General features: G+C 64.9%; 53 protein-coding genes and 5 pseudogenes. 22 read left to right on the top strand and 36 right to left on the bottom strand.

Annotation, left to right across the window (positions count from 1 at the left end; translation table 11 throughout):
- Positions 1-686: pseudogene (locus ACLP9N_RS37545) on the bottom strand (PucR family transcriptional regulator); the annotation flags it as partial.
- 138 nt (positions 687-824) lie between these two features.
- Here ACLP9N_RS37545 and ACLP9N_RS37540 point away from each other — a divergent pair.
- On the top strand, positions 825-2648 hold the full coding sequence (locus ACLP9N_RS37540) for a DUF3556 domain-containing protein (RefSeq protein WP_442412137.1): 1824 nt from the start codon (positions 825-827) through the stop codon (positions 2646-2648).
- Positions 2627-4048 carry a phytoene desaturase family protein gene (locus ACLP9N_RS37535; protein ID WP_442412142.1) on the top strand — a complete coding sequence of 474 codons (1422 nt, stop codon included), beginning with the start codon at positions 2627-2629 and terminating at the stop codon, positions 4046-4048. The genes ACLP9N_RS37540 and ACLP9N_RS37535 overlap by 22 nt, the downstream gene beginning before the upstream one ends.
- Here ACLP9N_RS37535 and ACLP9N_RS37530 read toward each other — a convergent pair.
- Genes ACLP9N_RS37530 through ACLP9N_RS37515 form a run of 4 tightly spaced genes read right to left on the bottom strand, consistent with a single transcriptional unit; the run spans position 4038 to position 8241 of the window.
- Entirely contained in the window at positions 4038-5045 is a 1008-nt protein-coding gene (locus tag ACLP9N_RS37530) for a zinc-dependent alcohol dehydrogenase (protein ID WP_442412136.1), read from the bottom strand. The genes ACLP9N_RS37535 and ACLP9N_RS37530 overlap by 11 nt on opposite strands.
- On the bottom strand, positions 5042-6235 hold the full coding sequence (locus tag ACLP9N_RS37525; protein ID WP_442412135.1) for a sulfotransferase family protein: 1194 nt from the start codon (positions 6233-6235) through the stop codon (positions 5042-5044). Before ACLP9N_RS37525 ends, ACLP9N_RS37530 begins: the two co-directional genes overlap by 4 nt.
- Positions 6236-6238: 3 nt before the next feature.
- Positions 6239-6988: an SDR family NAD(P)-dependent oxidoreductase gene (locus tag ACLP9N_RS37520; RefSeq protein ID WP_442412134.1), complete on the bottom strand. Its 750-nt coding sequence runs from the start codon at positions 6986-6988 to the stop codon at positions 6239-6241.
- Entirely contained in the window at positions 6985-8241 is a 1257-nt protein-coding gene (locus ACLP9N_RS37515) for an alkyl sulfatase dimerization domain-containing protein (RefSeq protein ID WP_442412133.1), read from the bottom strand. The genes ACLP9N_RS37520 and ACLP9N_RS37515 overlap by 4 nt, the downstream gene beginning before the upstream one ends.
- 42 nt (positions 8242-8283) lie before the next feature.
- Between ACLP9N_RS37515 and ACLP9N_RS37510 the strand changes: the two genes are divergently transcribed.
- The 3 genes from ACLP9N_RS37510 to ACLP9N_RS37500 all read left to right on the top strand — a co-directional run bounded on the left by ACLP9N_RS37510 (position 8284) and on the right by ACLP9N_RS37500 (position 10005).
- Entirely contained in the window at positions 8284-9054 is a 771-nt protein-coding gene (locus ACLP9N_RS37510; protein WP_442412132.1) for an SDR family NAD(P)-dependent oxidoreductase, read from the top strand.
- Positions 9055-9057: 3 nt separating this feature from the next.
- Positions 9058-9681, top strand: a complete 624-nt coding sequence (locus tag ACLP9N_RS37505; protein ID WP_442412131.1) for a TetR/AcrR family transcriptional regulator — start codon at positions 9058-9060, stop codon at positions 9679-9681.
- 75 nt (positions 9682-9756) lie between these two features.
- Entirely contained in the window at positions 9757-10005 is a 249-nt protein-coding gene (locus ACLP9N_RS37500; RefSeq protein ID WP_442412130.1) for a hypothetical protein, read from the top strand.
- 9 nt (positions 10006-10014) lie between these two features.
- Here ACLP9N_RS37500 and ACLP9N_RS37495 read toward each other — a convergent pair whose 3' ends face one another.
- From ACLP9N_RS37495 to ACLP9N_RS37485, 3 genes are all read right to left on the bottom strand, one after another.
- On the bottom strand, positions 10015-10890 hold the full coding sequence (locus tag ACLP9N_RS37495) for a 3-hydroxyacyl-CoA dehydrogenase family protein (protein WP_442412129.1): 876 nt from the start codon (positions 10888-10890) through the stop codon (positions 10015-10017).
- An 82-nt stretch (positions 10891-10972) separates the two neighbouring features.
- Positions 10973-12508, bottom strand: a complete 1536-nt coding sequence (locus ACLP9N_RS37490; protein ID WP_442412128.1) for an aldehyde dehydrogenase family protein — start codon at positions 12506-12508, stop codon at positions 10973-10975.
- Between the two features lie 68 nt (positions 12509-12576).
- Positions 12577-13332 (bottom strand): SOS response-associated peptidase, encoded by a 756-nt coding sequence (locus ACLP9N_RS37485; protein ID WP_442412127.1) that lies wholly within the window; start codon positions 13330-13332, stop codon positions 12577-12579.
- A gap of 43 nt (positions 13333-13375) precedes the next feature.
- Here ACLP9N_RS37485 and aroA point away from each other — a divergent pair, with 43 nt between their 5' ends.
- Positions 13376-14683: a 3-phosphoshikimate 1-carboxyvinyltransferase gene (aroA, locus tag ACLP9N_RS37480; RefSeq protein WP_442412126.1), complete on the top strand. Its 1308-nt coding sequence runs from the start codon at positions 13376-13378 to the stop codon at positions 14681-14683.
- On the top strand, positions 14680-15672 hold the full coding sequence (rsgA, locus tag ACLP9N_RS37475) for a ribosome small subunit-dependent GTPase A (RefSeq protein WP_442412125.1): 993 nt from the start codon (positions 14680-14682) through the stop codon (positions 15670-15672). The genes aroA and rsgA overlap by 4 nt, the downstream gene beginning before the upstream one ends.
- 75 nt (positions 15673-15747) lie before the next feature.
- Here the strand turns inward: rsgA and ACLP9N_RS37470 are convergent, their stop codons facing one another.
- Entirely contained in the window at positions 15748-16227 is a 480-nt protein-coding gene (locus tag ACLP9N_RS37470; RefSeq protein ID WP_442412124.1) for a winged helix-turn-helix transcriptional regulator, read from the bottom strand.
- Positions 16228-16320: 93 nt separating this feature from the next.
- Between ACLP9N_RS37470 and ACLP9N_RS37465 the strand changes: the two genes are divergently transcribed.
- On the top strand, positions 16321-17520 hold the full coding sequence (locus ACLP9N_RS37465) for a thiolase family protein (protein ID WP_442412123.1): 1200 nt from the start codon (positions 16321-16323) through the stop codon (positions 17518-17520).
- A 505-nt stretch (positions 17521-18025) separates the two neighbouring features.
- Here the strand turns inward: ACLP9N_RS37465 and ACLP9N_RS37460 are convergent.
- Entirely contained in the window at positions 18026-18691 is a 666-nt protein-coding gene (locus ACLP9N_RS37460; RefSeq protein WP_442412122.1) for a TetR/AcrR family transcriptional regulator, read from the bottom strand.
- A gap of 116 nt (positions 18692-18807) precedes the next feature.
- On the opposite strand from ACLP9N_RS37460, the gene ACLP9N_RS37455 reads away from it, so the two are divergent.
- The 4 genes and pseudogenes from ACLP9N_RS37455 to ACLP9N_RS37440 all read left to right on the top strand — a co-directional run.
- Positions 18808-19785: an oxygenase MpaB family protein gene (locus ACLP9N_RS37455; protein WP_442412121.1), complete on the top strand. Its 978-nt coding sequence runs from the start codon at positions 18808-18810 to the stop codon at positions 19783-19785.
- Positions 19786-19820: 35 nt separating this feature from the next.
- Positions 19821-20954, top strand: coding sequence for a spirocyclase AveC family protein (locus tag ACLP9N_RS37450; protein ID WP_442412120.1), 1134 nt, complete (start codon positions 19821-19823; stop codon positions 20952-20954).
- 95 nt (positions 20955-21049) lie between these two features.
- A complete protein-coding gene (locus ACLP9N_RS37445; protein WP_442412119.1) occupies positions 21050-21463 on the top strand; it encodes a limonene-1,2-epoxide hydrolase family protein in 414 nt (137 codons plus the stop codon).
- Between the two features lie 42 nt (positions 21464-21505).
- Positions 21506-21727 (top strand): annotated as a pseudogene (locus tag ACLP9N_RS37440) (steroid 3-ketoacyl-CoA thiolase); the annotation flags it as partial.
- Between the two features lie 126 nt (positions 21728-21853).
- On the opposite strand, the gene ACLP9N_RS37435 reads toward ACLP9N_RS37440, so the two are convergent.
- The gene (locus ACLP9N_RS37435; protein ID WP_442412118.1) at positions 21854-22345 is read right to left on the bottom strand and encodes a DUF2231 domain-containing protein; all 492 of its coding nucleotides are present in this window, start codon (positions 22343-22345) and stop codon (positions 21854-21856) included.
- A 221-nt stretch (positions 22346-22566) separates the two neighbouring features.
- Between ACLP9N_RS37435 and ACLP9N_RS37430 the strand changes: the two genes are divergently transcribed.
- Complete coding sequence (locus ACLP9N_RS37430) at positions 22567-23316, top strand: VIT1/CCC1 transporter family protein (protein WP_442412141.1); 750 nt, start codon at positions 22567-22569, stop codon at positions 23314-23316.
- Between the two features lie 288 nt (positions 23317-23604).
- Here the strand turns inward: ACLP9N_RS37430 and ACLP9N_RS37425 are convergent, their stop codons facing one another.
- Positions 23605-24081, bottom strand: a complete 477-nt coding sequence (locus ACLP9N_RS37425) for a DUF5994 family protein (RefSeq protein ID WP_442412117.1) — start codon at positions 24079-24081, stop codon at positions 23605-23607.
- Between the two features lie 1224 nt (positions 24082-25305).
- On the opposite strand from ACLP9N_RS37425, the pseudogene ACLP9N_RS37420 reads away from it, so the two are divergent.
- Positions 25306-25761: pseudogene (locus tag ACLP9N_RS37420) on the top strand (DMT family transporter).
- A gap of 280 nt (positions 25762-26041) precedes the next feature.
- Here the strand turns inward: ACLP9N_RS37420 and ACLP9N_RS37415 are convergent.
- Positions 26042-26920 (bottom strand): 3-keto-5-aminohexanoate cleavage protein, encoded by an 879-nt coding sequence (locus tag ACLP9N_RS37415; RefSeq protein ID WP_442412116.1) that lies wholly within the window; start codon positions 26918-26920, stop codon positions 26042-26044.
- Between the two features lie 138 nt (positions 26921-27058).
- Here ACLP9N_RS37415 and ACLP9N_RS37410 point away from each other — a divergent pair, with 138 nt between their 5' ends.
- Both ACLP9N_RS37410 and ACLP9N_RS37405 read left to right on the top strand, forming a co-directional pair.
- A complete protein-coding gene (locus ACLP9N_RS37410) occupies positions 27059-27982 on the top strand; it encodes a hypothetical protein (RefSeq protein ID WP_442412115.1) in 924 nt (307 codons plus the stop codon).
- 52 nt (positions 27983-28034) lie between these two features.
- Positions 28035-28661 (top strand): alpha/beta fold hydrolase, encoded by a 627-nt coding sequence (locus tag ACLP9N_RS37405; protein ID WP_442412114.1) that lies wholly within the window; start codon positions 28035-28037, stop codon positions 28659-28661.
- Between the two features lie 112 nt (positions 28662-28773).
- On the opposite strand, the pseudogene ACLP9N_RS37400 reads toward ACLP9N_RS37405, so the two are convergent.
- The 3 genes and pseudogenes from ACLP9N_RS37400 to ACLP9N_RS37390 form a co-directional block, all read right to left on the bottom strand.
- Positions 28774-29986 (bottom strand): annotated as a pseudogene (locus ACLP9N_RS37400) (zinc-binding dehydrogenase).
- 113 nt (positions 29987-30099) lie between these two features.
- A pseudogene (gene arsB / locus ACLP9N_RS37395) lies at positions 30100-31589 on the bottom strand (ACR3 family arsenite efflux transporter).
- Between the two features lie 8 nt (positions 31590-31597).
- Positions 31598-31999, bottom strand: a complete 402-nt coding sequence (locus tag ACLP9N_RS37390; RefSeq protein ID WP_442412113.1) for an ArsI/CadI family heavy metal resistance metalloenzyme — start codon at positions 31997-31999, stop codon at positions 31598-31600.
- A 101-nt stretch (positions 32000-32100) separates the two neighbouring features.
- Here ACLP9N_RS37390 and ACLP9N_RS37385 point away from each other — a divergent pair, with 101 nt between their 5' ends.
- On the top strand, positions 32101-32460 hold the full coding sequence (locus ACLP9N_RS37385; RefSeq protein ID WP_442412112.1) for an Rv2640c family ArsR-like transcriptional regulator: 360 nt from the start codon (positions 32101-32103) through the stop codon (positions 32458-32460).
- A gap of 29 nt (positions 32461-32489) precedes the next feature.
- Here the strand turns inward: ACLP9N_RS37385 and ACLP9N_RS37380 are convergent, their stop codons facing one another.
- Positions 32490-32870 (bottom strand): nuclear transport factor 2 family protein, encoded by a 381-nt coding sequence (locus ACLP9N_RS37380; protein WP_442412111.1) that lies wholly within the window; start codon positions 32868-32870, stop codon positions 32490-32492.
- Positions 32871-33041: 171 nt separating this feature from the next.
- On the opposite strand from ACLP9N_RS37380, the gene ACLP9N_RS37375 reads away from it, so the two are divergent.
- From ACLP9N_RS37375 to ACLP9N_RS37365, 3 genes are all read left to right on the top strand, one after another.
- Entirely contained in the window at positions 33042-34667 is a 1626-nt protein-coding gene (locus tag ACLP9N_RS37375; RefSeq protein ID WP_442412110.1) for an SDR family oxidoreductase, read from the top strand.
- 108 nt (positions 34668-34775) lie between these two features.
- Positions 34776-35753, top strand: a complete 978-nt coding sequence (locus ACLP9N_RS37370; protein ID WP_442412109.1) for a nitrilase-related carbon-nitrogen hydrolase — start codon at positions 34776-34778, stop codon at positions 35751-35753.
- Positions 35740-36240 carry a DUF302 domain-containing protein gene (locus ACLP9N_RS37365; RefSeq protein WP_442412108.1) on the top strand — a complete coding sequence of 167 codons (501 nt, stop codon included), beginning with the start codon at positions 35740-35742 and terminating at the stop codon, positions 36238-36240. Before ACLP9N_RS37370 ends, ACLP9N_RS37365 begins: the two co-directional genes overlap by 14 nt.
- Before the next feature lie 7 nt (positions 36241-36247).
- On the opposite strand, the gene ACLP9N_RS37360 is transcribed toward ACLP9N_RS37365, so the two are convergent.
- The 6 genes from ACLP9N_RS37360 to ACLP9N_RS37335 form a co-directional block, all read right to left on the bottom strand.
- Positions 36248-36634, bottom strand: coding sequence for a hypothetical protein (locus tag ACLP9N_RS37360; protein ID WP_442412107.1), 387 nt, complete (start codon positions 36632-36634; stop codon positions 36248-36250).
- 89 nt (positions 36635-36723) lie between these two features.
- Positions 36724-38016: a fatty acid desaturase family protein gene (locus tag ACLP9N_RS37355; RefSeq protein ID WP_442412106.1), complete on the bottom strand. Its 1293-nt coding sequence runs from the start codon at positions 38014-38016 to the stop codon at positions 36724-36726.
- Between the two features lie 86 nt (positions 38017-38102).
- Positions 38103-39254, bottom strand: coding sequence for a ferredoxin reductase (locus ACLP9N_RS37350; protein WP_442412105.1), 1152 nt, complete (start codon positions 39252-39254; stop codon positions 38103-38105).
- Between the two features lie 107 nt (positions 39255-39361).
- Positions 39362-39853 carry a DUF6912 family protein gene (locus ACLP9N_RS37345; protein WP_442412104.1) on the bottom strand — a complete coding sequence of 164 codons (492 nt, stop codon included), beginning with the start codon at positions 39851-39853 and terminating at the stop codon, positions 39362-39364.
- Complete coding sequence (gene ppk2 / locus ACLP9N_RS37340; RefSeq protein WP_442412103.1) at positions 39853-40716, bottom strand: polyphosphate kinase 2; 864 nt, start codon at positions 40714-40716, stop codon at positions 39853-39855. Before ppk2 ends, ACLP9N_RS37345 begins: the two co-directional genes overlap by 1 nt.
- 29 nt (positions 40717-40745) lie before the next feature.
- Entirely contained in the window at positions 40746-42167 is a 1422-nt protein-coding gene (locus ACLP9N_RS37335; protein ID WP_442412102.1) for a WS/DGAT/MGAT family O-acyltransferase, read from the bottom strand.
- A 261-nt stretch (positions 42168-42428) separates the two neighbouring features.
- Between ACLP9N_RS37335 and ACLP9N_RS37330 the strand changes: the two genes are divergently transcribed.
- The gene (locus ACLP9N_RS37330; protein WP_442412140.1) at positions 42429-42959 is read left to right on the top strand and encodes an Rv3235 family protein; all 531 of its coding nucleotides are present in this window, start codon (positions 42429-42431) and stop codon (positions 42957-42959) included.
- Positions 42960-42974: 15 nt separating this feature from the next.
- Positions 42975-43439, top strand: a complete 465-nt coding sequence (locus ACLP9N_RS37325) for an SRPBCC family protein (RefSeq protein ID WP_442412101.1) — start codon at positions 42975-42977, stop codon at positions 43437-43439.
- Between the two features lie 10 nt (positions 43440-43449).
- On the opposite strand, the gene secA is transcribed toward ACLP9N_RS37325, so the two are convergent.
- The 13 genes from secA to ACLP9N_RS37260 form a co-directional block, all read right to left on the bottom strand.
- Positions 43450-46332 (bottom strand): preprotein translocase subunit SecA, encoded by a 2883-nt coding sequence (secA, locus tag ACLP9N_RS37320; RefSeq protein ID WP_442412100.1) that lies wholly within the window; start codon positions 46330-46332, stop codon positions 43450-43452.
- Positions 46333-46458: 126 nt separating this feature from the next.
- The gene (gene hpf, locus ACLP9N_RS37315) at positions 46459-47157 is read right to left on the bottom strand and encodes a ribosome hibernation-promoting factor, HPF/YfiA family (protein ID WP_442412139.1); all 699 of its coding nucleotides are present in this window, start codon (positions 47155-47157) and stop codon (positions 46459-46461) included.
- A 317-nt stretch (positions 47158-47474) separates the two neighbouring features.
- Complete coding sequence (locus ACLP9N_RS37310; protein ID WP_442412099.1) at positions 47475-48116, bottom strand: ComF family protein; 642 nt, start codon at positions 48114-48116, stop codon at positions 47475-47477.
- Between the two features lie 37 nt (positions 48117-48153).
- Entirely contained in the window at positions 48154-48993 is an 840-nt protein-coding gene (locus ACLP9N_RS37305; RefSeq protein ID WP_442412098.1) for a hypothetical protein, read from the bottom strand.
- 64 nt (positions 48994-49057) lie between these two features.
- Positions 49058-50812 carry an MtrAB system accessory lipoprotein LpqB gene (lpqB, locus tag ACLP9N_RS37300; RefSeq protein ID WP_442412138.1) on the bottom strand — a complete coding sequence of 585 codons (1755 nt, stop codon included), beginning with the start codon at positions 50810-50812 and terminating at the stop codon, positions 49058-49060.
- Between the two features lie 12 nt (positions 50813-50824).
- On the bottom strand, positions 50825-52516 hold the full coding sequence (gene mtrB, locus ACLP9N_RS37295; RefSeq protein WP_442412097.1) for an MtrAB system histidine kinase MtrB: 1692 nt from the start codon (positions 52514-52516) through the stop codon (positions 50825-50827).
- A 58-nt stretch (positions 52517-52574) separates the two neighbouring features.
- Positions 52575-53261 (bottom strand): two-component system response regulator MtrA, encoded by a 687-nt coding sequence (gene mtrA / locus ACLP9N_RS37290; RefSeq protein ID WP_260744285.1) that lies wholly within the window; start codon positions 53259-53261, stop codon positions 52575-52577.
- A gap of 102 nt (positions 53262-53363) precedes the next feature.
- Complete coding sequence (locus ACLP9N_RS37285) at positions 53364-53996, bottom strand: dTMP kinase (RefSeq protein WP_442412096.1); 633 nt, start codon at positions 53994-53996, stop codon at positions 53364-53366.
- Between the two features lie 22 nt (positions 53997-54018).
- A complete protein-coding gene (gene ahcY / locus ACLP9N_RS37280; protein WP_442412095.1) occupies positions 54019-55497 on the bottom strand; it encodes an adenosylhomocysteinase in 1479 nt (492 codons plus the stop codon).
- Positions 55498-55584: 87 nt separating this feature from the next.
- Positions 55585-56202: a TetR family transcriptional regulator AlkX gene (gene alkX, locus ACLP9N_RS37275; protein ID WP_442412094.1), complete on the bottom strand. Its 618-nt coding sequence runs from the start codon at positions 56200-56202 to the stop codon at positions 55585-55587.
- A gap of 26 nt (positions 56203-56228) precedes the next feature.
- Entirely contained in the window at positions 56229-56411 is a 183-nt protein-coding gene (locus ACLP9N_RS37270; protein ID WP_442412093.1) for a rubredoxin, read from the bottom strand.
- On the bottom strand, positions 56408-56587 hold the full coding sequence (locus tag ACLP9N_RS37265) for a rubredoxin (RefSeq protein ID WP_442412092.1): 180 nt from the start codon (positions 56585-56587) through the stop codon (positions 56408-56410). The genes ACLP9N_RS37270 and ACLP9N_RS37265 overlap by 4 nt, the downstream gene beginning before the upstream one ends.
- A partial coding sequence (locus tag ACLP9N_RS37260) for a fatty acid desaturase (RefSeq protein WP_442412091.1) occupies positions 56584-56945 on the bottom strand: 362 nt, incomplete at its 5' end. The genes ACLP9N_RS37260 and ACLP9N_RS37265, both read right to left, overlap by 4 nt.

Genomic DNA, 56945 nt, shown 5'->3' with positions numbered 1-56945 from the left:
TCGCGGAGAAACCGTTGCAGCCGGGCAAGCTCGTCGCCTTCGGCGCCCGGGTTCGGGTACCACAGGACCAGCCCCAGGTGGTGCCACCGCAGCGGATAGCGGATCGAGGTGGTGGCCGCATCGACGTCGGTGGTCTTGTTTGCGTGCAGAATCTCGCGCACCCGCAGACTGCGAAGGCTGTTCTGGTTCTCCAGCCATCGTTCGCGTTCGTCTTCATAGACACCGACGACTTGCTGCGACATCCAGTCGATGTAGGAGAACATCGTGTCGGTGATCACCTCGATTACTGCGACCCTCATCGATTCCGGGATGTCGATCGCCCGCAATTCGGCGAAAACCAGCTCATTCACCCGACGCTGACCGAGCCGATAGGCGCGCACCAACGCGTTGACCGGCACCCCCCGCTGGGCCAATCGGCGGGCGTACTCGAGCGCAGCGGTGGGCGCCTCGACACGCTCGACTGCGATGTCATATCGCAGCGAATGCAAGATGGTGTCCACATTGCCCTCGACGCTGGTCCCGAGCAACTCCACGAGCGCCGCGTCGCCACGCAGCTCGGGGATCTGATCCTCGAGGGAACGACGGACCGCCGATGACACGTCGACCAACCGATCGTGCAATCGGCCGGCGATCTCGGCGATGTAACTCTTCACCCCGACATCGCTGTCAAGAGGTTGTTTCTTCACATCCACGACGTTAGACGCGGTTGTCGTCTGTCGATAAGACCGCCGCGCAGATTTGTTGCTCCTCGACTGTGTTAAACCGCGCGCGATTCCTAATCTTGCCGCCACTTACGGCAAACGACTGTCAAAGGAGCCACTCGAATGGGATTCACCAAGCCCTATCTTCCGGATGTCGATCCGGACACCTTCCTAACGAAGCCGCTGATGGAGCGGATGCGGATCCTCGCCACCGATTGGGCCGAAAACGGCTTCGGCTCCCCGAAGATGATCCACACCATTTACATCGTGAAGCTGGTCGTGTTCTTCGCGATCGGCGGCATCACGGTCGCGACGTTGACGTCGGGGCTGCCCGCTTTCTGGCATGTGTCCGAATGGTGGAACCAACCGATCGTCTACCAAAAGGTCATCCTGTGGACCGTGCTACTGGAGGCCATCGGTGTGGCCGGCTCCTGGGGGCCGCTGGCCGGCAAGGTCAAGCCGATGACCGGCGGCATCCTGTTCTGGGCCCGACCGGGAACCATCCGGCTGCGCCCATGGAAGTGGATGCCGTTCACCAACGGCGACCGGCGCACCTGGTTCGACATCGCGGTCTACCTGGCATTGCTGGCGAGCCTGGCCGTCGCGCTGCTGTCACCGGGCGTGCACAGCGACTCACTCTCAACGGCGTTGCCGGACAACACATCCGGCGTGGTGAACCCTGCCCTGCTGATCGCGCCGATCGCGCTGCTGGTGCTGATCGGTTTGCGGGACAAGACCATCTTCCTGGCCGCCCGCGGAGAGCAGTACTTGCCGGTGCTGGTGATCTTCGCAGTGTTGCCGTTTGTCAACATGATCATCGCGCTGAAAATGGTGATCGTGGTGGTGTGGGTCGGCGCCGGCTTCTCGAAGTTCGGTAAGCACTTCTCCAACGTCATCCCGCCGATGGTGAGCAATACGATATTCGCGCCCAAATGGGTGCGACGGGCCCACTACCGCGACTTCGGGCGCGACATGCGGCCGTCGCGGATGGCGGACTTCATGGCACACGTCAACGGCACCACGGTCGAGATCCTGGCTCCGCTGGTCCTGTTCTTCTCCACCAATAAGTGGGTGACGCTGGTCGCGGCGCTGCTGATGGTGGGCTTCCACCTGTTCATCATCTCGACCTTCCCGCTCGCGGTGCCGCTGGAATGGAACGTGGTCTTCGCCTACACCACCATCTTCCTGTTCCTCGGCTTCCCGAACTGGAACGGATACGCTCCGTGGAACATGACTCCGCCCTGGCTGGCCTTCGTCATCGCAGCCGCCCTGCTGTTCTACCCGGTGCTGGGCAATCTGCGGCCGGACAAGGTGTCCTTCCTGCCTTCGATGCGCCAGTACGCGGGCAACTGGGCCTCGGCACTGTGGACCTTCGCGCCCGGTAGCGAGCAGAAGCTGAATCGGGTCACCCGCTCGGCGTCCAACCAGCTAGACCAGTTCGTCGCGGCCGGCTACGAGCGGCAGTGGGCCGAGATCACCCTGCAGAAGACGACGGCGTGGCGAAGCATGCACAGCCAGGCTCGCGGCCTGTACTCCCTGCTGCTGACCCACCTGCCCGACATCGACGGCCGCACGGTGCGCGAGGGCGAGTTCGTCTGCAATTCGCTGATCGGCTTCAACTTCGGCGACGGCCACCTGCACAATGCGGACATGATCCGTGCCGTGCAGCGCGAAGCCGCATTCGAGCCGGGCGAGTGCGTCATCGCCTGGGTCGAATCGGAGGCTTTCGGTAGCGGCGTCCAGCACTACCAGCTGATCGACGCCGCACTCGGGGTGATCGAGAGTGGCACCTGGAAGGTCGACGACGCGGTGTCCGAGCAGCCCTGGCTGCCCAACGGCCCCATCCCGACTAACGTGGAATGGTCCCTCAGCGGCACCAAACCGGCCGTCCGGGACGACCAGGAACACGGTCACGGAGCGCTGGCATTAGCACCGCAGTGGTGGTAGGTGGCGGGCCCAACGGGCTCGCCGCCGCCCTTGCCCTGGCCGCCGAAGGCGTGCAAGTCACCGTGCTCGAGGCCGCCGACGAGGTCGGCGGTGGCACCCGCAGCGGCGAAGCCATCGTTCCCGGCCTGCTGCACGACCACTGCTCGGCGATTCATCCCATGGCGGTCGGGTCGCAGTTCCTCAGCAGCTTCAAACTCGACCGCTACGGCCTCTCGTGGCGCTGGCCGGAGATCGACTGCGTCCATCCCCTCGATGACGGCACCGCCGGCGTGCTGTACCGCTCGGTAGAGCAGACCGCGGCCGGCCTCGGTCGCGACGGGTCACGGTGGGAACTCGCATTCGGCTACCCGGCCGCCAACTTCGACGCCCTTAGCGAGGACATCATGCGGCCCCTGTTGCGGTTCCCGCACCATCCGCTGATGCTGGCCCGGTTCGGCGCACCCACCGTGCTTCCGGCCTCCGCGTTCGCGCGGTTTTTCCGCACCGACCAGGGGCGTGCCTTGTTCGGAGGCGTTGCGGCCCATGCCTTCCGGCCGCTGCACTACCCGATGACGTCAGCCATCGGGATGGGCATCATCGCGGCCGGCCACCGGCACGGGTGGGCGGTGGCAGCGGGCGGATCGCAGTCGATCACCAACGCGATGGTGGCGCTGTTGAGCGACTTGGGCGGCAAGATCGAGACGGGTGTCCGGGTCGAGGAGGCGTCGCAGCTGCCGCCGGCCGACGTCACGATGTTCGATCTGGCGCCCAGTGCGGTGGCCGGGATCCTGGGCGAGCGTCTTCCGCGCCGAATTTCGCGTGCCTTCACCAAGTTCCGGCGCGGACCCGGTGCGTTCAAGGTCGACTTCGCCGTCGAGGGCGGTGTGCCGTGGACGAACCCGGACGCCCGGCGCGCCGGTACCGTGCACCTGGCCGGGGCCTACTCCGAACTCGCCGCGACCGAGCGGGACATCCATGCCGGACGCATGCCTGAGCGGCCATTCGTACTGGTTGGTCAGCAATATCTGGCCGATCCGCAACGCTCGGTTGGCGATATCCATCCGGTGTGGAGCTACGCGCACGTTCCAAACGGCTACACGGGTGACGCGACCGAGGCGATCACCGCCCAGATCGAACGGTTCGCTCCCGGCTTCCGGGATCGCATCATCGGGTTGACGGTTCGCTCGACGACGCAGATGGACACCTACAACCCCAATTATGTCGGCGGCGACATCATGACCGGTGCCAAGGACATTCGCCAGCTGACGTTCGGACCGCGAATCACGCTGTCGCCATACACCATTGGGGTGCCGGGCATGTACATCTGCTCGGCGGCCACCCCGCCGGGGCCGGGCGCGCACGGCATGTGCGGCGCCAACGCCGCCAAGCTCGCGCTGGCATACCTCGACCTTAGAAGGTGACCACGACCTTGTCGGCGGCACCGGGTGTGCTGGCCAGTTCAAGTGCCTCCCCGACGTTGCCGAAGGGGATGGTGTGGCTGACGATCACCGAGTATTTCTCCCAGTTCGCGACGAGATCGGCAGTCACCTGGAAGATCTCGTCGGGATATCCCATGCTGCCGACGATGGTGATCTCGTTGCTCATCACGTTGACGAACTCGACCGGAACCGGCTCTTTGTGCACGCCGACGATGCCCAGCGTGGCTCCCTTCTTGGCAGCCGCCAGCGCGGTGTTGACAACGGCGGGCACACCCGCACAGTCGAGGTAGATGTCCGTGCCGGCCTTGCCGGGGTAGATCGATTCGCCCGCGCCATGTAGTTCGACGAGGCGTTGCACGACGTCCTCGTCAGCGGAGTTGATGACGGCATCGGCGCCGATCCGCAGCGCCTTTTCCAGGCGGGAGGCGATGAGATCGACGACTACGACATGGCTTACGCCAAGGGATTTGAAGGCCAGCGTCGCGCCCAGCCCGATCGGCCCCGCACCGAATATGGCGACCTTGTCCGACGGTTTGGGTTTGCACTGGTTTGCGCCGTGGCGCGCGACGGCCATCGGTTCGTTGAGGGCGGCGACTTCCCACGGGATGTGCTCGGGGATGACTTCGAGACTGGTTCCGCGGACCGCATTTTCGATCAGCAGATAGTTCGCGAGGGCCCCGGCGGCTCCGCCGTTGCCGATGATGCCGCCGGGGGCGGCCATGGGATTGATGACGACGTGATCGCCGATGGCGACGCCGGAGACGTTCGCGCCGACCTCGACGACTTCGCCCGCGGGTTCGTGGCCGAGCGGGGTGCGCCCTTGGCGCGGCGGAACGCCACCGATGGTGATGTAGAACGCATCTGAGCCGCAGATGCCGCAGGCGCGCATTCGGACCAACACGTCGTCCGGACCGGTCTGCGGGCTTTCGGCATCGACGACTTCCGCCTTGCCGGGGCCGGTGACCATGGCCGCTTTCACGGCGTGATCTCCAATTCGATATCGAAGGTATCCAGGTATTCGGCGAAGACCGGTTCGAGTTGTTCCACCGTCAGGCCGTATTGGTCGAGGCTGTAGGTGTTCAGCGCGAACAGATCCTGCGGATGCCCGGCGAGCCAATTCCGCATGCGCGCTTCGGTTTCGGCGGTAAGCGGCTCGTCCACCCACTCGTAGATGCGTCGCATGACGTCCATCGGGTCGCGCACCATCTCGTGGTAATACATGTGGAAGAAACGTTCGTCGCCGATGCGATCCCGGGCGCGCAGTGGCCGGTCGACGTGATATCGCATCTGCCACATCGCGGCGCGACCCATCTCCGTCTGATCCACCAGCTCGGTGTTCATCACCAGGCTCTGCGGTAGCCGCCATAGGTTGCACAGTGACCCCGTCGCCTTATAGGGATCGCGGTGCGCCCAGATCAATCGCGCGTCGGGGAACACCTTCAGCAGCGCTTCGATGTGCACCGAATGCGACGGCATCTTCAGGCTCCAGGTGCCCGGTGCTTTCGATTGCAGCACTTGCAGATAACGCTTCTGGTACTCGTAGGTGCTGCTCATGTCGGTCTCGTCGAAGAGCCACCGCGCGTACCGGTCCGTCGGGAGGAAGGAATCCCAGGACAGGCCCTTGAAGTCCTGGTTGTGGATGAACATGTCCTCAGTGGGCCCGTCGGCGTCTTCCCAATGCGGCAGCGGCATTTTCGCCTTCTTGACAATCTCCAGGATGTTGCGCTGTTCCGCCAGCAGCGCCAGACACCGCGGATCGGTGCGCAGCGTCTCGGTGGTGGCCGGCGGTATCGGGTGCACGCACTGCCAGTGCAGCAGCGATCGGCGTGCCGGGTCCTGGTCGAGCAGGTAGCTGATGACCGTCGTACCGGTGCGAGGCATGCCGAGCACGATCAGTGGCCGTTCGACGGGCTCGTCGAGCACTTCGGGGTGAGCCTGAAGGTAGTCGTGGACCTGCATGCGCCGCCCCAAGGCGTCGGTGGCGTCGTTGAGGACACGTTCCCGGCCGAAAGGAGTAAAGGCCGGCGAGTTGTTGACTTCGTCGAGGATGATCGTCAACCCGTCTCGCCAAGAGTCCGAGTCGATCTCGGTGACACCGGTGCGTTTGGCGGCCAGCTTGAAAATGTCATCAGGCCCCGCGATGTCGTGGTATTCGCTGTAGTCGCCCATGGCTCAGACCGTCAGGTATCCGCCGTCGACGGCGATGGTGCTGCCGGTGATGTAGGACGCGGCATCGGTACACAGGAATAGCGCCGCACCCGCGCAATCCTGCGGTGTTCCGGGTCTGCCCAGCGGTGTGTGGAAGCCGATCTCTACGTCCATGACCGCGGGGATGCCCATCGCCGGGTGCGTCATCCGGGTGTCGATGAGCCCCGGCGCGATGGCGTTCACGCGGATTCCGTCGTTGGCCCACCGGCGGGACAGGTTCATCGTCAACGCGATCAACCCCATCTTCGACGAGGCGTACCCGGGGACGAAGATGGCCGAACGGAACGCGGACATCGACACAACGCTGACGACGCTCGCGCCACCAGGAGCCTGGCTCGCCTTGAGGCGCTCGTAGCAGCGCATGGTCAGCCGCATGGGGCCGAACATGTTCTGCGCCACCGACGCGACGTAGCCGTCCGGGTCGTATTCGTCACCCGCGGGGTAGGGCCCGCCCGCGTTGTTGACCAGGATGTCGAGTTCACCAAGTGAGTCCGCAAGCGCATCGACGGAGTCGGGCTCTTGGATCTGGCACTGCCGGTAGGAGAACGCACCCAGTTCCGTCTCGGGATAGTCAGCGGCCGATGCGCGGGTGCCGGTCACCGTGACCGACGCCCCGGCCTTCGCGAATTCGGCGGCGATCGCGTTGCCGATGCCGCTGGTGCCGCCGGTCACGAGCACGTTGGCGCCGGTGAAATCGAAGGTGAGGGAGTTCATTCGGTCGTCCTCAGTTCGTTAATAATTTTGTTGAGCCAGGCTCTTTTCCAGAAGTTGTCGGTGTCGGCGAGCAGCGTCTCGTGGGCGTCGGCGGCCACCCCGCGCGCTGCCGCGTGGGTAGGCTCGACGGCCAGGACGAGGTCGCTGAGGTGCAGCGCCTCCACCGGGCGCCCGCTCGCCACGTGGGTGCGGGCCGCGTCGACGAGCGCGTCGGCTCCGGTGGCGCGCACCACGTCAGCGGCGACGGACCCCGGCGCCACACCGTAGAGCTCGGTGGTGGAGCGGTGCTGGAACCAACCGGCATACATCTCCCAGATGGCGCGCACATTCCACGAGGTCTGGCCGTACCCTTCGCCGACGTCGAGATGCTCGGGCACCCTGACCTCACGCATCGCGGTATAGACGTCGGTGCCGGCGTTCATCAGCTCGACGGTGCGGTCGTGCACGGCTTGCATCGCGTCGCGCATCGCGGTGACTTCCTGAGCGATCAGGGCGGCGCCCTCGATCGGAGCGAAGTGACCCGTGATCAGCCGCTCCGGTCCGTATGCCAGCACTGTGTTCAGCGCCTCGATGTAGAGAATCGGGTCGCGGTAGCGGTCGCCGCGGATGGTCATCAGGTTAGGCACATGACCGAACAGCGGCCCGAACAGGTTGCCGGTGAACAGGATTCGTTCCTCGGGTAGCCAAACCACCAGCGCGTCGGTGGTCTCACCACCCGGTGTCCAGGTCAGCTCGAAAGTGCGCCCGCCGACCGTCAGTGCATGGTGGCGGTCGAACGTCGTGGTCGGCTCGGGAAAGGAGAAGTCGATCGTGGCGGGATCGATGGTCTTGAAATGCTCGAGCACGGCGTCGGAGAACTTCTGGAAGGCAAACGACGTCTTGGGCACGCGATAACCCATCAGACGCTGGTTGTCATCGCGCCAGTAGCGGTAGTTGCGGTGCATCACGATCTCGGTCTGGGGGTCCGAGTCTTCGTCGCGCAGCGTATTCACCCCGCCCCAGTGATCGGCGTGCCCCTGGGTGACGATGATGGCCCGAGTCGGGCCCGCCAGGTCGGCAAAAGCCTTGCGGTGCAACGGTCCTTCGAAGACCAGCCCGGCGTTGACGATGACTTGTCCGTCGTCGGTGGTCACCGCGTAGGAGTTGGAGACGCCAGGTGACATCCAGATCTGGTTGCCCAGGGCGATCGCGGGAGTGTCGGTCGCCGCCGCGAGGTCGGCAGCTCCCGGACGCTCGCGATGAATCCCAGCCATGACTGGCGATCCTCTACAGTTCTAGAGGTAAAGTCAATATCCATGGGACTGCAGGGTTTGACCGACAAGGTTGCGATGGTGGTCGGCGGCGCCACCGGCATCGGCGCGGCTACGGCCGCGCGGCTGGGAAGGGAAGGCTGCCGGGTGGTCATCGGCGACATCGCCGAAGACGCCGCCCGCCAGACCGCCGAACGCATCGCCGCCGCGGGCGGCACGGCGACCCACGTCGCCTTCGACCTCGCCAACCCCGACTCGGTGGCCGAGCTAATCGACACCGCCGCAACAACTTACGACGGAGTCGACCTGTTGTTCAACGTCGGTGCCGATATGAGCACGATCCGCGCCGATACAGACGTGGTCGATATCGACTTCGCCGTGTGGGACCGCGTGATGACGGTGAACCTGCGCGGGTATGTGGCCGCCTTGAAATACGCCATCCCGAGAATGCTCGATCGCGGCGGTGGGGCGATCGTCAACATGTCCTCGGCCGCGGCGTTCCAGGGCGAGCCCGCGCGACCGGCCTATGCCACCGCCAAGGCCGGCATCGGCGCGCTCACCCGGCACGTCGCGTCGCGGTGGGGAAAGGAAGGCATCCGCTGTAACGCGGTGGCGCCCGGGTTCACCGCGACCGAGGCCATCCGCTCCGTGCCGCAATGGCCCGACCTGCAGGCTGGCGCGCTGAAGCGCATCCGCGGAACTCGCGTCGGCGATCCCAGCGACATCGCGGCACTGGTCGCCTTCCTGCTCTCCGAGGAAGGCGAGTGGATCAATGGTCAGGTCGTCAACATCGACGGCGGCACCGTCCTGCGCTGACTCATGGCCACTCATCCTTCCCACACCCCACGCAGACGCGACGGCGACGAGCGTCGGCGCAAACTGTGCGACGCGGCGATCGAGGTGCTGGCCGAGCACGGGTCCCGCGGCCTGACCCACGGACAGGTCGACCGCTACGCGGGGCTGCCCGAGGGCACCACGTCGTACTACTACCGCACCCGCACGGCCCTGTTGCGCGGCGTCGGCAAGCGCGTCGCCGAAATCGACGTCGCCAACCTGCAATCGGTGATCGACGAACCGCTCGACCCGCTCTCGCCGTTCGCGCACCTAGCCAGGCTCACCATGATGCAGGCCGACGGGCCCGGGCTCATGCTGAACAGGGCCCGGCATGAACTGCTGCTGGGCGCGGCGCGCGATCCCGATCTCGCCGAGACCTCACAGGCTTTCGTCGCGCGGATCAACTCCATGGCCCACGACGCCATCGCCCACCTGCAGCCGGCCACCGACGACCCAGAGCTGCTCGCCGCGCAAACTACCGCCGTCACCACCTTCATCGCGGGCGTGTTCACCCGACTCGTCTCCGCAGACCGCACCATCAACGACGCCGAGCGACTCAGCCGGCTACTGGAGGCGGTCGCCACCGCGGTGTCGCTACAGCGCGCATAGCGTCGCGGCGAAAAGCCCCGTGTAGGTCCCTGACCAGGCCTAACGTTGATGCCGGTTGGTATACGAGAGGATTGGATGGATATGAAGCGATCGATCTACCCATTTTTCGCCGCTGGTGTGCTGGCTTTCGCAGGGCTGACGACGACCGGCGTGGGCATCAGCAACGCCGACACGATTCAAACCGAGGGCAGCTATCCGACTCGAGAGGCTTGTCAGGACGCCGGCCCGGGCGTCAAGGCGTCAACGCCGGGGAACTGGAATAACTTCTGGTGCGTTCCGGATCGTGCGGCGGCCGGCAACTGGCGTTTGGTTCTCAGCAACTGACTGTGCCGTTCAGGACGTCGGATACGTGTAGAAGCCCTCGCCAGATTTGACGCCGAGCTTGCCCGCATCGACATAGGACTGCAACAAGTCCCGCGATTTCTTCGGCAGGTGCGGAAACTCTTCGCAGTAGTGGTTCTCGATGTCGAGCGCGACGTCCAGGCCGACCAGGTCCATCATCTGGAACGGTCCCGCCGGCACGCGCCAGTTGACCTTGAACATGCCGTCGACGTCCTCGGGGCGCGCCACGCCTTCGGCTATCACGGCCAGCGATTCACGCTTGATGGCGGCCCAGACGCGATTGAAGATGAAGCCGGTGCACTCCTTGCGCGCCTCGAAAGGATAAACGCCGAACTCGGGAAGGACGGTCAGCAAGCTGTCAAGCAGGCCGCGGTCAGTCTCGCCGTCGGACATCAGGTCGACTGCGTTGACCTCCGGCGGCATGTAAAAGTGCATGTTGCATAAACGGCTTTTGTCCTGCACATTTTCGGCCATCAGGCGCGACGGGTACGACGAAGAGTTGGTCGCGAAGATGGTGTCCGGCGGCGCCGCTTGGTCGATCTGGTCCCACGCTGCAACCTTGATCTCGAGCTTTTCCGGTACGGATTCGACGGCAAGCCAGGCATCGTCCAACGCCTCTTCGAGCGAACCTGCGGCTGTCGCGCCACCGACTTCGCCAAAGCCTCGGTCAGCCACCAGCTTCGGCAGGGTCTGCGTCACGTACTGCGTGGCGGCGGCGCGCTGTTCAGCGCGTGGGGCAAAGATCCGCACGGTTCCGCCACGGCTGGCGAACATCAGCGCGATGCGGCGGCCAAGCGTTCCCGCTCCGATCACCGCGACCGGGCGGTTCCGGATGTCTTCGAATGTGTAGGTGTACGAGCCAGTCACATACGAATGCTAAGACGCGGCCACTCGCCTGGATCAGTCACCAATCGACAAACATGTCACGGCCGTTGTCTCCGGGAGACAACTATCTCGGCGTGATGCCCAACCGGCGGACGCCGCGAGCCGCGGACGCGCGCGCCAGGCTCAGCGCCAATTTGGTGCGTCGTCGCGACGCCGGATACCAGAGTATCTCCTTGGCTTGTGTCGGAATGCGCGGCGATGTGATCGCTTGCGGGCGACAGTATTTCCGTATGCCCGCGGCACCGCCCAGCCGAGTGCCGACGCCAGACTCCTTCCAGCCACCCATCGGGAGATCGAAGGCGAAGATGTTGGATAAAACGTCGTTGACGTTCACCGCACCGACATTGAGCCGCCGGGCGATGCGTTCACCGCGCTCCCTATCACGGGTCCACACCGTCGCCGACAACCCATACTTTGAGTCGTTGGCCAGCCGGATTGCCTCCGCCTCGTCGGCGACCTTCACCACCGGGATGGTGGGCCCGAACGTCTCCTCGGTCATGCAGGTCATCGAGTGGTTGACGTCGACGAGCACCGTCGGCTCGAAAAACGCCCCCGTTCCGGTCGGCTTGCCACCGGTGATCGCGCGAGCACCGGCCGCGATCGCCTCATCGACATGCCCTTTCACTTTGTCGCGCTGTGCCGTGTTCGCCAGTGATCCAATGTCGAACGCGAACTTGCGATCGTCCTGGCCCTGCCGAAGTTGGCGGACGTTCGCGGTGAGCTTTGCCAAGAACTCGTCGTAGACCGGCGCCTCGACGTAGACCCGCTCGACCGAGACGCACACCTGGCCCGAGTTCCCCATGCCGCCCCACGCGATCCCGTTGGCGGCCCGGTCGAGATCGGCGTCGGCCAGCACTAGGGCCGGGTCTTTGCCGCCGAGCTCGAGACTGCAGGGAATCAGCCGCTCCGCGCAGGCGACCGCCACCTTCCTGCCGGTGGCCGTGGACCCGGTGAATTGCACGAAATCGGCGTTGTCGATGACCGCCACGCCGGTGTCGCCGTATCCGGTTGCCAGCGCGAGCACCGGCGGCGCGCCGATCTCGGTCCAACCGCGGACGAACTCGACCGCGGACAGCGGCGTCACTTCGGACGGTTTCAGTAGCACAGCGGCGCCTGCAGCCAATGCGGCGACCAAGTCCAACGCCGGCATCACGAACGGGTAATTCCAGGGCGTTATGACGCCGACGACTGGATATGGCCGGTAAACGGTAGTGAGTTTCTTGGTCACGGCGAACGGACTGAAAGAGCGGGGATGCTCGTCGGCGAGGAATTGCTCCGCATGACGCGCCCAGTAATCGAGCAGGGTGGCTGTGAGAGGCGCTTCAATGCTGGCCTCCGACCGCGGCTTGCCGGTCTCCGACTGCAGAACGTCGGTGATGTGCTCGGCGTTGTCGAGCACCCAGTCCTGATACGTCAACAGCCAATGCTTTCGACCGCGCGGACCGAGGGCCTCCCATTCGGGCTGGAACAGGCGCAGCTCGCGGGCCTTGGCTGCGACGTCAGCGGGCGTCTCGATCGGCACAGCGCCGACGACGGATCCGTCCGCGGGGTTGCGCACCATGATGGTCGTGGCTTCGGTCTTGGGCTGGACTGCGGTCATGGGGACCCCTTTTCCGACGTGTCGAAATCCCCCGCGCCTTGCAGTATCCCCCCGACGGGCCGGACTGCCTATAGCAGCCTGATTTGTTCGGGCTGCGGCTCGACCGGCTCGAGTAGCTCAGGCCCGTTGTTGCGCACGCTGTTGACCAGCGTCGAAATCTCGCGCAGCTCGATGTCCTGCACGTCCGGCGGCCGGGCCAGCAGCTCGGGATCCAGTGGGGCATCGGGGTTCAGCCACGTGTCCCAGTCGTCCTCGGCCAGCATCAGCGGCATACGGTCGTGGATTTCGGCCAGCTCCCCCACGGCATCGGTGGTGATGATCGTGCAACTTAGCAGTGGTTCAGCATCTTTGGCCGGTTTCCACACGGACCACAGCCCCGCCATAAACAACATGTCGCCGTCGCCGCGATGCATAAAAAACGGCGTCTTGGCCGTCTTCTTACCCGCAGCCGAATCGGGGTTGGCCCGCCATTCGTACCAGCCGTCCATCGGCACCAGGCAGCGCTTGCTCTTCGCCGAACCACGGAAAGCCGGCGAGCTGGCTACCTTGTCGGACCGGGCATTGATCAGCAACAGGCCTTTGTTATCCGGCGCGCCGTCAGCGCCGGCTTTGACCCACGGCGGGATCAATCCCCAGCGCATGAGCCGCACCCGCCGGGTGGGGTCGTCATCGGGCTCGCTGTGCCGGGTCACAACGGTCGTGACCGTATTGGTGGGCGCGACGTTGTAATTCGGCGCGTTCGAAGCACCGGTAGCCTCGTCGATCGCCTTGATTTTCTCGGCCAGCAGGGCCGGATCCGTCGTCACTGCGAAACGCCCACACATGGCTCCATGGTGGCAGAGCCGCATGACAAGCAATGATGGACCGGTGAGCACATGGCCGGCACCCGTCGCGCCATCCCCTGTGCACGCGACCGTGACCGTTCCCGGCTCGAAATCGCAGACCAACCGCGCGCTGGTGCTCGCGGCGCTGGCGGCCGCGCAGGGCTTGGGATCCCCGCGAGCCACCTCGACGATCGGCGGAGCGCTGCGCAGCCGCGATACCGACCTGATGATCGGAGCGCTGCGGAGCCTGGGCTTGCGCGTCGACGGAGACGGGACCGAGCTGACCGTCAGCGGCCGAATTGCGCCCGGCGCGGGCGCCCGGGTGGACTGCGGCCTGGCCGGCACGGTTTTGCGTTTTGTTCCGCCGCTGGCGGCGCTGGCCGATGTGCCGGTGACCTTCGACGGAGACGAGCAAGCCCGGGCCCGGCCCATCGCACCGCTGCTGGACGCGCTGCGCGGCCTGGGCGTCCCCGTCGACGGCACCGGTCTGCCGTTTCAGGTGCACGGCGGCGGATCGGTCGCCGGCGGCACCGTGGCCATCGACGCGTCGGCGTCCTCGCAGTTCGTTTCCGGGCTGTTGCTGGGCGGGGCGTCGTTCACCGAGGGCCTGACCGTTCAACACACCGGTTCGACGCTGCCGTCGGCGCCGCACATCGCGATGACGGTAGCGATGCTGCGGCAGGCCGGGGTCGATGTCGACGACTCCGTCGGCAACCGATGGCAGGTGCGGCCCGGCGCGGTCGCAGCCCGGCACTGGGACGTCGAACCCGATCTCACGAACGCGGTCGCATTCCTGGCGGCGGCCGTGGTCACCGGCGGCACGGTGCGCATCACCGGCTGGCCGGCGACCAGCGTGCAACCCGCCGACGACATCCTGGACGTTTTGAGCAAGCTCAATGCCGTTGTCAGCCACACTGATTCACTTCTCGAGGTACGCGGACCGGCAAGCTACGCAGGCTTCGGAGGCTTCGATGTCGACCTGCGCGCCGTCGGCGAGCTGACCCCGTCGGTGGCGGCACTGGCGGCGCTGGCCAACCCGGGATCGGTGTCACGGCTGAGCGGCATCGCCCATCTGCGTGGCCATGAGACGGACCGCCTCGCAGCACTGAGCGCCGAGATCAACCGCCTCGGGGGCGACTGTCAAGAGACACCCGACGGCCTGGTGATCACCGCGACCCCGCTGAAGCCGGGCACGTGGCGCGCCTATGCCGATCATCGGATGGCGATGGCCGGCGCGATCGTCGGGTTGCGGACAGCCGGCGTCACGGTGGACGACATCGGCGCAACCACCAAGACGCTGCCCGAGTTCCCGCGGCTGTGGGCCGAGATGCTGGAGGGTTCCAGCAGTTGAGATCCGGCGACTACGACGAGTCCGACGTCAAGGTACGCTCCGGCAGGGGCTCGCGACCGCGCACCAAGACCCGTCCCGAGCACGCCGACGCAGAGTCCGCCATGGTGGTCAGCGTCGACCGGGGCCGCTGGGGATGCGTGCTGGGCGGCCGTCCCGATCGCCGCGTCACGGCCATGCGGGCGCGCGAGCTCGGCCGCACCCCCATCGTTGTCGGCGACGACGTCGACATCGTCGGTGACCTGTCCGGGCGCACGGACACCCTGGCCCGCATCGTGCGGCGCGGTCCACGGCGAACGGTGTTGCGGCGCACCGCCGATGACACCGACCCCAACGAACGCGTGGTGGTCGCCAACGCGGACCAACTCCTGATGGTGGTGGCGCTGGCCGATCCGCCGCCGCGCACCGGACTGGTGGACCGGGCGCTGATCGCCGCCTATGCCGGCGGGCTGACACCGATTCTGTGCCTGACCAAGACCGACCTCGCCCCACCCGAACCGTTCGCCGAGCAGTTCGTCGACCTGGACCTGACGGTGATCGCCGCAGGCGTCGACGATCCCCTGCTCGCGGTGGCCGAGTTGCTTCCCGGCAAGATCACCGTGCTGCTCGGACATTCCGGGGTCGGCAAGTCGACCTTGGTGAATCGCCTTGTGCCCGAGGCCGATCGGGCTGTCGGCGAGGTGACCGATATCGGCCGGGGCCGGCACACCTCGACGCAGTCGGTGGCGCTGCCGCTGGGCGACTCGCTACCGGGTTCCGGTTGGGTCATCGATACTCCGGGCATCCGCTCGTTCGGGCTGGCCCACATCGAACCCGGCGACGTGCTGTCATCTTTCTCTGACTTGGCCGAGACGATCCAGGACTGCCCGCGCGGCTGCGGACACATGGGGCCGCCGGCCGACCCCGAATGCGCGCTGGACGCGCTGTCCGGGCCCGCCGTGCGCCGCGTCGCCGCCGCGAGGCGGCTGCTCGCGGCGCTCCGGGAGCAGTGACGTCCCCCGCCGAGCGTGCGTGTTTGCGCAGCGACACGCCGAGAGGTGTGTACATCTGCGCACGCTCGCGGCAGATCAGCCCTTCGCAGACCTGACCAGGCGCATGCCGAGCTCGTCGGTTGGCACCAGATGGCCTTCGGTGCAGCGGATTTCGACGGACGCATCCGCGCCACAACCCAGATGTGTAAGCCGCAGCTGGTTGTGGCCCGGCAGGTGCCGTCGCCCCCACTCGAACATCGCCCAGACCACCGGCATGAAATCGACGCCGGCCTCGGTGAGCACGTACTCGTCACGGCTGCGCTGCCCGGGTTCGCGGTAAGGCTGGCGGGTCAATAGCCCGAGGTCAACCAGTTCGGCCAGCCGCGCGGACGTGGCGGCCTTGGTGATGCCCACTCGGCGGGCGAAGTCGTCGAACCGAGTGGTGCCGTAGTACGCCTCGCGCAGGATCAGCATGGCGGATTTGGTGCCGAGCACCGTCATGGTTTTTTCTATCGCGCACTCTCCGACCGCCGACCATTTCTCGCGATCGGCCAGCACACCTTGCAGGAATGTCACCTAAATCACCTCCATCCTGGGTTGCATTTAGTATACCTAGGCGTTCACCTGGGTATAGCTAGCGATATCTAGCTCTGGACTCAAGGAGGAGTTATGACCAGTCACCAGGGGCGCGACGCCGTCATCGTCGGTGCCGTCCGTACGCCGATCGGCAAGGGCAAGGCCAGCGGCGCGCTGCACGACGTGCTGCCCGCCGACCTGCTGGCGCACAGCCTGCGTGAACTGGTGGCCCGCACCGGAGTGGACCCCGCGCAGATCGACGATGTCATCGCCGGCGCCGTCACCCAGGTCGGCGATCAGGCCGTCAACATCGCGCGCAATGCGCTGCTGGGCGCCGGGTTCCCCGAAACCGTTCCCGGCGTGACCATCGACCGTCAGTGCGGCAGCAGCCAGCAGGCCATCAGCTTCGCCGCCCAGGGCGTGCTCGCCGGTGCCTACGACCTTGTCGTCGCCGGCGGCGTGGAGTCGATGAGCCGCGTCGTGATGGGCAGCTCGGTGCTGCCGGGCAGCAATCCGTTCGGCGAGGACATGGCACACCGCTACCCCGAAGGCTTGGTGCCACAGGGCATCAGCGCCGAATTGATCGCCGCGAAGTGGGGCTTCTCGCGCACCGAGCTCGACGAGTTTTCCGCGTCCAGCCATGAGAAGGCCGCGCGCGCAACCAAAGACGGGCTTTTCGACAACGAGCTGATCCCGATCGCCGGGCTGGAAACCGACGAGATCATCCGGCCCGCCACCACGGTGGAGACCTTGGCTACTCTGCAGCCGGCGTTCTACAGCGAGGCGATGAAAGCCCGCTTCCCGCAAATTAATTGGGAGATTACGCCGGGCAACTCGTCGCCGCTGTCCGACGGCAGCGCCGCGGTCTTGATCACCACCAGTGAGCTCGCCCACAAGCTCGGGCTGCGTCCGCTGGCCCGGATTCACTCCACGACCGTGGTGGGCTCCGACCCGCTCTACATGCTGACCGGGGTCATCCCAGCGACCGAGAAGGTGTTGCAGCGCGCCGGGCTGACGCTGGCCGACATCGATTTGTTCGAGGTGAACGAGGCGTTCGCGCCCGTCGTGCTCGCGTGGGCAAAGGACGTAGATGGGGAGCAGAAGCGCGTACTAGAGCGGACCAATGTCAACGGCGGGGCCATCGCCATTGGCCACCCGCTGGGCGCGAGCGGTGCCCGCATCATGACGACGCTCGTCAACGCGCTTGAACAGCGTGGCGGCCGTTATGGCTTGCAGACGATGTGTGAGGGCGGCGGCATGGCCAACGCCACTATCATCGAGCGACTGGGCTAACCCTCCAACCTTTACACGAGCAGATTCCCCGTGCCCGCCTCGCTTAGGGCAGGGGGTTCTGCTTTTCACGCGGCCAGGTAATCACTGCGAAAATCCCAGTGCGTGCACCGCTCACCAACCGATAAGGTGCGCCCATGGACGTTGCTGCCTAGTCACAGAAGGTCGGGGTCGTGCTGCGCATAACGGAAAGAGCGGTCCGACCCTGGCCACTCAGCGAGTGGGCGCTTCTCCGTCGAGTGCTGCAAGACGGCGGCAGCAGCGACCGGTCGCCAAGTTCTGGCATAAATCCGAGGTCATCAAATGCGAGGCTACTTCCCTTGTCCGGCATGAATCGCCGAGGATCGCCGCTCTTCACGACTGGAGCCTGCGAGCAGCCAGATTACCTCGGATTTTGACGGAGAGAGAAGAGACGCTGGCGGTTCGAGGCGATGGCTTACGTCGGTAGGCGATGACCTCCCACCGCTTCACAGCGGACCATCGGACCGGCGGCTGGTAGTCGATTCGGTCAGGGATGGGCGGCAACGAACGTCTCGTTCGGCGGTCCAGGGAGCGATGTGGAGATGTCGGCGACGGCCAACAGCAATCCGGCGACAATGCCAGCGATGTGTTCGACGTTGGTCACGAAGTCCCCGCGTAGCCATCCGGCGATCACTTCCATTGCACCGCTCACGAGTGCGAAGGCAGCCAGATCGGTGTCGAGCTGACTGCCGGCGGCAACACCGAGCGGCGCCCTGATCATCGCGGACATGGCCTTAGAAATCGCGTGGGTGCTGTCCAAGCGGGCGCGCTGCAGAACCTCGGATGTGTGGGAGCGTAGAAGTAGCTGGCCGCGCCGGGGATCGGCGGTAAGGAACTCAAGAGCTGCCTCGGCGGTGGCCTGGACTTGCGTGTGGATGTCGGGCGCTGCGCGACGCGTCGCAGCGTTCACGGCCTCCAATCCCTCGGCAGTCAGGTCGCGCGCGATGGCTTCGAGCAATGCATCCGAGTCGGTGAAATGCTCGTAGAAGTAGCGGTCATTGAGTCGTGCGCGAGCGCACACCGCACGTTTCGATACCGCTCGTGCGCCCTCTTCGGCAAACAGGTCGAGCGCCGCCTCGATCAGTGCTGCGCGGCGGGTGGCGCGACGTTGTCCGGCAGTGACGCCGCCGTAGGTGCGAGTCGCTGAAGCCATCGTCTGCATTGTCCCTGATGCCCTTGACCAACCGAAATTTTTGGTGCAGTGTGGCACCACATTACCTTCTGGTGCCGGGGTGCACCAGAATTGCCCGGTGAGATATAAGGGATGCCATGTCGGTCGAATCTCGGGAAGTGTCGGTCGAGTGTGCGGACATGCCGGTTAAGCCTCCGGACGTGCCCGCTGGATCCGTGGGCCAACCGGTCGTATCTGTAGCGGATCGATTCGAGCGAGTGGCCGGGTCTCGGTTCCTCGCGCTGTTCAGCCCCGCACTTTTCGACGAAATGATGCATCCAGCGGTCTCAGCGTCGCTAGTGGACACAGGTCGGATCCGCGACGACCCGTTTGGCCGCGCACGCCGGACGGCTGCCTCGGACCAACTGGCGTTCATCGCACGAAGCGCGGACCGCCGCGAGGAAACGCACCGGTTGATTCAGCTACACCGCGACGTGAAAGGCGTTGGGCCCGACGGCGTCCGCTATAGCGCGCTCAGCCCCGAGCCGTGGAACTGGAATCTGATCAGCATCTTCTTCATGCACCGAGGAGCGTTCCTCGCGCTCACCGGCGAGCGGCTCAGCGCGGCCGATAACCAGGCGATATGGGACCGCTTCCGTGCTCTTTGCGCAGACCTGCTGATGCCCGGTCGTGCACGACAGCTCACCGAGAGCTACGAGGAGCTGTGCACGTACTACGACCAAATGGCCACCGAGACGCTAAGGCACACAACCGCTCTCGACATCGTGATGAACGCCACGCTGCGACCCCGACGCCCCGACTATGTCCCGGCTGTCACGGACCCACTATGGAAGCTATTAGGGCCGGCCGGGGGACATATGGTTGCCGTGCTCGGGTTCGGCATTATGCACCCCCGTGCGCGTGCATTGGTGCCCATGAGGTGGACCCGCCGCCACGACATCGAGTTCACGTTGCTGACCAAGCTGCTCCGGATGGCTTACCGATGGTTGCCCAGTCGAATCACTGAAACACCGTTAGCGCGCAATAGGCGTGAATACGAGCGAATCATTGCCCGCTACAAGGGCGTTGGGCTGACATCCTTCGCAGCGGGCGCAACGCAAACGTGCGGTCGTTGAGGCGCACATGTCGACCATTTGGTGAGGAGTAAGCGATGACTAGCGAGCAAACCATAGTGCCGTCCAGAAAGCCGGATACGGCGCGGAAGCGGCCGATGGCCGGGTCTGTTTGGGCTTGGCTTGTCGCCGTCCTCGGTGTCGGTGCGGTCGCGGCTATCGCGTGGAACGCGCGCAATTACCCCGATGCGCGGGTTGGCAACCCGGGGGTGACGGGGGCACCCCGGCCCGTGAAGCCGTTATTCGGATTCGATCATTGGCTCACCGTGCTCCAGGTGTTCACGATTATCGCGGTCGTCGGGCTTACCGCAGCGTTCGTTTGGGGCTGGCGCAAGTACGGGGCTCATCCGGTCTTGCTGATGGGCTTGGTCACCACGATCATCGTCTGGCAAGACCCGATGATGAACTGGGCGCCCTACGCCGTGTACAACCCACGGCTCTGGCACTTTCCGGAGTCTTGGCCGCTGGTGTCGCTCTCACCGACAATCGAGCCATTCGTCGTCATTGGCTATGTGATGTTTCAACTCGGGCCCTACTTCCCGGCGATTTGGGTGCTGCGCAAGATTCAGGCCCGTCGGCCCGTCGACTCTTTCGTGTGGCGTCACCCGCTGATCAGTCTCGGCCTGTGGATCTTGTTCTTCGGATTCATCATCGACATGATCCTGGAGGTCACGCTGGTCCGCACGGGCATGTACATCTACGCCCAGGTGATCCCGTTCGGCTCGATTTTCGTTGGGACACCCCACCAATTCCCGCTGCTTTGGGAATCCACTTTGGTCACGCTCGTGATGATCCCGGCCGGGGTCCTGATTTACCGGGACGACACAGGCCGCACGGTAGCGGAGAAGTTGGCCAGTCGGGTCCGGCTGTTTCCGAGTCGGCCGGTGCTCGGCGGTTTCCTGGTGATGCTCGTCATCGTCAACGTCGCTTATTTGGTGTATGGGGCAGCGTTCACCGCAATCAAATGGTCGGGAGCTGCCACATCCGTCGCCTGCCCGTGGCCGTACCCCGATGCGAAGGTCTTCGATCCGCAGGGCTACTACGAGAAGAACGGCCAGCAGGGCCCGTTCTCCGCTGGAATCTGGTCGAAAAGGATGAGCGGTCAGCCTGATGGACGACCAAACGTGAAACCGCCAGCCGACGGCGGGCGGTGCGGGCCCAACAATGGGTGAGTCGAGCAGCGTTGTTGTGATCACCGCCGTGTCACGCGGCCTCGCGTCGCCACGTTCCAGCTGTATCAATCCAATCCGATTAGTGGAGGTTCCTAATGCCCGACCCTGTCGAAGTCGTACGCCAGTTCTGCGCGCTGATGGAAAGGCGCGATCCTGAGGCCCTGAGACCACACCTGGCCAACGATGCCGTGTATCAGAACGTCGGCATGCCCGCATTTACCGGGGTCGAGGCCATTCTCGAGAACATGGGAGCGCAGTTCTCAATGTTTCCTGACGCATACGCATTCGAGATCGTAAATATCGCCAGCAACGGCCCGGTCGTTCTCACCGAACGACTCGACTACATCCAGGCACCGGACGGCAGCAAGCCAGCAGTCCCGGTGATGGGTACCTTCGTTGTCGGCGACAACGGGAAGATCACCCGCTGGACGGATTACTTCGACGTGTCGCTGACCGTGAAACTCCTTCAAGGCGAAGACATTAGCGCCCTCATCCCCGCGACCGTATAAGGATTTCGGCAACCTTCGAATGCCCTATCGCCTCGCCGCGAGCCCGTCGTGCTCGCGTGGGCTGCCGACACTGGCGCGGATCTGGCCAAGACCAACGTCAACGGCGGTGCAATCGCCATCGGCCACCCGCTCGGCGCTAGCGGTGCGCGGATCATGACCACGCTGCTCAACGCGCTCGAACAGCGCGGCGGACGGTACGGGCTTCAGACGATGTGCGAGGGCGGCGGCATGGCCAACGCCACCATCATCGAGCGGTCGAGCTAGGCGGCTCCCCCAGACCCAGCAGCGCACATGAAGCCCAATGCGCCCCTTAGGCGTAGGGGCGCTAGCCGCCGACACGCCCGTGAGAAGGCGGCGCCGATGCCTAGGATGAAATCACGGCGCAGATTCCTACTTGGGCTTGGTCTGGTTGAGGTGCGCGATCTCGTTGCCCCACACTGATTGCGCGCCTGCATCCCCTATGCGGTAGGTCTGGACCATCACTGCAATACCGACGGCGATGGCCACAATTGCGACGGTGACTCTGACCGCCGCGTGACGCGAGCTGGATCGACGTTCAACCAAACCCAGCACCAAAAGCGCGACCGCGACGATCAGTAGCGCGATGGCGAAGTAGATCATGGTATCGCCGAGCTCGGCGTGCTTGCGCAGGATCGGGTCGGGGTTGCGCCGCAGGTCATACAGCCATCCACCGGCATGTGCCGTGATCGGCGTTAGCACTGTTGTCACGGCGGCCAGGATGGCGGTGAACCAGACAAGGTGTCCACGGCGAGTTGCGGGCCACAGGGCACAAGCAATCTCGAGCAGTGCCGTCAGCGGTGCAAGAACGACGAGGAAATGCACAAACAGCACGTGGGCGGGCAGGCCATGAATGACGGTCATAGAGGTCCTCAAGCGCCAAAGTGCGGCGTTGTTCTGTTGGCTGGAATCGGCGTGCCGCGAGTTCGGGCGGGCGCGATCATAACGCCTTTGATGGTGGCCAAGGCAAGGCTAACAACGTCTGTGATCGGGAAGTTTGATGAGGCTGGGCTTGCTGGCGCCACCTATGAATATGCGCTTGGCTAGGCGACATGGGCGACGATCAGCGATATCCGAATCAACCGATGAAGCCGACCCGCCAACAAGCAGATGGCGCGGCAAATGAGGAACCAACGCACACCGCCGAGCCACACGCCGGCCACAGCACTAGCCGACTGAATCGGTTGCGCGCAGCGGTGCTTGGCGCCAACGACGGCATCGTCTCGGTGGCTGGCATCGTGGTCGGCGTGGCCGGGGCCACCCCACTGCGCGGTCCGATCTTCACCGCCGGGCTGGCGGCCCTGGTAGGCGGTGCGGTGTCCATGGCCCTGGGTGAATTCGTTTCGGTTTCAAGCCAGCGCGACAGCGAAACGGCCCAACTAGCCATCGAGCGGAACGAGTTGCGGCACATACCCGATGCAGAATTGGCCGAGCTCGCCGCCATCTACCAAAGACGAGGTCTTTCAGCTCAAACCGCCGCGCAAGTAGCCAAAGAGCTGACCGCTCACGACGCGCTGACTGCCCACGCTCACGCCGAACTCAATATCGATCCCGAAGACTTGGCCAACCCCTGGCAGGCCGCGGCGGCGTCGGCGGCCTCATTCCTCATTGGGGCGCTGCTGCCGCTCGTGGCTATCCTGTTGCCTCCCAACGCGTGGCGGGTCCCGGTGACCTTTGTAGCGGTGCTCGCCGCGTTGGCGCTCACCGGGGCGGCCAGCGCCCGAATCGGCAATGCACAAGTATGGCGCGCGGTGCTGCGCGTCGTAGTCGGCGGAGCAGCAGGACTCGCGTTTACCTACGGCGTCGGGCATCTTTTCGGCACCGCCGTCCACTGACAAGCCTCTTTGGCTGTGCGCCGAGCGCTCGACTGCTTCGGTCAGTTCCTCTCTTTTGGCCGCCAACCCCTCGCGCAGACGTGCAAAATGTCCGCGCTCAACCGCAATGCCCTCGCGCTGTTCGGCGATCCGCTCGCGCTCAATCGCGACGCTCTCACGTTCCTGTGCGGTGCGTATGACAGGCTCATTGATTGACGCGATAGTCCTTCGGCGGCTCGATCACGTTGCCTCCCAGCGTGTCCGAACGATTCCGTATCGCCGTCGCGGATCGGGCCCGAACGCTCACGGTCACGCCTGGCTCGGTTGAGAGCACTCGGTCTGAGGTGCGGGAACGGCACGTTGTTGTTGGGCGGCCCGCAGGATCGAGCCCGCGGTGAGGAATGCGGGTTTGTCGCGGTCAGCAGCGTCAATGGGTCGGTTGGCGGCACAGCGCATCAGCATTACGGCCAGTGCGGTGTTGGTCGTGTAACAGATGATCAGCAGGTTAACGGAACTCTGCGCACCGCTGAGGGTCATTACGTGCTGGCGTTTGTGTTCCCATCCCCGCCAGTTGAGGTCAGGTGGTCGTTGGAGCGGTGACCAGTTGACATTGATGGAGTTAATGTCTCCAAGCAAGGGAGTCAGGGCCGCGACGAGGTTCGGTAATTCATTGGTGATGCGATCTGCGTGTGGCCACCACGCGCCGTCGATCTCGTGGCCGAGTTCGACAGCCACCGATAGCCGGATGGGATTGGCTTGGTATCGGCCCACGATCGGATAACTCATCGGACGTACCGCAGCCCTCGCTTGCCGCACCCATCGATCACGTTGGCACGCCTGTTGTTAGCGAAAGCCGGTCTAGGGATGTTTGGTCGTCGCGCCATGGTAAGGGCCGCACAATTCACAGGTGGGTTCCTTCGCGGTCGGCAGCGTCTGCCTCGCGAGCGCGGGACAGGCGGAGGAATCACATTGCCCGTAGGGGTCACCCGTGGCGAATCGCGGTTAACCATCGCTGACAACGAATCGGCTCACACGTGAGCGTACGCCACCAGCACACCCCCATGGCAGCCTGTCAGGTGACCGACCTGCGTGTCAGTCCAGGAAGCCCCACAGAGCAGCATTGGAGGTGGCGCGCGATATTGCGATTAAACCAGTCCGCGGCGGCTTTTAGGCCTTTCATGAGCGCGCTGTGGTAGCACGCGGTGCACCGTCGCTCGACTGAGACCCAATGTAATTGCGATGCGATGATGCCGGCCGATTCGCCGCCGAGGCCAGCGTTGGCGATGTGGATACCCTGGTCTCCTCGCGCTGATACAGCAGCACCCGGATATGTACCAGCCTTGGAAAAGCCCTGCCGCTGAAGCGCTGCTAGTTCTCGAGTAAGCGGTGGACAGGGCCAGATTTTCGACGCTGCTTTATTAACGTCCAAGGCTGCACGCCTTCGTCCACCTTCAACGGGGCTAAATGCAGCCCCTCTCCCAGCCCGTCGCAAGGCGAACGGTACGCCTCAGATCGACGAACACAACCCCTCCACAAGCCACGGGCTCGCGAATTGGCCACATCGCTGCCCTAGCTTCGTTTCTCGGCTTGCACCCGCTTGGGCTTGCACCTCCGGACGGCGCAGAAGATATTCACTGAGCCGGGGTAACCCCACCAGTAGAGTCGATTTTTTGGCCGACCGGAAGCTGATGCTGATGGCTAATGCAAACAGGGCGCCACGAGGCCGACGGCGACCTGCATCTGAGAATTGCCGAAGAAGGATTCCGCTCCGGTCAACAAGCCGACATAATACGGCAGACCTCGGCGGCGCAGCAAGCCGGGCGGTTGACGGTGTTAGTCGTTGCGTCGGGCTGACAGGATTTGAATTTGCGACCGCTTGATCCCCACCGAGCATGGGCCAAATGTGGTTGTCTCACAATGCCTCTCACGACAGTCCGCTCGCCTACTCACTTGTAGGCGTACTGCGGTCCTGGCCCGAAGCCAGCCGCCCGAAATTGAAGGAGCCTGTTAATGACCTCTACTAGCACCTTATGGGTATTTCCGTTGATCGTCGCTGGCGGAGTGCTACAAGCCATGGGCGGCCCGATGAATAACGCCCTTCGCGTTTCTCTGGTGAACCCATGGCTAGCCACGCTGATGTCTTTCGGTCTCATTGTGCCGGTTTTTCTCGTGATCGCTGCGGTATTCGTTCGGCCATTACCGACCGCCGCGGGGCTTGCCAGCATGCCCTGGTGAGCACCGTTAGGCGGAATCGTCGGCGCCCTCGCGGTGGTCGCTGGTCTGCTGTTCATAGGGACGGTAGGCGCCGGAATCTACGCAGCACTGACCGTAAGCGCCAACCTTCTTACGTCGATACTTATCGACCACTTTGGGTGGTTCGGGATCACTGCGCACTCAATTACCCCGCACCGCGCAATCGGTGCCATCGTGCTGGTTACCGGTGTCATTCTTATTACTTCGAGCTAGAAGAGGACCCCGCCGAGCACGGCTGGCAACGGGTGAGACCTCCGATGTACTCCAACACGGGGCGGACGCTACGGGCTGCAGACGGTGTGTGCGGGCGGCCTGACCAGTAGTACATCAGCGGTCCCCGTGCTTGTAGTCTCGGTTAGCTGGCGGAGCCTGTCTCCGACGTCACCTGTGGTCGAGCACGGGTACGTCAGCAGACTCACGACGTCTCGTGCAACATTTTGTTGACCGGAGACACCCCTACTCGGACTGCAAAATCTCCCTCGGTCCAAGCGGCTCACGAAAGACATTGCGGTAGACCGAGGATTCGCGCTGCCTGATCGGGCGTTGCCACGGAGCGGCCGAGCTGGCGGCAAAGGTCTGCGGCTTCGGTCACGAGCTCGAGATTGGTCGGAGTGCGATCGCCGCCGTAGAACTCGAGCCCCACGTGGAGGTGTCCGCCGCGTTCCAGCGCCAGTTCGGCAATGGGGCTCGCGCACAGGTCGCCGCCGACGATCGAGGCAGCCCACGGAATGTCGCATCCGTCAAGCAATTCCAGGTAAGCGTCAAGCGCGCGCTCCGTCGGGGGCAACCCGAAAGGCGCTCCCAGGTAACCGCGTTCGGTCGAGAAGTAGAGCTTGATCATCGCCCCCTGGGGCAGTCGGCCCGCGCGCCACCACGCGAGAGTCGCCCGGAGAAACCCGGGTTCGTAGATGGCCAGACTGGGGCCCAGTTTCGCGTCGCGACAGATGTCGAAGGCCCGGCGGATCGATTCGAAGGAGTTGCTGTAGACCAACGGCCCCGCAGGTATGCCGTCGGCGTCCGTGCCGCCGAGGTTGACCGACCCGGGGTCGGTAAGCCCGACCCGCATACCGGCTGCGGCGAGTGGGAGGAGGTGTTCGTAGGAAATTGAAGATCGCTGATCGAAGTGGACCGTTGGATACAGCAGGGCATCCGGCCGAGCAGCGAGCACGGGCCGCCAAGCTTCCAGGTAGCGCTCGACCGCCTGCTCCACGCTGAGGCCGTAACGGTCGATGTGATTGTGGATGATTGCCGCGCCGGCCTCTATACAGCCGAGGGCATCTGCAACGATCTCCGGCGGCTCGACAGGCACGTGGGGATTGGTCGCCTTCGATGTGACGCCGTTGATGGCGCATTCAATGATGACGGGATTCATCCGGTGGATCCTCTGTCGCGGTTAGAGCTTCGCGTCAAGCGCACAGCCCGGGACAGTCTACGGCGGCGACGGAAGGTTGCTGGCGTTTCCGTTGATCTTCGGTTACGAAGAAAGATCACGGTCGATGGAGGTGCATCAATGGCGACAGCAAAAATAGGGCCGGTGACCGTCGCACCGTTACGTGTCCAGCCCGCCTACGCTGACCGTGACGCTGTTCGGCGCACGATTCTCGATCACGCTCCGTACCCATTGATGATTGCCGGCGCGGGGTACAGCGAGATGCTGCAATCAGCGCCACTGGACCCGTGGTTCCGGACCACTTGGGCAGCCGACACCAACCCTCTTGACGCGTCAATCCAAGCACCAATAGATGATCCGCTATTCAATGAAGGAGCTGGAAAACTCTTCGGAGCGAAGATCATTCAAGCACTCGTTGTGAACGTGATGGGTCCGATGGCGGCAGGATACCGCCACGTCGATCTCCCAACCTATCGAGGCATCTCCCCGAAGACTCCGCTCTGGTTTCCCAAGGTGATGGGGGTGTCCGGCCTCTTCGAACGATGGGCGGTTCGAGTCGCAGGCGCACTCAGCTGGTTTTACGACGGAACCGATGGCGAGTACGAATACTCGCCGCGGGGCATCGACCATCCCTCCGAGTGCGAACGCGGACCGTTCGGAAATGTCGCGCTCTTTGGTGACAACGATCTGATGTTCCATCAAGTCGGCGCGATTGGAGACGCCCAGCACTTCCAAGATCAGATCAAGCTCACCGTGCAATCCGAGATTCGGCCTGGCGACCGACGCTGGGAGATAACGGACGGCACCTCGGTCATCGGAACTTGCCGAATGACCAAGTACGAATCTCATTGCTGTGGTGGGCAATTACCTTCCGTGACGAACGTGAGGCGCTCGCTTACGACGAGCACGAAGACGACCTCGACGTCGAAACGGCGATATCGAGATTCTGCGACGACCTCACCGAGCGCGGTATCGATTTCACGCCGCCTCAGGATTCCTTCAACGACCAAACGTGGAGCACGTTACTCACCCAAACCTATTTAGTGAGCGCATTTGTCTGACCAGAGGCTGCCCGCCACTGGTATCCTCGCCGGCGATGCCCACTGCCGCCTGTAACGGGGTCGCGCTCCACTATGAGCGCGCCGGTGACGGTCCACGACTGCTGTACTGCAACGGATCTGGCACCACACTGGATTCGACCCGCCCGCTGCTTGAGAAGTTGTCAGCGCAATTCGAGCTGCTGGCCTTCGACTACCGGGGCATGGGACGCAGCGCGCCCGTAACCGAGCCGTATGCAATGGCCGACGTTGCCGCGGACGTGGCCGCGCTGCTCGACGCCGTCGGTTGGGACCGAATGGCGTTGGCCGGGTTGAGCTACGGCGGCATGGTCGCGCAGGAAGTCGCGGTGACCTTCCCAGACCGGATCGACCGGATGGCCCTCATGGCCACCTCACCCGGCGGCGCCTTCGCGTCCTACCCGCTGGAGGCAATGGCGGATCTGCCGACCCTCGATCGCGGACTCCGGTCCCTCAACTTGGCGGACCGCCGCTGGACGGCTGAGTGGTTCGCCGCGCACCCCGACGACATCGCACCGGTGGCCAACGGCCGGGCCATCGTCGACAGGATCACCAACGCCACGCTGCACGTCTACGAGAGCGGCCACCTTTTCCTGTTGCAGGATCCGGCCGCATGGCCGGCAATCGCCGCATTCTTGGGCGCCTGAGCCGCTACGTCTCAATCCGTTGGATGAGCCTTCAGCGCGGCGATGAAGCCATCCGGGTCCTCAAGGCTGATGTAGAGGCGATGGACCTCCCCCCAGGTTCCGGCCTGGAACTTTAGTGATTTCGAGGTAACGGGGTGGGCAAACTTGAGCTCGAGGAAACCGGCGTTACGAGGAACTTCTCCCCGGTCGCTCGCTTGACGTAAGCATGGAACGCGTCGGGCCTGAGCATGGCGGGTGAAACCTCCCGGGTGTAGGTGCTGGCGAACGTCGTGGTGAGCTCCGCGGCCACACGGGCCCGGAGCCTGCCAAAGGGCCCCGATGCTGGCGAGGAACGGCGTCAGCAGCCACCCACCGACACCCCACGCCATGCCGTAGTTCCTGGTGAGCGTCGTCGGACTCGTGTCGAGTCCGCCGTAGATGTACACCTGCTTGTGGACGCTCGACCCATAGCGTGAGTACTCCGCTGTGTTCGTGCTGGCCGCTTCCTCCATGCCACTGAGGATCTGACTCGCGAGCGTGCCCCCACCGGTGGCGTCGAACGCAAGCGTCGCGGACGTCGCTTTGAGAGCCTCGACGAGGTCGGTCGAGAAGGACGGCGATTCCGAGTTGCAGACATGAACCGCGCCCAGCGACTTCAGCAGCTCCTCTTGGTCGGGCTTGCGCACGATGTTGACAAGCGGCACCCCGTCCCTGCTGCAGAGCTTGACGAGCATCTGGCCCAGATTCGACGCCGCAGCCGTGTGCACCAGGGCTGAATGACCTTCGCGGCGCATGGTTTCCAGCATTCCGAGAGCTGTCAATGGATTGATGAAGGAAGACGCCCCATCCTTCGCCGTCGCCCCCTCGGGTAAGACAAGGCACGCGGAGGCATCGACCACCCGATACTGCGTGTACATTCCGCCGCCAGCGATCCCCACCGTTTTCCCGACCAGGGCCTGGGCCGCTGAGGACGACCCGGCAGCCACGACGGTGCCCGCGCCCTCATTTCCCACCGGAAGCGGTTTATCCAGCCGCGCGGAAAGCCCTTTCAGTGCCTCCGCTCCCAACGGCGCGGTGACGCTCGGGCGCTCCGGCGTGCCCGCCACCGTGGCGGTCGACATGTCGGCGCCGGCAATGAGAACGCCCAAGTCGGACGGGTTGATCGGCGAGGCTTCCACGCGTACCAAGACCTCATTAGCGGTCGGGGATGGAACCGGGACATCGTGCAGTGAGAGCTCGAGCGTGCCCTGCGACGTGACCAACGAACGCAGTTCCAGTGCATTGTCAGGCAAATCTTCTGCGGCCACCGGGTGCCTCGTTCCTGTTGTGGAGGTGCCTTTGATCATATGAATCCGCAGCGCAGTTATCGATATTCCCCGAGGTCGGCGCGCACGTTATTGAGACGGTGATGGCCTCGTCCCGATCGCTCGACGCCTCGCCATCGGGCTCGCGGCACCGGCTACCCAGGTGGTTGTGGCTTGACTCCCAGTTGGTCGATCAGGCGACGAACGCGCGACTCAATGGCGTCCCGAATCGGACGCACCTGATCCACCCCTAGACCGGCCGGGTCAGCCAGCTCCCAGTTTTCATATCGCTTGCCGGGGAAGTACGGACACGCGTCGCCGCAGCCCATAGTCACGATCACGTCGGCGCCTTCGACGATGTCATTGGTCCATCGCTTGGGATGCTCGCGGGCAATGTCGATGCCGACTTCGGCCATCGCAGCGACGGCAGCAGGATTGATCTCGTCGGCTGGTTCGGATCCACCTGAGTAGACGGACGCTTGGCCACCGGCAAGGTGCTTGAAGAAACCCATTGCCATTTGCGATCGACCTGCGTTGTGGGTGCACAAGAACAACAGGCTCGGCGTGCCGGGACGGTCGGTCATCGGGCGCTCCGGTCGAATCTGGGTCGCAGGGCCAGCGACACGTAGACCAACCCGACGAGCACCGGCACTTCGATCAGCGGGCCGACGACACCGGCAAGAGCTTGACCGGAAGTAGCGCCGAAGGTGGCGATGGCCACCGCGATAGCCAATTCGAAATTGTTGCCGGCGGCGGTGAATGCCAGTGTGGTCGTGCGTTGGTAGCCCAACCCGAGCATCGCCCCGAGGATGTAGCCACCGCCCCACATGATGGCGAAGTAGGCCAGCAGGGGCATTGCTATGCGGGCGACATCGATTGGGCGGCTGAGGATCTGGTCGCCTTGCAGTGCGAACAGGATGACGATGGTGAACAGCAACCCGTAGAGTGCCCACGGGCCGACCTTGGGCAAGAATCGGGATTCGTACCACCTCCGCCCCTTGGCCTTCTCCCCGAACCGTCGCGATAGATACCCGGCAATCAGTGGGATGCCCAAGAAGATCAGTACAGACTTGGCGATCCGCCACGGCGATGTGCTGATGGTGGTCTGCTGCAAGCCGAGCCAGCCGGGCAGGACCGCCAGATAAAACCAACCGAGTACGGCGAATATGACAACCTGGAAGACAGAGTTCAGGGCGACCAGTACCGCTGCGGCCTCACGGTCCCCGCAGGCGAGGTCGTTCCAGATGATCACCATCGCGATGCACCGAGCTAAGCCGACGATGATCAGTCCGGTGCGGTACTCGGGCAAATCGGGCACCAATAGCCACGCCATGGCAAACATCAGCGCCGGACCGATCACCCAGTTCAACAGCAGCGAGCTGAGCAACAGCCTGCGATCACGGGTCACGGTGTCGAGCCGGTCATAGCGGACCTTGGCCAGGACCGGATACATCATGACCAGTAGACCCAGCGCGATGGGCAACGAAATACCGTCAATCTTCATATGATTCAGGTCTGCATTCAATGCCGGCACGAACCGGCCGACGAGCAGACCGGTGGCCATCGCAATGCCAATCCAGACCGGCAGCAGCCGGTCCAGAACGGAGAGCCTTTCGACAACGGCGGTGTCTTCGTGCTCCTGCATTGCCTGCGTCACGAACGCGCGCCAGCCCTGTCACCGCTCTCGGAATCCGAGTCGGCCAGCACGGTGTACACCTCCCACCTTTCCCCGGCGGGCCCGGTCACCCATACCTTGTCCTGGGTGGCAAAGCAGCACGTGGTTCCCATCTCTTCCTCGGTGAACATGCCCTGATCGGCCAGGCGCGCGATTTCGGCGTGTACGGCCTCGCTGGACTCCACTTCGACGCCCAGGTGATTGAGCGTTCCGCCGTGGCCGGGGTTTTCGATGAGGACCAGCTTCAGCGGCGGCTGGGTCACCGCGAAGTTCGCATAGCCCGGTTTAACCTTGGCCGGCGCGATGTTGAACAGCTTGGAGTAGAAGGTGATTGCCTCGTCGAGGTCGTCGACGTTGAGAGCGAGTTGAGCGCGGGGCATGACAGGCCTCCCTACCTCTGTGGCTTATGTCGAACTCGTGATAGCCTCGATCCTGCCACCTTTTCGATATATGTCAAACAAACTATGGCAGAATGGTTGGCATGCCAAAGACCTTGCCTGTCGTCGATATGTCAGCGCCGGTGTGCTGTTCGCCGGTGGCGGCTGGGCCCGTCGATGACCAAGCTGCATTGGATATTGCGGCACGACTTAAAGCTCTGGCCGATCCGGCACGGGTCAAGCTCGTTTCGTTGCTGTTCAGCTCGGAGGCCGGTGAGGTGTGCAATTGTGACCTCGCTGCGGCAGTAGGACTTAGCGAGTCGACGGTGAGTCATCACCTGACACAGTTGCGCCGGGCAGGGATCGTGGAGTCTGAGCGACGAGGAATGAATGTGTACCACCGTGCTCGTCGGGAGTCCCTCGTCGCGCTGTGTGCGGTTCTGGATCCCAATTGCTGCCGGTGAACTGGGGCTATGCCAACCGATTTGACAGTTCAGTCCATTCGTTCGACCCATTGAGCCCGAGATGGTCCCGGCTCGAACGGGTCGCTGAAGTACTGCGTCTCACGGACCACTTCCGCACCCTCGAATTCCATGATGCTGACCACGTAGGACGGTTGCCCGTCATACGTCATGACCAGTTCACTGATCCAAAGATCGCCGCCGCCGAGCATGCGTCGCACGGTGAAGCGTTTTGTGTTCGGCTGGGCCTCACGCGACGCTTCAATGTTTGCTCGACCCCGGATGCGCTCGCCCGATTGCGGATATTCGAGAACCGCGTCAGCTCGGTAGATTTGGTGTTCCGTCGCGAAGTCGTTGGCGTCGGAGGCTTCCCAGTGGCGCCGAAGCGCGGCCCGCACGTCGTCATCACCCATGGCCATCTTCCTTCCAGCGGATGCATCAACGTCGATTCCGCACCATAGCCCTCGCAGCATCGTCTTGTCCTGCCAGCCTTAGCAGGCGTAGGGTTCGGGCTTGCCAGCACGCGTCATTAGACGCATTGTCGCCAGCTACCCGGTCACTAAAAGGGCACGGAGGTAACGCTGATGAGTCGTGTTGCGGTGGTCACTGGGGCCAGCCGGGGAATCGGCGCGGCGACCGCACTAGTCCTCGCGGAGAACGGGTTTCGGGTGGTCGTCAACTACCGGTCCAGTGCCGAGGAAGCAGACGCGGTGGTCGGATCCGCGACCGCGGCCGGCGGCGAGGCCGTGGCGATTCGGGCCGACGTCACCGCACCCGACGATGTCGCCGCGATGTTCGAGCAAACCGCACAGCGGTGGGGCCGGGTCGACGTTCTCGTGCACAACGCGTTAATCCCTTACGATGTCACCTCGTTCGCCGACCTGAGCTGGGAGCAGCTCGGCGGCAAGCTGGACCGAGAGCTGCATGCCGCCTATCTGGTGACCAAAGCCGTTGTGCCGGGAATGATTTCCCGAAGCTACGGCCGGCTGATCTTTCTCACCACTGTGTTGTCCCGCCGGCCCCGGCAAGGCATGATCACGGTGGGCACCGCCAAGGCGGCAATGGATCAGTTCGTGCGGTACGTCGCACTCGAGCTGGCGCCGGAGGGAATTACCGCTAACCTCGTTTCGCCCGCCACGGTGGCCGATACAACGGCGAACGCGCTGTTGAATGCCGAAGAGGTGAGTCAACTCGGCGCGACCAATCCCATGGGACGCCTCGTCCGTCCCGACGAGATAGCGAAGACGGTGGCCTTCTTGGCGAGCGAGGATTCCGGCTTCATCACCGGCCATTGCGTGGAGATCAATGGTGGCCTTGCCATGGACGGAAAGGGGGCTGTAGCTGTGGAGACGATCGATCTGGCCTATGTCGGACGTGGTATCCATGAGGAACTGGTCGCCCATGTCGCCGACCAAGAGGGCTACTTCGAGGATGAGGGCGTCCACGTCGCGATCCGTGACGGGGTCGGCTGGCCGGCGGAGCGTCTGCGCCGCGGCGCGGTGATCGGCCTGGGCCGAACGCTGGTGTCGCGGCTGACCGACGGGATCGGTTGGATAGCGGTCAGTTTCAGCACCGATCATCCGCTGTTCTGGTTTCTCGGCAACGCCGATGTGAAGTCGATGGCGGATCTTCGCGGGCGGCGCCTGGCGGTCCACGGCCGCTCCGATCCTCCCGGTACCTTCGCGCGGATCGTCCTGCGTAAGCACGGCTTGGACCCCGATCGCGACCTGGAATGCGTGGTGCGGCATCCGGGTGACTACCAGATGGACCTGCGACGGCTCCGGGACGGCTCAATCGACGCCGCCTACGTGGGCAGCACGCTCTCACCTGAACAGGTCGCCGAGGAAGAGGGTTTTCACGTGCTGGCCTGGGTCGGCGATCACTTCCAGATCCCCACCGTGGGTGTCGTGGTGGACCCCGTCCATATTCCGCTGGAAAGCCCCGCCCTGCAGGCCCTGATGCGGGCCAACCAGCGGGCGCTGCGGTTCCTCGTCGAACAACCAAGCCGGGCCGTCGACTACGTCAACTGGTTCCTCGACCGACTGACGCGCGATGAAGCGCAGCGATACTACGAACGCTACATCGGGCCGTACTTCATCCCCGGCCGCCAGGTGGACCTCACCGCGGCGCAGCAAGCGGTCGACGCCGTCGCCGCCGAACTCGGTGTCGCGTCAGCGCCAGCCAAAGAGATGTATCAGCCGGCGACGTGAACGCGGTATGGTTTGCAGACGATGTGCGAGGCCGATGGAATGGCCAATGCCACCATGATCGAACGGCTCGGCTAAACACGAGCCGGCACGGGCAAAGGATCGGGGCCCATGACCGTAATACGTGCCGCCGCAGTACAACTCAGCCCGGTGCTGTACAGCCGGGAGGGGACGGTTGAACGAGTAATCGCTAAGATCGAACAATTGGCCGGGCAAGGCGTGCAGTTCGCGACCTTCCCGGAGACGGTGATTCCGTACTACCCGTACTTCTCCTTTGTCCAGCGTCCATTCGAGATGCGCACGGAACACCTCAAGCTGATGGATCAGGCGGTCGCCATACCGTCGCCGGCCGTCGATGCGATCAGTGCGGCGGCCCGAGCCGCCAACATGGTGGTGTCCATCGGCATCAACGAACGCGACGGTGGTTCGCTCTACAACACCCAGTTGTTGTTCGACGCCGACGGCACCTTAATTCAGCGCCGCCGCAAGACCACGCCGACCTACCACGAGCGGATGGTCTGGGGACAAGGTGACGGCAGCGGACTGCGGGCAGTCGACAGCGCGGTCGGGCGGATCGGACAGTTGGCGTGCTGGGAGCACTACAATCCGCTGGCGCGATATGCCCTTATCGCCGACGGTGAGCAGATCCACTCGGGTATGTTTCCGGGATCCTTCGGCGGCGAGTTGTTCGCCGAACAGGCCGAGATCAGCGTGCGCAATCACGCTCTGGAGTCAGGCGCTTTTGTCGTCAACGCGACCGCTTGGATCGACCCTGACCAGCAGGCGCAAATCGTGGCGGACACGGGTGCCCCGATCGGGCCGATCTCCGGAGGCTTTTTCACCGCGATCATCACACCCCAGGGTGAGTACCTGGGCGAACCGCTGCGGTCCGGCGAGGGCGAGGTGATAGCCGACCTCGACCTCTCGTTGATCCACACCCGCAAGATCCTCATGGATGCCTGCGGTCACTACAGCCGGCCCGAACTGCTTAGTCTGATAGTGGACCGCACCCCGAAGCCTCATCTGCACGACCGCTTCGAGCGCCCTGCCGACGCCCTACCCGAGCATGCCGACGATGTCCGCGTCTAATCCTCATGAAACCCGCTTCGACGGGGTACGAGTCCTCTACGACAGCGCGAAAAGCTACGACGAACTAGTTGCCGCGTTGTTTGACGACATCGGCGAGACTCCCGTTGAGCTCGACGATCTCGCCAAGTCCGCCGGCAGCTGGGAGTCGTATGAGCAACAGGTCGAACCCTACGTCGGGCCAAGCGGATTCATGTTGTTCAAGCTATTCGACCATGGCGCCTGGATCAGCAAGACAGGCATTGACCGCAAGGTTTTACGCGTCATCCTCGGTAACCCATTAATCGCCATCACGATGTTGCGTCACGATGTGACGGCGGGATTATTCGCGCCCGTCGAGGTACTGCTCGTCGACGAGGCTGACGGCAGCAGCCTGACCTACATCAAACCGTCGTCGCTGATGGTCTTCGAACCCAACCCGCAATTGCTGAGCGCCGCACAGGATCTCGACGCGAAGTTGGCCGCGCTGGCGGAGAAGGTGACAGCCTAGCCGCCCCTTACGGTGTGCCTTCCCAGTGCTTGGCGAGGGGGGTGCCGGAAAACTTTTCCTGCATCACACGGGAGAAGGACAGCAACGCACTGCGTGGCCGGTGGTTCACCACCACCTGCTGGGTCTGACCCGCGGCGTTGAAGGTGACCCAGACGACGACGTTAGTGCGCACGCCTCGGATCTCGGTGCTGTAATCCTCGACAAAACCGTAGTCGCCAGCGGGACCGGCGAACCTGAACTCTTGGTTGTCATACACCTCGCGCGCCGCGACCACGATCGCGCGAACATCCTCCGCCCCGTGCGCGGTGCCATCCATTGCCGCGGCTTCCAACGTGACGTCGTCGGCGAGATTGTCCAGCCACACCGGGTAATAGGGTTTGCCCATGTATGTCATGCCGCGCCTCCTCGGAAACCGGCACACCTAGCCTGCCACACGCTGAACCTGCGACGAAATAAGCGCCGAACGGGAACTCGGCGCAGGCTTCACGCCGCCAGGCCGTCCTCAGCGTCGTCGCTTACTGCAGCCTTCGCGGCTCGCCTGTCACGCCGCCAAGCCCGCACGGTCGCGATGGCGGTCTTCAGTCCGCGGCGGCGTCCGGTGGTGGGATCGACGCCAGCGAAACCGGGCTCGAGCTCGGCGAACATCTGCTCGCTGCGCGTCTCCGGTGCGTTGTCGGCGTTGTCGGTCAGGTACTTGTTCGGCAGCGACAGCTTTGCGATCGTGCGCCATGTCTTGCCGTACTGCACCAGGAACGAGCCTGTGGTGTAAGGCAAGTCGTATTTGTCGCACACCGCACGCACCCGCACCGAGATCTCGTGCAGGCGGTTGCTCGGCAGATCCGGGTACAAGTGGTGCTCGATCTGGTGGCACAGGTTGCCGCTCATGAACCGCAGGACGGGGCCGCCCTCGAAGTTGGCGCTACCCAGCATCTGCCGCAGATACCACTGGCCCTTGGTCTCGCCGATCATGTCGGTTTTGGTGAATTTCTCTGCGCCGTCGGGGAAATGTCCGCAAAAGATGACGGCGTTGGCCCACACGTTGCGGATCACGTTGGCAACCGCGTTGGCCGTCAACGTGGACCGGTATGTCGCGCCGGGTGACAGCGCGGTCAGCGCCGGGAAGGCGACATAGTCCTTGAGCACCTGGCGACCGGCCTTGGCCAGGAACTGGTCGGTCCTTTGCCGGGCTTCGTCGTGTTCCATCCGCTTCTTGACGATCTTGCCGATCTCCACGTGCTGCAAGCCAACGCCCCATTCGAAGAGGAGCGCGAGCAGGGTGTTGTAAAGCAGGTTGAAGATGTTGAAGCGCTTCCAGCGCTGGTCTCGGGTGACGCGCAGTAGTCCGTAGCCGACGTCGTCGTCCATCCCGAGGATGTTGGTGTACTTGTGGTGCACGAAGTTGTGGGTGTAACGCCAATGCTTGGACGACCCGCTCATGTCCCACTCCCACGTCGAGGAGTGAATCTCCGGGTCGTTCATCCAGTCCCACTGGCCGTGCATGACGTTATGGCCGATCTCCATGTTCTCGACGATCTTGGCCACACCCAGCGTCACGGTGCCTGCCCACCAGGCCGAGCGCCGTGAACTGGCGGCCAACAGCACCCGGCCGGCCAGCTCGAGGGCTCGCTGCGCCGCGATGGTGCAGCGGATGTAGCGCGCGTCCCGTGCGCCGCGCGAGTCTTCAATGTCCTGGCGAATAGCGTCCAGCTCAACGCCCAGGCTTTCGATGTCGGCGTCCGTCAGATGCGCGAATACGTCGACGTCGGTGATCGCCATCGTGTTCTCCCCTCTGCGGTCCTAAGTCTTTTGCCTTACCTACGATATCGTAACCTACGACTCCGTAAGTTACCTGTGAGTAGCCTTTAGATGTCGATCACACAATCGCCTGATGCGGACGAGATACAGGTCTGGACCCGGGTACCCGGGTCGTGTTCGGCGCCGGTGCGCAGGTCGCGAACGTGGCCTTCCATCAGGCTGACCACGCACGACTGACAGATACCCATCCGGCAGCCGAACGGCATCTGCACACCGGCACCCTCGCCCGCATCCATCAGCGACGTCGCCGCGTCGGCCGCGACGCTGCGGCCACTTCGGGCGAATGTCACCGTCCCACCCGCTCCGGCGGGAGCGGCTTTGGAGACCGCGAAGCGTTCCAGGTGCAGCCGGTCACCGATGCCCGCCCCCAACCAGACCTTCTCGGCCTGGTTGAGCATGCCCTCCGGACCGCAGGCCCAGGTCTGGCGTTCGCGCCAGTCCGGCACCTCCTGGCTCAGCCGGGCAAGATCGAACCGCCCCTCGGTGCGGGTTTCGCGCACGCGCAACCGGTAGCCGGTTTGATCGGCCGCCAGTTCAGCCAGCTCGGAGGCAAACATCGCGTCAGATGCGGTGGGCGCCGAATGCAGGTGGATGATGTCGCCAATTTGGTTGCGGCGTACCAACGTTCGCAGCATCGACATTACCGGCGTGATCCCGGATCCGGCGGTCAGGAACAGAATCGACGGCGGCGCCGGGTCGGGCAATACGAAGTTGCCCTGGGGCGCGGCCAGCCGCACGATCGTCCCCGGCTCGACGCCGGCCACCAGGTGGCTGGACAGGAAGCCTTCGGGCATCGCCTTGACGGTGATCGTCACCGTCCGGTCGGTCGCCGACCCGGATGCACCGGCCGGGCTCGACGTCAGCGAATACGACCGCCAGCGCCAGCGCCCGTCCACCAGCAGCCCGATGCCGATGTACTGGCCCGGCTGGTAGTCGAAGCTGAAGCCCCAGCCCGGTTTGATCACCAGGGTCGCCGAATCCTCCGTCTCCCGGCGGACCTGCAGGATGCGGCCCCGCAGCTCGCGCGCGGACCACAGCGGATTGGCCAGGCGCAGGTAGTCGTCGGGCAATAGCGGCGTCGTGATGCGCGCGGCCAGCCTGCGCAGCGCGTGCCAACCGGGATGCCTGTCGGCTCCGGCGACGGTAGGACGGGTGGTCGCGACGACGTTGGCGGTGACCGGCGCGTATTTCTTACTCATTGGGGATTCCGCTTCCGCTTCGCATTGGGCCGGTTCTGAGGGCTTTAGATGTCTGTCCAATAAAATCCCTACGGTACCGTAACCTACGGTACCGTATCCAGCCCGCTTCAGAGCAGGTCAAGCAAAAACGGCAGCTCCTGGGTGGCGTACCAGGCCAAATCGTGATCCTGCGCGTCGCCGACTACTAGGTCCGCGTCCTCATCGCCCAGGTCGGCGGCGTCGATGACTGCGATCGCCGCGGCGACTGCCGGCTCGGCGTCGGCGTTGTCGACGAAGGCGGCGATGACGTGGTCGATCGCGACGGGCGCGCCGAGCCTGACGACCGCGGCGTCGAGATCGGGACGATATTTGGCCTCGTCGACCTCGACGGCCAGCACCGCGCGACGCCGTAGCGTCTCGGCGTCGGCCGCGAGGAGGCGCAGTGATGCCAGCGCCGCCTCACGCAACGCCACCTCGGCGAGCTCGTCGTCGTCGCCCTCGGCGTAGGCCTCGCGCAAGGTCGGTGTCACCGCGAATGCGGTGCCGTTGACCGGCCACAGCGAGCCGTCGGTTACGAGTTGCTGCAACATGGCCACGGTGGCCGGGATGTAGACCCGCATTACCGGATCAAGGTGGCCGCATAGTCATCGACGTATGTCGACAGCTCACGCGGCGGCCGTATGTAGTTATCACTCACGATCGGGTGTTTCGGCAGTCTAACCTTGGGCTGTTCCACTTTCTGGTACTCAATCGTGGACAGCAGGTGGGCCATCATGTTCAGCCGTGCGTGCTTCTTGATTTCGGATTCCACCACATACCACGGGCTGGCCGGTATGTCGGTATGCACCATCATCTCGTCCTTGGCGCGCGAATAGTCCTCCCACCGAAACACCGATTCCAGATCCGTCGTGCTGAGTTTCCATTGCCGGACGGGGTCGCTGCGCCGCGCCCTGAACCGGCGCAACTGCTCCTCCTCGGAGACCGAAAACCAATATTTGCGCAGCAGAATCCCGTCGTCGATGAGCATGTGTTCGAAGATCGGCGTCTGCCGCAAGAACAGCGTATATTCTTGCGGCGTACAGAATCCCATGACCTTCTCGACGCCGGCGCGGTTGTACCACGACCGGTCGAAGAGCACGATCTCTCCCCTCGCGGGCAGGTGGGCGATATAGCGCTGGTAGTACCACTGGCCCTGTTCCCGATCGCTCGGCGCGGGCAGCGCCGCGATGCGGGCGACCCGCGGGTTGAGGTATTCGGTGATCCGTTTGATGGCGCCGCCCTTGCCCGCTCCGTCGCGGCCTTCGAAGATGACCACGAGACGCGCGCCGGAATGCCGCACCCACTCCTGCAGCCTCACGAATTCTGTTTGCAGCCGGAATAATTCGGCTTCGTAGACAGCGTCGGAAATCTTGCGCGCGGCCGGTGCACTTGATTTCTTTTTCTTCACCTTCGCCGGCGCGCCGTCGTTTGTCGCAGTGCTCATGGACGGATGTTATATCCGCGCGCCACAAACTACCGAGAAGCTTCCAAAAGCTCGTCAAGCGATTGGTTCAGCAGTGCCGGCAGGAGGTTGACATCGCTCATCGCATCGCGGTCGGCATTGATCCCGAAATACAGCATGCCGTTGTAGGAAGTCACACTGATCGCGAGCGCCTGGTTCTGCAGCAGCGGCGGCACGGCGTAGGTCTCCAGCAACTTGGTGCCGGCGATGTACATCTGGGACTGAGCCCCGGGAGCGTTGGTGATCAACAGGTTGAACGTCCGCCGCGAGAAAGTGGGAAAGCTGGTGGCCACCCGAATACCCATGGCGTGCAAGGTGGGTGGTGCAAAGCCCGACAGGGTGACGATGGTCCTGGCGTCGACCAGGCTTGCCGCCGTTGGGTTCGATTCGGTGGCGTGGGCGATCTGCGACAGCCGCACCACGGCGTTGCCCTCCCCGACCGGAAGGTCAACCAGGAACGGTGTCACCTGGCCGATCGGCTGCCCGGGACCGGTTGAGTCGAGCGCGTCGTCGGCATAGACCGAGAGCGGCGCCATAGCCCGGATCGTCGCGGTCAGCGGCACCCCTTCACCGCGCGACATCAGCCAGTTGCGGAGGGCGCCGGTCACCACCGCCAGCACCACATCGTTGACATCGCAGTCGTACCGCGCTCGCACGGCGCGATAGTCCTCAAGCTTGCCACTGGCGACCGTGAACCTCCGGTGGCGCGAAACGGTGGCGTTCAGCGGGCTACTGGGTGCGGTGCCGCGCGCCAACAACCGCGCGACGTCGAAGACCCGGCGACCGGCGTCGATGAGTTGCCCGGTATTCGTTGCCATTCCGGCGATCGCCGACCCGACCGCCTGCATTTGTGAGCCCGGGCCCATCACCCAGTCGCCGAGCGCGCCCAGTAGCAGCCGGGTGTTGCCGGGGTCGCGCTCCGGTATCCAGATGTCTTCGGGGAACGGCGCCGGACGCCGCGTGCGATCGGCGATGACGTGGCCGATCTCGAGCGCGGTCATGCCGTTGATCAGCGCTTGGTGCGATTTTGTGTAGAGGGCGAGGCGGTTTTTGTTCAGGCCTTCGACGAGATACATCTCCCACAACGGCCGCGACTTGTCGAGCGGCCGCGCGGCCAACCGGGCGATCAGCTCGTGCAGCTGCTCGTCGCTGCCCGGCGACGGCAGCGCCGAGCGCCTGACGTGGTATGTGATGTCGAAGTCGGGATCGTCGATCCACACCGGCCTGGCCATGGGGGCGACCGTGAGTCCCCGGACCTTCTGCCGGTACCGCGGTATCTGGGGTAGCCGCTGCTCGACGGTGGCCAGCAGCGTCTCGTAGCTCAACCCAGCGCGCGGGCGGCGCAGGATGGACAGCGATCCGACGTACATCGGGGTGGCCGTGTTCTCCAGCCGGTAGAACGACGCGTCCGCAGGGGACAACCGGGTCACCATTACGGCCCTGTCCTCCTTGTCGATTCGTCGTCGATTCGTCGCTGCCGACCGATGTCGCGCGAGCCCACCGTAACCGCCGGCTCGGGCCCTTGGCGGCGCGGGTACGCGCCGAGCCCGTTTGTGCGATGATGACCGCGCACAACACCCGTCTGCCACTCTCCAGCAGGCTCCCCGTCCGATCGATGCGTTGGAGAGTGCCCCTTGACCAGTAGCGCCATCAGCCCGCTCGTGAGCCCACCCAGCCGCGACACCTTCGCAGTCATGCCCGTCGCCGAGTACGAGCCGCCGACCCGCAACGTCCAGAACGTTCCGCAGTGCCGGCAATCATCGCACGCGACGTTGCGGCGCCGTACCCCCCGTGCGCCCGGCCAGCGCGGCAATCCGCACCCGCAGGCCGCGCCGGCTCGGGAAGTCATGTCACCGTCTATGCGCCAGGCGGCAGTCTTCGCCGACGCCGCGCTGCGCCGAGTGCTGGAAGTTATCGACCGCCGTCGTCCCGCAACCCAGCTGCGGCCGCTGCTGGCACCCAGCCTCGTCGACTCGGTCCTTTCGGCCGGCCGGTCGCTCGCCGGATCGAGCGCCGGATCAGAAGCCGCCGCAGTGCTGCGCCGGATGCGTCTTCAACCCGTCGGCCGTCACAATCCGGACACCGCGGCCGAGGTTTTCGGCACGTACAGCCGTGGGGACCGGATCCACGCCATCGCCTGCCGGGTGGAACGGGTACCCACTGAGAACACAGCAAACACTGCGGCGGGCACGCGATGGCTGGTGGTTGCCCTGCACATCGGATGACGCTTTAGTTGACGGATGGACGGCAACACAGTCAGCGTCGAGCGTGTCATCAAAGCGGCGCCCGACAAGATCTTCGCGCTATTGGCCGACGCGGGCAAACACGCCAGCATCGACGGTACGGACTCGGTGAATCACGCTTCCCAAGCGTCGGTTCCGTTGGCGATGGGTGCGAAATTCGGGATGGCGATGCGAGGACGTAAGGAAACGCTGTTCATCCCGTACCGCACCAACAACACGGTCATCGAATACGAGCCGGACCGGCGCATCGCGTGGAAGACGACGTTTCTCGGCGGTCGCGTCGGTGGCCGCATCTGGCGTTACGAACTTGAGGCCGCCCCTGAAGGCACGCTGGTGCGCGAAACGTGGGACGTATCGCAGGACAAGCAGAAGCGGATGATCACCAGCGGCTCGATTCCCGAACAGACCGCGGACGGCATGCGCGCCACGCTGGAGCGGATCGCCAAGCTTCTCGAGAGCTAGCTTTGGCGGACTAACGCCGTTTGACCGATTTCGGCGGCTTGGTGCCGCGTCCTTGCTGCCGCGCGGCCGCCCGCCGTTCCCGGCGACTGGCGCCGGCCGGCACCCCGGCCGGGGTCTTCCGCGTCTCATCGGAGGCACCGCCATTGCGCTGCACCTGCGCCGAGCCGTCCTCGGACGGTCCGGAATAGGTCAGCGCGGGCGCCTCGTTGTCAATACCCTTGGCGCGCAAGGTGCTTGGCACCTCCTGGCGTGCCGCGGCGGGGGCGCCGTCGGCGCCGTCCTGCTGCGTCGCAACGGCGGGAGCCTCTTCGCCCGCCGCCAATTCCGCCAGCCCCTCAGGCGTTTCGGTCTCACCGATGGGGGCCACCTGCGGGGCGGGCACCGCCTCCACGGTGACGTTGAACAGGAAGCCGACCGACTCCTCTTTCATGCCATCGAGCATGGCCATGAACATGTCGTAGCCCTCGCGCTGGTACTCCACCAGCGGATCGCGCTGCGCCATCGCTCGCAGCCCGATGCCTTCCTTGAGGTAGTCCATCTCGTAGAGGTGCTCGCGCCACTTGCGGTCGATGACGTTGAGCAACACGTTGCGTTCCAGCTGGCGCATCGCCCCCTCGCCCGCCAGCTCCTCGAGCTCGGCCTCCCTTGCGGCATAAGCGCGTTCGGCGTCTTTTACCAGCGCGTCCAGCAACTCGTCACGGGTGAGCTCGTCGCGCTCGGACTCCAGGTCCTGCCGGGTCAGGCTATCGGCGGTGATCCCAACGGGATACAGCGTTTTGAGCGCCGTCCACAACGCGTCGAGATCCCAATCCTCGGCGTAGCCCTCGCTGGTGGCGCCGTCGACGTAGGCGGTGATGACGCCGACCAGCATGTCGGTGGCCTGCTGCTGCAGATTCTCGCCTTCGAGAATGCGGCGACGCTCGGCGTAGATCACCTTGCGCTGCTGGTTCAACACCTCGTCGTACTTGAGGACGTTCTTGCGCACCTCGAAGTTCTGCTGCTCGACCTGGGTCTGTGCGCTCTTGATCGCGCGGGTCACCATCGGGGATTCGATGGGAACGTCGTCGGGAAGGTTGATCCGGGTGAGCATCGTCTCGAGCATGGCGCCGTTGAAGCGGCGCATGAGCTCGTCTCCCAGCGACAAGTAAAACCGCGACTCGCCGGGGTCCCCCTGGCGGCCGGAGCGGCCGCGCAGCTGGTTGTCGATACGCCGCGACTCGTGGCGTTCGGTGCCCAGCACGTACAGGCCGCCGGCCTCGATCACTTCCTTGGCCTCCGCGGCGGCCTCCTCCTTGACGAGGGGCAATTCCTCGTGCCAGGCCTGCTCGTACTCGTCGGCCGTCTCCACCGGATCCAGGCCGCGTGCCCGCAGCCGCAGGTCGGTCAGGAAGTCGAGGTTTCCGCCCAGCACGATGTCGGTGCCGCGGCCGGCCATGTTGGTGGCCACGGTGATCCCGCCGCGACGGCCCGCCTCGGCGATGATGGCCGCCTCTTGTTCGTGGTACTTGGCGTTGAGCACGTTGTGCGGGAGGCGCCGTTTGGTGAATTGCCGCGACAGATACTCCGAGCGCTCCACGCTGGTGGTGCCGATCAGCACCGGTTGGCCCTTCTCGTAGCGCTCGGCGACGTCGTCGACGACCGCGATGTATTTGGCCTCTTCTGTCTTGTAGATGAGGTCGGACTGGTCTTCGCGGATCATCGGCTTGTTCGTCGGGATGCTGAGGACGCCAAGCTTGTAGATCTCGTGCAGCTCGGCCGCCTCGGTCTGGGCGGTGCCGGTCATGCCGGCGAGCTTGTCGTAGAGCCGGAAGTAGTTCTGCAGCGTGATGGTGGCCAGCGTCTGGTTCTCGGCCTTGATCTCGACATGCTCCTTGGCCTCGATGGCCTGGTGCATGCCCTCGTTGTAGCGGCGGCCGATGAGCACGCGGCCGGTGAACTCGTCGACGATGAGCACCTCACCGTCGCGGACGATGTAGTCCTTGTCGCGGTTGAACAGCTCCTTGGCCTTCAGCGCGTTGTTCAGGTAGCTGACCAGCGGGGAGTTGGCGGCCTCGTAGAGGTTGTCGATGCCGAGCTGGTCCTCGACGAACTCCACACCGAGTTCGTGCACGCCGACGGTGCGTTTACGCAGGTCGACCTCGTAATGGACGTCCTTTTCCATCAGCGGGGCCAACCGGGCGAACTCGGTGTACCAGTTGGAGGCGCTGTCGGCCGGACCCGAGATGATCAGCGGCGTGCGGGCCTCGTCGATCAGGATGGAGTCCACCTCGTCGACGATGGCAAAGCTGTGCCCGCGCTGCACCAGATCGTCGAGCGAATGGGCCATGTTGTCGCGCAGGTAGTCGAAGCCGAACTCGTTGTTGGTGCCGTAGGTGATGTCCGCGTTGTAGGCCACCCGGCGTTGGTCCGGGGTCATCTGGGCCAGGATCACTCCGACCTGTAGCCCGAGGAAGCGGTGCACGCGACCCATCCACTCGCTGTCGCGCTTGGCGAGGTAGTCGTTGACGGTGACGATGTGCACGCCCTCGCCGGCCAGGGCGTTGAGATAGGCCGGCAACACACAGGTCAAAGTCTTGCCCTCACCGGTCTTCATCTCCGCGACGTTGCCCAGATGCAGCGCGGCCGCACCCATCACCTGCACGTCGAACGGGCGCTGGTCGAGCACCCGCCACGCCGCCTCGCGGGCCACCGCGAACGCCTCCGGCAGCAGGTCGTCGAGGGTCTCTGGGTTTTTCTGGTCGGCAAGCCGCTTTTTGAACTCGTCGGTCTTGGCCCTCAGCTCGGCGTCGCTGAGCTTCTCAACGTCGTCGGACAACGTGTTGACATAGTCGGCCACCCGCTTGAGGCGCTTGACCATGCGACCTTCACCGAGGCGCAACAACTTCGACAGCACAGCTATGTCCCCTGTTGGTAGGAGTCTTCTTCTACGAGGCGACTCCCATCGTAGGTGACAACCCCGCGATGACCGCCGATCGTCGGCCCGGCCCGATCAAGGCCGGGCCTGAACAGGCCGAGGCGATCAGGCCAGCCTGATCAATCCGTAGTCGTAGGCGTGCCGGCGGTAGACCACCGAGGGCAGTTCGGTCTGCTTGTCGTAGAACAAGAAGAAGTCGTGTCCGACGAGCTCCATCTCATAGAGGGCGTCGTCCACCGTCATCGGCGTGGCCGTGTGCTCCTTGGTGCGCACGACCCGCCCCGGCACGTGATCCGTTACCGCTTCTCCTTGTTTGGCAACGTGATCGTGCGGCTCGGCCGGCTGGTCGTTGAAGGCCTTCTCCGGCGGCGGGAACACCGCGGTGGCCTCGGCCAGGGAAACCGGAGTCTTGTCGCCGTAGTGAACCTTGCGCCGGTCCTTGCCACGGCGCAGCCGGCTCTCCAGTTTGACGACCGCCGACTCGAGCGCGGCATAGAAGCTGTCGGCACACGCCTCGCCGCGGACTACCGGCCCGCGCCCCCGCGCGGTGATCTCCACGCGCTGACAGGACTTACGCTGGCGACGGTTGCGTTCATGATTGAGCTCGACATCGAACAGGTAGATGGTTCGGTCGAACCGTTCCAATCGGGCGAGTTTCTGCGAGACATAGATGCGGAAGTGATCGGGGATCTCGACGTTGCGACCCTTGAACACGACCTCGGCGGTCACCTCAGCGGCCTCAGCCGGTTCGACTGGCTCGTCGATTCCCACCGGTGCTTGGTCCAGAACCTGACCGGATTCCACGGTAAGCCTTGACATACGCGACAACTCGTTTCTCTTTAACGCCACGCGCGCCCTGCGCGTCGGCTTTGACAAGAACGCGCGCCGACGGGGGTTGGAGCGGTTTCACAGTGGTTACCGCGCAGGCTGCCCGCCGGTGCAAGGGGTCGAATACTCACCTCCTCCCGCGGTGCCGTCTGAAGCTGGGAAATCGCGACCATTAAGTCCCAATTAACCCCTGAGGTTGTTTTCGACGTTAGCTCGTGTTCGCCTCGGCGTGCCACCACTTTGCCCAGTCTGTTGCGAGTTCTTCACATGTTCTCATCGGAAGCTAAGCGGATTCACGCGAACGCGATAGTCAACACCGCGGCCACCCGGGTCCCGGCGGACTGCAACACCCGGACGGACTCGCGCGCCGTCGCCCCAGTGGTGACGACGTCGTCGACGACTACGACTTCGGTGCCCAGCAGCTTTCCGGGCTCATCGCGCAGCAGCACCCGGCCCGCAACATTGCGCTCGCGCGCGGACGTGGTCAGGCCCACCGAGTCGCGCGCCAGCGCCCGCATGCGCAACGCGCGGACGACGCCGATCTCCGGATGACCCGCCACCGCGGCCATTGCGACTTTGGTGACCGGGTCGCCTCCGCGCCGGCGCGCCGCCCAACGCCGCGTCGGCGCGGGCACGATCGTCAGCGGGGTCTCGACCATGCCCCACACCAGCAGCCGGTGCACACCGACGGCCAGCACCCGCGCCAACGGCGCGACGAGGTCGCCCCGGCCACGCTCCTTCATCGCGAGGATCGCTCGGCGACGGGCACCGGCGTAGCGGCCGAGCGCGAACACCGGAACCTGCGGGTCGATGCGGGGGTTCACCACAACCGGCTGCTGGGCGGCCGCCGACAGCTCTTTGGCGCAGGTGTCACACCAGCGGGTGGCGGGCGCCCCGCAACCCCCGCATTCCAGCGGCAGGATCAGGTCGAGCACCCCCGCAGTGTGCCGGTCGGCGGTGACAGCCGGCAGCTCAGTCGAAACCTCTCAACAGCGACGGCCAGGTGAAACTGAGCGCACCCTGGCTCAACTGGCTGATGACGTCTTCTAAATGCCTCAGCGGCAAGTCCATCCGCCACTCCGGGAGCAGGGCCGAAATCTCCAGCGAATCCAAGCCGAGGGTGACGCCGGTGACCAGCAGCCCGTGCGGCAAGTCGGGCAGCGGCACCGGGTGGGCGGGAGTCCGCCCCGGCAGTTTCCATCGCCTTTGCCTGGTTAGCCCGGTTACCAGCGCGCGTGGCCGCACCCACAACGTCATCCCGACCACGTCAACGTCGACCTCGAGGCTTCCCCAGCCGGGGCGGCGCGCCCAGTGCAACTGGGCCGTGCTGTCCCCGTTCAGTTGCGCGTGCAGCCGCGGCGCCGCCTGACGCAACATGTCATCTAAGATCTGTGCCGGCACCGTCGTCGACAACCTGATCGGCGAGGCGATCACCACCGGCGGTACGCCCGGAAGGATGTGCACGTTTCGCAGGACGGCAACGGCGCGCCGGAGGTGCTGGTCGCCCCACTCGATGTCGCACGCGGCCACCCGGACCTCGCCGAGCTGACCGACCGCCAAGCCGCGCGCCTCGAGCTCTGAATCCAGCTCGGTGACGGTCAGCGTCACATCGTGCTCGCCCATGCGGATGGTGACTCGCTTGCCGACGAGCAGCTGCTGCAGCGTGGTGAACAGCGTCCGGTACGGCGCCGCCACTGCCTGCGCTGCTCCGGCGGTGACGGACGGCAGCCCGGTCGACGACCATAACGAGCCCAGCATCTCCAGCGCGCGGAGCGGATCGTCCCACCGCAAACGCGGAACTTTGGGCGGCATGGCAAGCGACTCCTCTGCGAGGATATTTCTGAGGTTAGCGCCGCCCCGCGCTGCCGTCAGCCACTCACCCGGGCATTACCGGCACTGCGCCGGCCACCGTCAACCCTGTCACCTCCGACCAGCCCTGCTGGTTTTCGGCGACGGACGCCGAATACTGAAGGACCCCTTGCGGACCCGCGACGTACACCGTCGACGGGTTGGCCGCGATCCCCAACAGCGGAATTTGCAAACCGCGAGTCGGCGCGTCCGAGTTCACCCCGTCGAGGTTCACGTACGACACCGGGTGCGCGACATCGGTGCGGGTAACGACGATGTCATCACCGGTTCGCCAGGACAACGACACCACCGAGTTACCCAGCCCGAAACCCAGTCGCCGCGCGTAGGTCAGGGCGAACTGTCCGGCCTGCGTCTGCTCGACGCTGGCAAGGATCACCTGGCCGCCGATCACCATGGCGGCACGCGTCCCGTCCCGGGACAGCTGCAGGTCTGTGATCGGCCCGGGGAAGCTGCTGGCCACTGCCGCCGAATCCACCGGAATACGCGCGGGTTGGCCCGACGCCGGTTCCTGAATCGCCCGCAGCACGTTGTTGGTGTCGACCACCACCCACACCGCGTCGTCCAGCGACCAGCTGGGCCGCGACAGGGTGTGCCCGTCGGCGGATTGGACCGCCTCGGCACCGAGATCGCCGATCCACAGCGAGGCCGCCATGTCCGGTTCGCCGCGTCGCAGGGTCACCACGGACGCCACCTGGCGCCCGCTGCGCGACAGCGCGGCACCCGTCTGGTCGCCCATGCGCCCGAAAGCTCCGGGCACGGTGGTGGCCCGTTGCCCGTCCAGCCCGACCAGCGACCCGTTGACCAACGCATGCAACCCCGCGCCCGCGCCGTCGGCCACGCCCGGGTCGGTGGCGGCGACATCGGAGGTGGTCCAGCCGTCGGCGAACCTGTCGTCCAGCGGTGCGCCGTCCGCGTTGATCACGTACGGCCCTCTGATGTCCGCCCTAGCCAGCGTCCAAATGATCTGCGCGGCAAGCAATTGCCTGCTGTGCGGATCGGTGGTGGACAGTTTCTCCAGATCGATGCGCGCGCCGCCGTAACCCCGCCCGATCCCGCTCTTGCCGCCGTCGGCGCGGGTTACCGGCCCATGCAGCCGCAGCGGCGGGGCGAGCAGGTTGCGGACCGTGTGCACCATTTCCGGTCGTGGGCCGGCCAGCAACTTGGAGACGAGCTCGGTGGCCAACTGATCGTGATCGGCAACCGCGACGTAGCGCGGATCGGGAACCACGGTCTTGCCGGTCGGGTCGGCGAAGTACAGCGTGTTGCGTTTGTAGGTGGCCTGGAATTGCTGCCAGTCCAGGAAGACCCCGTTGGGCAGCCGATCGATTCGCCAGCCACCGGAGGTCTTGACCAACTCGACCGGACCCGGGTCAGGCAGCACACCGTCGGCCGTCACGAACACCCCGACGTCGGACAACGAGCCCAGGATGTCAGCCCGCATGTTCGCCGAAACCCGTTCGGCGCCGCGGGTTTCGACGAATACCACGTGGTCGATCAGCAGGGCGCTACCGGCGTCGTCCCACGAGTTGGACGCCGACTGGGTGAGGAACTGCCGCGCCGCCAGGTGCCGGTTGGCCGGATCGGCTGTGGCCTTGAGGAATTCGCGCAGCAGCACGTCGGGGTCCATGCCCGGGGTCGGCTTGGGCAGGTTCGACGGTGCCGGTCGTTCCACGGTGCCGATGGCTTGCGGGGCCGACGAGCTGGGTATCCCCGCGCAGCCGGCGAGCAACACGGCCAGTAACAAGAGCGCGAGTTTCTTCACGAGGCGCCGCACTTACCCGCTCCACTCGGCGGGCTCGGGCTGGCGCTGACGGTCCTTGCCGTGTTGTTGGCCGGCTGCGTCGGCGGCCGGTTGTGCCGGCTGCGGAATTGGTTTCATAGGCAGCGGACTGGTGGTGACTTTGTGGCCGCGAACCAGGGGAAGCGTCAACCGGAAGCAGGCGCCCTCACCCGGCTCGCCCCATGCCTCCAGCCGGCCCTGGTGCAGCCGCGCGTCCTCGACGCTGATCGCCAGGCCCAGCCCCGTTCCGCCGGAGCGCCGCACCCGGGACGGGTCCGAGCGCCAGAATCGGCTGAACACCAGCTTCTCCTCGCCCGGCCGCAGCCCGACCCCGAAGTCACGCACGGTGACCGCGACGGTGTCCTCATCGGCGGCCATCCGGATCCGCACCGGCTTGCGCTCGGCGTGGTCGATGGCGTTGGCGATCAGGTTGCGCAGGATCCGCTCGACCCGGCGCGGGTCAACCTCGGCGATCACCTCTTCGGCGGGCATGTCCACCTGCAGCTCGATACCCGTCTCCTCGGCCAGGTGGCCCACGTTGCCCAGCGCGTTGTTCACCGTGGTGCGCAGGTCGACCGCCTCGACCGACAACTCGGCCACACCGGCGTCGTGCCGGGAGATCTCGAGCAGGTCATTCAGCAGCGTCTCGAACCGGTCCAGCTCGCTGACCATCAGCTCGGTGGAGCGTCGCAGCGCGGGGTCGAGATCGTCGCTGTGGTCGTAGATCAGGTCGGCGGCCATCCGCACGGTGGTCAGCGGCGTGCGCAATTCGTGGCTGACGTCGGAGGTGAAACGCCGCTGCAGGTTGCCGAATTCCTCGAGCTGGGCGATCTGCCGGGACAGGCTTTCGGCCATGTCGTTGAACGACACCGCCAACCGGGCCATGTCGTCTTCGCCGCGCACCGGCATCCGTTCGGACAGATGCCCCTCGGCGAATCGTTCGGCGATCCGGGATGCCGACCGCACCGGCCCCACCACCTGGCGGGACACCACCACCGCGATGCCGGAGAGCAGCACCAGCAGCACCAGGCCCCCGGTGGCCATCGTGCCCCGCACCAGCGTGACGGTGGCCTGCTCGTTCTTCAGCGGAAAGATGAGGTAGAGCTCCAGGTTGGCCACCTGCGAAGACGTCGGCGTGCCGATGATCAGCGCCGGCCCGGAGAACCCTTCGGTGTGCACGGTCGCGTACTGGTAGGCCGCCTGCCCGGCCTTGACGAAACCACGCAACGCATTGGGCACCTGATCGACGGGTCCGGCCGCGCTGGCGGCGCGCGGGCCGTCACCCGGCACCATCAACACCGCATCGAACGCACCGGCCAGTCCGGCGCCCGAGGCCGGGTCGGTTTTCGACGTCAACGTGTTGCGTGCCAGCTGCAGGCTGCTGTCCAGCGACCGCGTCTCCTCACCGTTGACGATCCCGCTGACGGTGGTGCGCGCCCGCTCTATCTGTTCGATGGCGGCCCTGACCTTGACGTCGAGCACACGGTTGGTGAGCTGGCTGGTCAGCACGAAGCCGAGCGCCAAGATCACGACCAGCGAAAGTCCCAGGGTCAACGCCACGACCCTCAGCTGCAGCGATCGGCGCCAGGCAATGCCGACGGCTCGGCTCGCCGCACCCACACCGCGGGCCATGGGACCGGTGCGTCCCCAACGACTACGAGTGCGTTGGCGCGAGCCCCAGATCAATGGCGGCGCTCCTCTGCCTCCCTAGCATCGCTGCGCGATGCATCGCCGCCGCCGCGGATCACGGAGGTCCGGCCTTGTATCCCACTCCTCGAACGGTCAGAACCACGGTCGGGTTCTCCGGGTCTTTCTCGACCTTGGCCCGCAGACGCTGGACGTGCACGTTCACCAAACGGGTGTCCGCCGGGTGCCGGTATCCCCACACCTGTTCGAGCAGCACATCACGAGTAAACACCTGGCGCGGTTTGCGCGCCAACGCGACCAGCAGGTCGAATTCCAGCGGTGTCAGGAAGATCTGCTCGCCGTTGCGGGTGACCTTGTGCGCCGGCACGTCGATCTCGACGTCGGCGATGGACAGCATCTCTGCCGGCTCGTCGTCGTTGCGGCGCAGCCGCGCCCGCACCCGGGCGACCAGCTCCTTGGGCTTGAACGGCTTCATGATGTAGTCGTCGGCGCCCGACTCCAGGCCCAGCACCACGTCCACGGTGTCGGTCTTGGCCGTGAGCATGACGATCGGAACGCCGGAGTCGGCGCGCAGCACCCGACACACGTCGATGCCGTTCATGCCGGGCAGCATCAGGTCCAGCAGCACCAGATCGGGGCGCAGCTCGCGCACCGCGGTCAGGGCTTGAGTGCCGTCGCCGATGACCGCGGTGTCGAAACCCTCCCCGCGCAGCACGATGGTCAGCATCTCGGCCAGCGAAGCGTCGTCGTCGACGACCAGAATCCTTTGCCTCATGGAGTCCATGGTGTCACCAGATGGGGACAAAGTCGGCGCACCACACGGGCGTTTCGTGCGTCGGGGGCGTAAATATAGCGCAGAAACCCCCAAAATCCGGCTTGTGGGCCGCTAAGTGTCGGCCAGAGCGGCCGCCAGCCGCCTCGGATCGACGTCGGCGTCGACCACCAGCCATCGCCCGCCCCACCCCGCGGCGGCCAGATCCGCATACACTGCGCCGGTGCGGTGCTGAAGTTCGTCGTCTCGTTCATAGGCATCGCGCGCCCGGCCCGGTTCGGTGTCGGCGCGGCTGCGGGCCCGCTGCCCGGCGAGCTCGGGGGAAACGTCGAGCAGGACCTGCCAGTCGGGTGGGGGCAGCGCGAACCGGTGGTATTCGAGTTGGCCCACCCACGCGACGGCCTCCCCCGCCGAGTCCTCATGCAGGCGCGCCGCGCTGTAGGCCGCGTTGGAGGCGACGTAGCGATCCAGGATCACCACGTCGTGGTCGCGACCCAGCGCCGCGATTTCCCCGACTGCCCCGGCGCGGTCGAGCGCGAACAGCATGGCCATCGCATACACCGACGACGCGAGGTCACCGTGCTGGCCGTGCAGGGCTTCGGCCGCGATGTCGGCGGTTATTGATCGCTGATATCGCGGGAACGCGAGGGTGGCCACCGACTTCCCAGCCTGGCGGAAGGCACTGTTCAGCCCGTCCGTCAGAGTCCGCTTGCCGGCGCCGTCGACCCCCTCGATCGCGATCAGCACGGCGCGAGCCTAGCGTCGAGGCTCAGTAACGGTAGTGATCCGGCTTGTAGGGACCCTCGACGTCGACGCCGAGGTACTCGGCCTGGTCCTTGGTCAGCTTGGTCAAATGCCCACCGAGGGCCTCGACGTGGATGCGGGCTACCTTCTCGTCGAGGTGCTTGGGCAGCCGGTACACCTCGTTGTCGTACTCGTCGTTCTTGGTCCACAGCTCGATCTGGGCGATCGTCTGGTTGGCGAAGCTGTTGCTCATCACGAACGACGGGTGACCGGTGGCGTTGCCCAGATTCAGCAGGCGGCCCTCGGAGAGCACGATGATCGACTTGCCGCTGTCACCGAAGGTCCACAGGTCGACCTGCGGCTTGATGTTCAGCCTCGTCGCACCGGAGCGCTCCAGGGCGGCCATGTCGATCTCGTTGTCGAAGTGGCCGATGTTGCCCAGGATGGCGTGGTCCTTCATCGCCTTCATGTGTTCGAGAGAGATGATGTCCTTGTTGCCGGTCGCGGTGACGACGATGTCGGCCGCGGCGATGCCGTCCTCGACGGTTACCACGTCGAAGCCCTCCATCAGCGCCTGCAGCGCGTTGATCGGGTCGATCTCGGTGACGCTGACCCGGGCGCCCTGACCCTTCGCGGCCTCCGCGCAACCCTTGCCGACGTCGCCGTAGCCGCAGATCAAGACGTTCTTGCCGCCGATCAGCGCATCGGTGCCGCGGTTGATGCCGTCGATCAGGGAGTGCCGGGTGCCGTACTTGTTGTCGAACTTGGACTTGGTGACCGAGTCGTTGACGTTGATCGCCGGGAAGGCCAGGTCACCGGCCGCGGCGAACTGGTAGAGCCGCAGCACGCCGGTGGTGGTTTCCTCGGTGACGCCCTTGACCGACTCGGCGATCTTGGTCCACTTCCCCTTGTCGGTCTCGAAGCGGGTGCGCAGCAGGTTCAGGAAGACCTTCCACTCCGCGGAGTCGTCCTCCTCCGCGGGCGGGACCACGCCGGCCTTCTCGTACTGCATGCCGCGCAACACCAGCATGGTGGCGTCACCGCCGTCGTCGAGGATCATGTTGGCCGGCTTGTCCGGGTCCGGCCAGGTCATCATCTGCTCGGCGGCCCACCAGTACTCCTCGAGCGTCTCGCCCTTCCACGCGAACACCGGCACACCCTTGGGCTCCTCCGGGGTGCCGTGCTTGCCGACGACGACCGCCGCCGCGGCGTGGTCCTGGGTCGAGAAGATGTTGCACGAGGCCCAGCGGACTTCGGCGCCCAGCGCGGTGAGGGTTTCGATCAACACTGCGGTCTGCACCGTCATGTGCAGGGAACCCGAAACGCGGGCCCCCTTCAGCGGCTGGACCTCGGCATATTCACGGCGCAGCGACATCAGTCCGGGCATTTCGTACTCGGCCAGATCGAGTTCCTTGCGGCCGAAATCCGCCAGCGACAGGTCGGCGACCTTGAAATCGATGCCGTTACGCACGTCGGGAGTCAGCGCCTTTTCGGTCGTCGTCATGGGGGAGCTCATCCTCTTAGTTAGCTTGGGTATATTCTTCCGCCGCCACTCTAGCCGGTGACATTTACGACCCGATGGCCACGCCGATCAGGGAACGTTCATCACCCCGTGGCGCTCCACGAACGGCGCCATCAACCGGGCCAGGTCCGCGGCGACGTCTCCCCCATCAGCCAAGTCGGACTCGGGCGGCATCGACACGTAGCTCAGGCACAGCCGCACGATGGCCCGCGAAATCACGCCGGCGTCTTCATCGCTGGTGGCCACCCAGGTCTGGGTGAACGCCAAAACCAATCGCTGCGACGCGCGGGTGATGATGGGCGCGCTGTCGATGGTGATCAGCTGCAGCAGGTCGGGCTTGGCGACGCCGGTCAGCAGCGAGATCACCAGCGGATCGGCCGCCGACTCGGCGAAGAACCGTCGAAAACCCTGCAGCAGCGCCTCGGAGATGTCACCGACGTTGGCGTCCAGGGCGGCGTGGACGGTGTCGACCAGGCGATCGGCCAGGCGCAGGGCATACCCCTGCGCCAGGCCCTGCCGTGAGCCGAATTCGTTGTAGATAGTCTGCCGGCTGATGCCCGCGGCGCGGGCCACATCCGACAGCGTGATCGCCGACCAATCGCGGGTCAGCAGCAGGTCGCGCATCGCGTCCAAGACAGAGTCGCGCAACAGCGCCCGCGAGGCCTCGGCGTAAGGAATCCGCTTCACAGGCGCGACGATAGTGTTTGGCGGACTCACGATCGAGCGATCTCCACCATCACAAAGTCCGATTTGGCCGCGCCACAGTCCGGGCAGCTCCAGTCGTCGGAGATGTCGTCCCAGCGGGTGCCCGGTGCGATGCCGTCTTCGGGCCAGCCCAGCGCCTCGTCGTACTCGAAGCCGCACTGGACGCACTGGAAGAGTTTGTAGTCACTCATTTGTTTGCTGCTCCCAATCTCTCGAAATCCGGTTTCTCGCGCACCGCGCAGTCGGGACAGCACCAGTCGTCGGGAATCTGCTCCCACCCAGTGCCCGCCGGAAAGCCTTCCCTGGGTTCGCCTTTGGCCTCGTCGTAGACGTAATCGCAGCACGGGCACTGGTAGCTGGCCGTCATGCCTGCGCTCCGTAACGGGCCAGGATCTTCTCCCGAAGGCGCGGCTGCAGGCTAGCCCGGGTGATATCGCCGTCGTAGTGCGCGAGCACCCGGTGGTCCATCACCTTGCGCCACAGCGGGGGGAAGTAGGTCAGCGAGATCATCGACGCGTATCCGCTGGGCAGGTTGGGCGAGCCCGTTATGCTGCGCAGCGTCTGGTAGCGGCGGGTGGGGTTGGCGTGGTGGTCGCTGTGCCGTTGCAGGTGATAGAGGAACAGGTTGGTCACGATGTGGTCGGAATTCCAGCTGTGCACCGGCGCGCAGCGCTCGTAGCGGCCTTTTCCGGAAGCGGTGGCGTTCTTCTGCCGCAGCAGCCCGT

This window comes from Mycobacterium sp., from assembly GCF_052144515.1.
Lineage (GTDB): Bacteria > Actinomycetota > Actinomycetes > Mycobacteriales > Mycobacteriaceae > Mycobacterium.
Note: the sequence above shows the minus strand (reverse complement) of the source record. Positions and strands in the feature narration are given on the sequence as shown.

Excerpts from the sequence above, each read along its gene's own strand:
- ACLP9N_RS37365 (WP_442412108.1), top strand. The coding sequence starts at position 35,740 with ATGTCCGCGTCTAATCCTCATGAAACCCGCTTCGACGGGGTACGAGTC.
- ACLP9N_RS37405 (WP_442412114.1), top strand. The coding sequence starts at position 28,035 with ATGCCCACTGCCGCCTGTAACGGGGTCGCGCTCCACTATGAGCGCGCC.
- ACLP9N_RS37455 (WP_442412121.1), top strand. The coding sequence starts at position 18,808 with ATGTCGGTCGAATCTCGGGAAGTGTCGGTCGAGTGTGCGGACATGCCG.
- ACLP9N_RS37520 (WP_442412134.1), bottom strand. The coding sequence starts at position 6,988 with ATGAACTCCCTCACCTTCGATTTCACCGGCGCCAACGTGCTCGTGACC.
- ACLP9N_RS37430 (WP_442412141.1), top strand. The coding sequence starts at position 22,567 with ATGAAGCCGACCCGCCAACAAGCAGATGGCGCGGCAAATGAGGAACCA.
- ACLP9N_RS37525 (WP_442412135.1), bottom strand. The coding sequence starts at position 6,235 with ATGGGCGACTACAGCGAATACCACGACATCGCGGGGCCTGATGACATT.
- ACLP9N_RS37435 (WP_442412118.1), bottom strand. The coding sequence starts at position 22,345 with ATGACCGTCATTCATGGCCTGCCCGCCCACGTGCTGTTTGTGCATTTC.
- ACLP9N_RS37515 (WP_442412133.1), bottom strand. The coding sequence starts at position 8,241 with ATGGCTGGGATTCATCGCGAGCGTCCGGGAGCTGCCGACCTCGCGGCG.
- ACLP9N_RS37305 (WP_442412098.1), bottom strand. The coding sequence starts at position 48,993 with ATGCCGCCCAAAGTTCCGCGTTTGCGGTGGGACGATCCGCTCCGCGCG.
- ACLP9N_RS37360 (WP_442412107.1), bottom strand. The coding sequence starts at position 36,634 with ATGACATACATGGGCAAACCCTATTACCCGGTGTGGCTGGACAATCTC.
- ahcY (WP_442412095.1), bottom strand. The coding sequence starts at position 55,497 with ATGACGACGACCGAAAAGGCGCTGACTCCCGACGTGCGTAACGGCATC.
- ACLP9N_RS37490 (WP_442412128.1), bottom strand. The coding sequence starts at position 12,508 with ATGACCGCAGTCCAGCCCAAGACCGAAGCCACGACCATCATGGTGCGC.
- ACLP9N_RS37415 (WP_442412116.1), bottom strand. The coding sequence starts at position 26,920 with ATGAATCCCGTCATCATTGAATGCGCCATCAACGGCGTCACATCGAAG.
- ACLP9N_RS37345 (WP_442412104.1), bottom strand. The coding sequence starts at position 39,853 with ATGCGGGTCTACATCCCGGCCACCGTGGCCATGTTGCAGCAACTCGTA.
- ACLP9N_RS37385 (WP_442412112.1), top strand. The coding sequence starts at position 32,101 with ATGCCAAAGACCTTGCCTGTCGTCGATATGTCAGCGCCGGTGTGCTGT.
- ppk2 (WP_442412103.1), bottom strand. The coding sequence starts at position 40,716 with ATGAGCACTGCGACAAACGACGGCGCGCCGGCGAAGGTGAAGAAAAAG.
- ACLP9N_RS37410 (WP_442412115.1), top strand. The coding sequence starts at position 27,059 with ATGGCGACAGCAAAAATAGGGCCGGTGACCGTCGCACCGTTACGTGTC.
- ACLP9N_RS37505 (WP_442412131.1), top strand. The coding sequence starts at position 9,058 with ATGGCCACTCATCCTTCCCACACCCCACGCAGACGCGACGGCGACGAG.
- ACLP9N_RS37270 (WP_442412093.1), bottom strand. The coding sequence starts at position 56,411 with ATGAGTGACTACAAACTCTTCCAGTGCGTCCAGTGCGGCTTCGAGTAC.
- ACLP9N_RS37380 (WP_442412111.1), bottom strand. The coding sequence starts at position 32,870 with ATGGGTGATGACGACGTGCGGGCCGCGCTTCGGCGCCACTGGGAAGCC.
- ACLP9N_RS37335 (WP_442412102.1), bottom strand. The coding sequence starts at position 42,167 with ATGGTGACCCGGTTGTCCCCTGCGGACGCGTCGTTCTACCGGCTGGAG.
- ACLP9N_RS37375 (WP_442412110.1), top strand. The coding sequence starts at position 33,042 with ATGAGTCGTGTTGCGGTGGTCACTGGGGCCAGCCGGGGAATCGGCGCG.
- mtrA (WP_260744285.1), bottom strand. The coding sequence starts at position 53,261 with ATGGACTCCATGAGGCAAAGGATTCTGGTCGTCGACGACGACGCTTCG.
- ACLP9N_RS37540 (WP_442412137.1), top strand. The coding sequence starts at position 825 with ATGGGATTCACCAAGCCCTATCTTCCGGATGTCGATCCGGACACCTTC.
- ACLP9N_RS37355 (WP_442412106.1), bottom strand. The coding sequence starts at position 38,016 with ATGGCGATCACCGACGTCGACGTATTCGCGCATCTGACGGACGCCGAC.
- ACLP9N_RS37450 (WP_442412120.1), top strand. The coding sequence starts at position 19,821 with ATGACTAGCGAGCAAACCATAGTGCCGTCCAGAAAGCCGGATACGGCG.
- ACLP9N_RS37465 (WP_442412123.1), top strand. The coding sequence starts at position 16,321 with ATGACCAGTCACCAGGGGCGCGACGCCGTCATCGTCGGTGCCGTCCGT.
- ACLP9N_RS37350 (WP_442412105.1), bottom strand. The coding sequence starts at position 39,254 with ATGAGTAAGAAATACGCGCCGGTCACCGCCAACGTCGTCGCGACCACC.
- ACLP9N_RS37265 (WP_442412092.1), bottom strand. The coding sequence starts at position 56,587 with ATGACGGCCAGCTACCAGTGCCCGTGCTGCGATTACGTCTACGACGAG.
- ACLP9N_RS37325 (WP_442412101.1), top strand. The coding sequence starts at position 42,975 with ATGGACGGCAACACAGTCAGCGTCGAGCGTGTCATCAAAGCGGCGCCC.
- ACLP9N_RS37510 (WP_442412132.1), top strand. The coding sequence starts at position 8,284 with ATGGGACTGCAGGGTTTGACCGACAAGGTTGCGATGGTGGTCGGCGGC.
- ACLP9N_RS37330 (WP_442412140.1), top strand. The coding sequence starts at position 42,429 with ATGCCCGTCGCCGAGTACGAGCCGCCGACCCGCAACGTCCAGAACGTT.
- ACLP9N_RS37425 (WP_442412117.1), bottom strand. The coding sequence starts at position 24,081 with ATGAGTTATCCGATCGTGGGCCGATACCAAGCCAATCCCATCCGGCTA.
- ACLP9N_RS37370 (WP_442412109.1), top strand. The coding sequence starts at position 34,776 with ATGACCGTAATACGTGCCGCCGCAGTACAACTCAGCCCGGTGCTGTAC.
- ACLP9N_RS37500 (WP_442412130.1), top strand. The coding sequence starts at position 9,757 with ATGGATATGAAGCGATCGATCTACCCATTTTTCGCCGCTGGTGTGCTG.
- ACLP9N_RS37445 (WP_442412119.1), top strand. The coding sequence starts at position 21,050 with ATGCCCGACCCTGTCGAAGTCGTACGCCAGTTCTGCGCGCTGATGGAA.
- ACLP9N_RS37460 (WP_442412122.1), bottom strand. The coding sequence starts at position 18,691 with ATGGCTTCAGCGACTCGCACCTACGGCGGCGTCACTGCCGGACAACGT.
- ACLP9N_RS37390 (WP_442412113.1), bottom strand. The coding sequence starts at position 31,999 with ATGCCCCGCGCTCAACTCGCTCTCAACGTCGACGACCTCGACGAGGCA.
- ACLP9N_RS37485 (WP_442412127.1), bottom strand. The coding sequence starts at position 13,332 with ATGTGTGGGCGTTTCGCAGTGACGACGGATCCGGCCCTGCTGGCCGAG.